The sequence below is a fragment of the Neisseria sp. HMSC064E01 genome (assembly GCF_001808875.1).
Lineage (GTDB): Bacteria > Pseudomonadota > Gammaproteobacteria > Burkholderiales > Neisseriaceae > Neisseria > Neisseria sicca_A.
Genome location: NZ_KV794956.1, coordinates 1 through 45,777, shown reverse-complemented (window position 1 = coordinate 45,777; position 45,777 = coordinate 1). Strand labels below are relative to the sequence as shown.

The 45,777-nt window shown below is 49.9% G+C and carries 49 protein-coding genes, 1 other RNA gene and 3 pseudogenes; 25 read left to right on the top strand and 28 right to left on the bottom strand.

What is annotated here, in order from left to right:
- Nucleotides 1-103: 103 nt before the first annotated feature.
- From HMPREF2572_RS09930 to HMPREF2572_RS09880, 12 genes and pseudogenes are all read right to left on the bottom strand, one after another.
- Nucleotides 104-1,225 (bottom strand): RAMP superfamily CRISPR-associated protein, encoded by a 1,122-nt coding sequence (locus HMPREF2572_RS09930; RefSeq protein ID WP_070498212.1) that lies wholly within the window; start codon nt 1,223-1,225, stop codon nt 104-106.
- Nucleotides 1,222-1,596: a type III-B CRISPR module-associated protein Cmr5 gene (cmr5, locus tag HMPREF2572_RS09925; RefSeq protein ID WP_003762295.1), complete on the bottom strand. Its 375-nt coding sequence runs from the start codon at nt 1,594-1,596 to the stop codon at nt 1,222-1,224. The genes HMPREF2572_RS09930 and cmr5 overlap by 4 nt, the downstream gene beginning before the upstream one ends.
- 1 nt (nt 1,597) lies before the next feature.
- A complete protein-coding gene (gene cmr4, locus HMPREF2572_RS09920) occupies nt 1,598-2,503 on the bottom strand; it encodes a type III-B CRISPR module RAMP protein Cmr4 (RefSeq protein ID WP_070498209.1) in 906 nt (301 codons plus the stop codon).
- Nucleotides 2,504-2,554: 51 nt separating this feature from the next.
- Complete coding sequence (locus HMPREF2572_RS09915; RefSeq protein WP_070498206.1) at nt 2,555-3,718, bottom strand: type III-B CRISPR module-associated Cmr3 family protein; 1,164 nt, start codon at nt 3,716-3,718, stop codon at nt 2,555-2,557.
- The gene (gene cas10 / locus HMPREF2572_RS09910; protein ID WP_070498202.1) at nt 3,715-5,571 is read right to left on the bottom strand and encodes a type III-B CRISPR-associated protein Cas10/Cmr2; all 1,857 of its coding nucleotides are present in this window, start codon (nt 5,569-5,571) and stop codon (nt 3,715-3,717) included. Before cas10 ends, HMPREF2572_RS09915 begins: the two co-directional genes overlap by 4 nt.
- Nucleotides 5,568-6,443: a type III-B CRISPR module RAMP protein Cmr1 gene (gene cmr1, locus HMPREF2572_RS09905; protein WP_083294223.1), complete on the bottom strand. Its 876-nt coding sequence runs from the start codon at nt 6,441-6,443 to the stop codon at nt 5,568-5,570. Before cmr1 ends, cas10 begins: the two co-directional genes overlap by 4 nt.
- A 139-nt stretch (nt 6,444-6,582) precedes the next feature.
- Nucleotides 6,583-6,782: pseudogene (locus HMPREF2572_RS15135) on the bottom strand (transposase); the annotation flags it as partial.
- Nucleotides 6,783-6,839: 57 nt separating this feature from the next.
- The gene (locus HMPREF2572_RS09900; protein WP_070498199.1) at nt 6,840-7,193 is read right to left on the bottom strand and encodes a VanZ family protein; all 354 of its coding nucleotides are present in this window, start codon (nt 7,191-7,193) and stop codon (nt 6,840-6,842) included.
- Entirely contained in the window at nt 7,190-7,396 is a 207-nt protein-coding gene (locus HMPREF2572_RS09895; protein ID WP_070498196.1) for a dioxygenase, read from the bottom strand. The genes HMPREF2572_RS09900 and HMPREF2572_RS09895 overlap by 4 nt, the downstream gene beginning before the upstream one ends.
- Before the next feature lie 42 nt (nt 7,397-7,438).
- Nucleotides 7,439-8,017 carry an aminoacyl-tRNA hydrolase gene (gene pth, locus HMPREF2572_RS09890; RefSeq protein ID WP_070498227.1) on the bottom strand — a complete coding sequence of 193 codons (579 nt, stop codon included), beginning with the start codon at nt 8,015-8,017 and terminating at the stop codon, nt 7,439-7,441.
- Nucleotides 8,018-8,101: 84 nt separating this feature from the next.
- Nucleotides 8,102-8,377 (bottom strand): RnfH family protein, encoded by a 276-nt coding sequence (locus tag HMPREF2572_RS09885; protein ID WP_070498193.1) that lies wholly within the window; start codon nt 8,375-8,377, stop codon nt 8,102-8,104.
- Entirely contained in the window at nt 8,370-8,801 is a 432-nt protein-coding gene (locus HMPREF2572_RS09880; protein WP_070498224.1) for a type II toxin-antitoxin system RatA family toxin, read from the bottom strand. Before HMPREF2572_RS09880 ends, HMPREF2572_RS09885 begins: the two co-directional genes overlap by 8 nt.
- Nucleotides 8,802-8,959: 158 nt before the next feature.
- On the opposite strand from HMPREF2572_RS09880, the gene ssrA reads away from it, so the two are divergent.
- Nucleotides 8,960-9,322: a transfer-messenger RNA gene (gene ssrA, locus HMPREF2572_RS09875) on the top strand.
- A gap of 124 nt (nt 9,323-9,446) precedes the next feature.
- On the opposite strand, the pseudogene HMPREF2572_RS15130 reads toward ssrA, so the two are convergent.
- Nucleotides 9,447-9,625 (bottom strand): annotated as a pseudogene (locus HMPREF2572_RS15130) (IS5/IS1182 family transposase); the annotation flags it as partial.
- A gap of 284 nt (nt 9,626-9,909) precedes the next feature.
- Here HMPREF2572_RS15130 and HMPREF2572_RS09870 point away from each other — a divergent pair.
- The 3 genes from HMPREF2572_RS09870 to HMPREF2572_RS09860 are packed head-to-tail and all read left to right on the top strand — an operon-like array spanning nt 9,910 to nt 12,838.
- Nucleotides 9,910-10,689, top strand: coding sequence for a (Fe-S)-binding protein (locus HMPREF2572_RS09870; protein WP_019271230.1), 780 nt, complete (start codon nt 9,910-9,912; stop codon nt 10,687-10,689).
- Nucleotides 10,686-11,387: a LutC/YkgG family protein gene (locus tag HMPREF2572_RS09865; protein WP_070498190.1), complete on the top strand. Its 702-nt coding sequence runs from the start codon at nt 10,686-10,688 to the stop codon at nt 11,385-11,387. The genes HMPREF2572_RS09870 and HMPREF2572_RS09865 overlap by 4 nt, the downstream gene beginning before the upstream one ends.
- On the top strand, nt 11,384-12,838 hold the full coding sequence (locus HMPREF2572_RS09860) for a LutB/LldF family L-lactate oxidation iron-sulfur protein (RefSeq protein WP_070498186.1): 1,455 nt from the start codon (nt 11,384-11,386) through the stop codon (nt 12,836-12,838). The genes HMPREF2572_RS09865 and HMPREF2572_RS09860 overlap by 4 nt, the downstream gene beginning before the upstream one ends.
- A 475-nt stretch (nt 12,839-13,313) precedes the next feature.
- On the opposite strand, the gene bioB is transcribed toward HMPREF2572_RS09860, so the two are convergent.
- Nucleotides 13,314-14,375 carry a biotin synthase BioB gene (gene bioB / locus HMPREF2572_RS09855; RefSeq protein WP_070498183.1) on the bottom strand — a complete coding sequence of 354 codons (1,062 nt, stop codon included), beginning with the start codon at nt 14,373-14,375 and terminating at the stop codon, nt 13,314-13,316.
- A gap of 514 nt (nt 14,376-14,889) precedes the next feature.
- Between bioB and HMPREF2572_RS09850 the strand changes: the two genes are divergently transcribed.
- Nucleotides 14,890-15,234 (top strand): methionine ABC transporter permease, encoded by a 345-nt coding sequence (locus tag HMPREF2572_RS09850; RefSeq protein WP_246827805.1) that lies wholly within the window; start codon nt 14,890-14,892, stop codon nt 15,232-15,234.
- A gap of 157 nt (nt 15,235-15,391) precedes the next feature.
- On the opposite strand, the gene HMPREF2572_RS09845 is transcribed toward HMPREF2572_RS09850, so the two are convergent.
- From HMPREF2572_RS09845 to HMPREF2572_RS09820, 6 genes are read right to left on the bottom strand one after another with little or no spacing between them, the layout of a single operon-like run.
- A complete protein-coding gene (locus HMPREF2572_RS09845) occupies nt 15,392-16,048 on the bottom strand; it encodes a MarC family protein (RefSeq protein ID WP_003741339.1) in 657 nt (218 codons plus the stop codon).
- Between the two features lie 11 nt (nt 16,049-16,059).
- A complete protein-coding gene (gene rodA / locus HMPREF2572_RS09840) occupies nt 16,060-17,223 on the bottom strand; it encodes a rod shape-determining protein RodA (RefSeq protein WP_070498181.1) in 1,164 nt (387 codons plus the stop codon).
- The gene (gene mrdA / locus HMPREF2572_RS09835) at nt 17,216-19,255 is read right to left on the bottom strand and encodes a penicillin-binding protein 2 (protein ID WP_070498178.1); all 2,040 of its coding nucleotides are present in this window, start codon (nt 19,253-19,255) and stop codon (nt 17,216-17,218) included. The genes rodA and mrdA overlap by 8 nt, the downstream gene beginning before the upstream one ends.
- A 9-nt stretch (nt 19,256-19,264) precedes the next feature.
- Nucleotides 19,265-19,768 carry a rod shape-determining protein MreD gene (gene mreD / locus HMPREF2572_RS09830; RefSeq protein WP_070498175.1) on the bottom strand — a complete coding sequence of 168 codons (504 nt, stop codon included), beginning with the start codon at nt 19,766-19,768 and terminating at the stop codon, nt 19,265-19,267.
- A gap of 7 nt (nt 19,769-19,775) precedes the next feature.
- On the bottom strand, nt 19,776-20,615 hold the full coding sequence (gene mreC / locus HMPREF2572_RS09825) for a rod shape-determining protein MreC (RefSeq protein WP_070498172.1): 840 nt from the start codon (nt 20,613-20,615) through the stop codon (nt 19,776-19,778).
- 11 nt (nt 20,616-20,626) lie between these two features.
- Complete coding sequence (locus HMPREF2572_RS09820) at nt 20,627-21,664, bottom strand: rod shape-determining protein (protein ID WP_070498168.1); 1,038 nt, start codon at nt 21,662-21,664, stop codon at nt 20,627-20,629.
- A gap of 227 nt (nt 21,665-21,891) precedes the next feature.
- Between HMPREF2572_RS09820 and gatC the strand changes: the two genes are divergently transcribed.
- From gatC to HMPREF2572_RS09750, 13 genes and pseudogenes are all read left to right on the top strand, one after another.
- Complete coding sequence (gene gatC / locus HMPREF2572_RS09815) at nt 21,892-22,182, top strand: Asp-tRNA(Asn)/Glu-tRNA(Gln) amidotransferase subunit GatC (protein ID WP_003741352.1); 291 nt, start codon at nt 21,892-21,894, stop codon at nt 22,180-22,182.
- Between the two features lie 140 nt (nt 22,183-22,322).
- Nucleotides 22,323-23,078, top strand: coding sequence for a WGR domain-containing protein (locus HMPREF2572_RS09810; RefSeq protein WP_070498166.1), 756 nt, complete (start codon nt 22,323-22,325; stop codon nt 23,076-23,078).
- A 46-nt stretch (nt 23,079-23,124) separates the two neighbouring features.
- On the top strand, nt 23,125-23,727 hold the full coding sequence (locus HMPREF2572_RS09805; protein ID WP_070498221.1) for a DUF4240 domain-containing protein: 603 nt from the start codon (nt 23,125-23,127) through the stop codon (nt 23,725-23,727).
- 25 nt (nt 23,728-23,752) lie between these two features.
- The gene (locus HMPREF2572_RS09800; protein WP_246827804.1) at nt 23,753-24,385 is read left to right on the top strand and encodes a DUF6714 family protein; all 633 of its coding nucleotides are present in this window, start codon (nt 23,753-23,755) and stop codon (nt 24,383-24,385) included.
- A 125-nt stretch (nt 24,386-24,510) separates the two neighbouring features.
- Nucleotides 24,511-25,089: a DUF4303 domain-containing protein gene (locus HMPREF2572_RS09795; protein ID WP_070498163.1), complete on the top strand. Its 579-nt coding sequence runs from the start codon at nt 24,511-24,513 to the stop codon at nt 25,087-25,089.
- 77 nt (nt 25,090-25,166) lie between these two features.
- Nucleotides 25,167-26,615, top strand: a complete 1,449-nt coding sequence (gene gatA / locus HMPREF2572_RS09790) for an Asp-tRNA(Asn)/Glu-tRNA(Gln) amidotransferase subunit GatA (RefSeq protein ID WP_070498160.1) — start codon at nt 25,167-25,169, stop codon at nt 26,613-26,615.
- A 103-nt stretch (nt 26,616-26,718) separates the two neighbouring features.
- Nucleotides 26,719-27,138, top strand: a complete 420-nt coding sequence (locus tag HMPREF2572_RS09785) for an SMI1/KNR4 family protein (protein WP_070498157.1) — start codon at nt 26,719-26,721, stop codon at nt 27,136-27,138.
- 50 nt (nt 27,139-27,188) lie between these two features.
- Nucleotides 27,189-27,641, top strand: coding sequence for a hypothetical protein (locus HMPREF2572_RS09780; protein ID WP_070498154.1), 453 nt, complete (start codon nt 27,189-27,191; stop codon nt 27,639-27,641).
- 97 nt (nt 27,642-27,738) lie between these two features.
- Nucleotides 27,739-29,169 carry an Asp-tRNA(Asn)/Glu-tRNA(Gln) amidotransferase subunit GatB gene (gatB, locus tag HMPREF2572_RS09775; protein WP_070498151.1) on the top strand — a complete coding sequence of 477 codons (1,431 nt, stop codon included), beginning with the start codon at nt 27,739-27,741 and terminating at the stop codon, nt 29,167-29,169.
- A gap of 192 nt (nt 29,170-29,361) precedes the next feature.
- Nucleotides 29,362-30,045: a suppressor of fused domain protein gene (locus tag HMPREF2572_RS09770; RefSeq protein ID WP_070498148.1), complete on the top strand. Its 684-nt coding sequence runs from the start codon at nt 29,362-29,364 to the stop codon at nt 30,043-30,045.
- An 18-nt stretch (nt 30,046-30,063) separates the two neighbouring features.
- Nucleotides 30,064-30,366 (top strand): annotated as a pseudogene (locus HMPREF2572_RS15270) (winged helix domain-containing protein); the annotation flags it as partial.
- Nucleotides 30,367-30,884: 518 nt separating this feature from the next.
- Nucleotides 30,885-31,508, top strand: a complete 624-nt coding sequence (locus HMPREF2572_RS09755) for a peptidoglycan-binding protein (RefSeq protein ID WP_070498141.1) — start codon at nt 30,885-30,887, stop codon at nt 31,506-31,508.
- 83 nt (nt 31,509-31,591) lie between these two features.
- On the top strand, nt 31,592-32,599 hold the full coding sequence (locus HMPREF2572_RS09750) for a 2Fe-2S iron-sulfur cluster-binding protein (protein ID WP_070498138.1): 1,008 nt from the start codon (nt 31,592-31,594) through the stop codon (nt 32,597-32,599).
- A gap of 194 nt (nt 32,600-32,793) precedes the next feature.
- Here HMPREF2572_RS09750 and HMPREF2572_RS09745 read toward each other — a convergent pair whose 3' ends face one another.
- The 3 genes from HMPREF2572_RS09745 to HMPREF2572_RS09735 form a co-directional block, all read right to left on the bottom strand.
- Entirely contained in the window at nt 32,794-33,288 is a 495-nt protein-coding gene (locus HMPREF2572_RS09745) for a DUF302 domain-containing protein (RefSeq protein ID WP_070498135.1), read from the bottom strand.
- A 54-nt stretch (nt 33,289-33,342) separates the two neighbouring features.
- A complete protein-coding gene (locus HMPREF2572_RS09740) occupies nt 33,343-33,708 on the bottom strand; it encodes a rhodanese-like domain-containing protein (RefSeq protein ID WP_039409438.1) in 366 nt (121 codons plus the stop codon).
- 126 nt (nt 33,709-33,834) lie between these two features.
- Nucleotides 33,835-34,170, bottom strand: coding sequence for a carboxymuconolactone decarboxylase family protein (locus HMPREF2572_RS09735; RefSeq protein ID WP_003756322.1), 336 nt, complete (start codon nt 34,168-34,170; stop codon nt 33,835-33,837).
- A 158-nt stretch (nt 34,171-34,328) separates the two neighbouring features.
- Between HMPREF2572_RS09735 and HMPREF2572_RS09730 the strand changes: the two genes are divergently transcribed.
- The 4 genes from HMPREF2572_RS09730 (at nt 34,329) to HMPREF2572_RS09715 (ending at nt 37,986) form a co-directional block, all read left to right on the top strand.
- On the top strand, nt 34,329-35,279 hold the full coding sequence (locus tag HMPREF2572_RS09730) for a helix-turn-helix transcriptional regulator (RefSeq protein WP_049226324.1): 951 nt from the start codon (nt 34,329-34,331) through the stop codon (nt 35,277-35,279).
- Between the two features lie 148 nt (nt 35,280-35,427).
- The gene (rlmJ, locus tag HMPREF2572_RS09725) at nt 35,428-36,273 is read left to right on the top strand and encodes a 23S rRNA (adenine(2030)-N(6))-methyltransferase RlmJ (RefSeq protein ID WP_070498133.1); all 846 of its coding nucleotides are present in this window, start codon (nt 35,428-35,430) and stop codon (nt 36,271-36,273) included.
- Between the two features lie 105 nt (nt 36,274-36,378).
- Nucleotides 36,379-36,753, top strand: coding sequence for a hypothetical protein (locus HMPREF2572_RS09720; RefSeq protein ID WP_070498130.1), 375 nt, complete (start codon nt 36,379-36,381; stop codon nt 36,751-36,753).
- 258 nt (nt 36,754-37,011) lie between these two features.
- Nucleotides 37,012-37,986 (top strand): class 1 fructose-bisphosphatase, encoded by a 975-nt coding sequence (locus HMPREF2572_RS09715; RefSeq protein WP_070498127.1) that lies wholly within the window; start codon nt 37,012-37,014, stop codon nt 37,984-37,986.
- Nucleotides 37,987-38,340: 354 nt separating this feature from the next.
- Here HMPREF2572_RS09715 and argB read toward each other — a convergent pair whose 3' ends face one another.
- Together argB and HMPREF2572_RS09705 are read right to left on the bottom strand one after the other, a co-directional pair.
- Entirely contained in the window at nt 38,341-39,231 is an 891-nt protein-coding gene (gene argB / locus HMPREF2572_RS09710; protein ID WP_060974449.1) for an acetylglutamate kinase, read from the bottom strand.
- A gap of 51 nt (nt 39,232-39,282) precedes the next feature.
- The gene (locus HMPREF2572_RS09705; protein WP_003767028.1) at nt 39,283-39,447 is read right to left on the bottom strand and encodes a hypothetical protein; all 165 of its coding nucleotides are present in this window, start codon (nt 39,445-39,447) and stop codon (nt 39,283-39,285) included.
- A gap of 92 nt (nt 39,448-39,539) precedes the next feature.
- Between HMPREF2572_RS09705 and HMPREF2572_RS09700 the strand changes: the two genes are divergently transcribed.
- The 3 genes from HMPREF2572_RS09700 (at nt 39,540) to HMPREF2572_RS14645 (ending at nt 41,984) form a co-directional block, all read left to right on the top strand.
- Nucleotides 39,540-40,670: a M14 family metallopeptidase gene (locus HMPREF2572_RS09700; RefSeq protein WP_070498124.1), complete on the top strand. Its 1,131-nt coding sequence runs from the start codon at nt 39,540-39,542 to the stop codon at nt 40,668-40,670.
- Nucleotides 40,671-40,781: 111 nt separating this feature from the next.
- Nucleotides 40,782-41,636, top strand: a complete 855-nt coding sequence (lgt, locus tag HMPREF2572_RS09695) for a prolipoprotein diacylglyceryl transferase (protein WP_070498121.1) — start codon at nt 40,782-40,784, stop codon at nt 41,634-41,636.
- Between the two features lie 201 nt (nt 41,637-41,837).
- Nucleotides 41,838-41,984 (top strand): hypothetical protein, encoded by a 147-nt coding sequence (locus HMPREF2572_RS14645; protein WP_003767024.1) that lies wholly within the window; start codon nt 41,838-41,840, stop codon nt 41,982-41,984.
- Between the two features lie 322 nt (nt 41,985-42,306).
- Here the strand turns inward: HMPREF2572_RS14645 and HMPREF2572_RS09690 are convergent, their stop codons facing one another.
- The 3 genes from HMPREF2572_RS09690 to glyA all read right to left on the bottom strand — a co-directional run bounded on the left by HMPREF2572_RS09690 (nt 42,307) and on the right by glyA (nt 45,665).
- The gene (locus HMPREF2572_RS09690; protein WP_070498118.1) at nt 42,307-42,987 is read right to left on the bottom strand and encodes an SIR2 family NAD-dependent protein deacylase; all 681 of its coding nucleotides are present in this window, start codon (nt 42,985-42,987) and stop codon (nt 42,307-42,309) included.
- Between the two features lie 14 nt (nt 42,988-43,001).
- Nucleotides 43,002-44,216: a pyridoxal phosphate-dependent aminotransferase gene (locus HMPREF2572_RS09685; protein WP_070498115.1), complete on the bottom strand. Its 1,215-nt coding sequence runs from the start codon at nt 44,214-44,216 to the stop codon at nt 43,002-43,004.
- Nucleotides 44,217-44,414: 198 nt separating this feature from the next.
- A complete protein-coding gene (gene glyA, locus HMPREF2572_RS09680) occupies nt 44,415-45,665 on the bottom strand; it encodes a serine hydroxymethyltransferase (protein ID WP_070498111.1) in 1,251 nt (416 codons plus the stop codon).
- Between the last annotated feature and the right edge of the window lie 112 nt (nt 45,666-45,777).

Below are 45,777 nucleotides of genomic sequence, written 5' to 3'. Positions count from 1 at the left end.
GTGTTTCGGATTATAGCCGTCTGCTTTGCATTCGACAACGATTTTTAACCGTTTTGCGGCTTTAGGTCGTCTGAAAAGCTTTGGCTTCGATAAAGCCGAAAATCTATTCGCCGCGCAGCTTCGCCAGGATGGGTTTCAGCTCTTTGCCGCGCTTGTCGGTCAGCCATTTCGCGTATTTTGCCATCATCTTTTTGACGGCAAACGCGTCAGCAATTTCTTTTTTCTCTGCCGCGTTGAAATTGGGGCTTTCTGCGGCGGTTTGCAGGGCTGCCTTCCATTCTTGATAGAGTTTGTCGTGTGCTTGGTTGCCTATGATCTTGTTTGGTTGCTCCTCCATTCGTTCTTGCCATGTTTGGATAAACTGCTGATGCGCTGGCATGGCGGCAAGCTCGGCGGCTTTTTGTTGCGCGGCCAGGGCTTGTTGCTGCTCTTCTTGGATGTGCTTGATTTTCCCAAGGGCATCGTCATCTGCAACTGTAAAATAGCCGTAGCCGGATGCGGTTTTGCTGCCTGCGCCTTGTGTCTGCAAGGCTTGAAACAGTAGGTTTTGGGCATATGCCGCCCATGCCTGCGCGCCCGGTGCGCTTTCGATGACGAAATAGAAGCTGCCTTGTGTGGCAATTTGCTGATTGGGGATGGGGGATTCCATTTCGTCGGCTTCGAGCTGTTTGCCGTTGTAGTAGTCTTGGTGGTGGGTGGTGATGATTTCTGCGGCAAAGGGCGGGGTGTTGGCAGGGATAAACCATGCGTCGTGCCAAACGAGTGCGCCTGCTTTGAGGCTGCCTGAGTCGCTGTCGTCGCCGAACAATACGGTCAGGTGGGCTTTATCCAGTCCGAGGCTTTCGGCATGGCTGCGGGCGATGCCTTTGACGGAGGAGCCTGCGATGAGGGGCATGCCGTAGGTGTGGCTGGTGCTGATGCCTGTTTCCAGTGCGCCTGCGCTGTTGAGGCCTGTATAGAGCCTGCCTGAAATGCCGGCGGCAAGTATGGCGAAGCGGCCGGTATCGGAAGTGGCCTGCACCCAGCGCGTAAAGGCGAGTGCGTACAGGCTGTCTTTTTTGGGCGCGGGAATTTTGACGATTTTTTGAATCAGCTCTGCTTTGGCTTGTTTGTTGTCTTTGTCCCACTCGGTCAGGCTGCGCTGCATGAGCAAACCGGCGTGTGCGTCTTTCAGGTCGTCTGAAATGAGTTTTTTCAGGCTTTCCCGCATGAGTGATATGGTCATGATTGTCCCCCTTGTTCGTCTTTGGGTTTGGGCAGCAGGGCTTGGGTGTAGCGTTTGAGGCTGGAGGCGGCTTCTATGGCTTGGCGCGTGAGGAGTTGGTAATGCGGTAAGTCTGCTTCTAAGATTTTCTTGTGCAGGCTGTTTTCGTTTTCTTCCAACAATTCGGCAATGTGCGCCAGTAGGAGCAGGTGCTCTTCTTTGCCTTTGGCTTGTAAAAAGCCGATGGCTTGGGCAAGCCCGGATTGCAGGATCATGGTGGGGAAATTCAGCGCAAGCGTGCGGTATTCTTTGACTTTTTCGTTTTTCTCTTTGACTCTTTGAATCAAGCCTAATGCGCGTTGGGCGTATTTTTGCGAGCGGATGTGTGGCATGTTATTCCCCTTTTGTCAGGTCGTCTGAAAGTACGAGACGACAGAGGCCGCGTCCGACTGTATGCTTGCCGCCGATTTGGATTTGGGTCTCGCCTGCGGGAATCAATGCGGAGAGTTCGTCTGCGCTTTTGGCGTTGCGGCTGTGGCGCGATTTGTCGATGGCTAAAATGCCGTACAACACGCTTTCGGCGGGCAGGTTTTCTTCCGACCAGAGCGCGCCTTCTTTGACGATGCGCGTTTCGCGGTCGATTCTGATGCGCATGCGGATTTCGGTTGCGGTATCGGCTAAGAAGGAGAATGTGCTGTCGGGCAGGATAATGAAGCGTTGGCAGAGCTGTTCGCGCCATGCTTCGCTGTTTGCCGTGTTTTCGGGGTAAACGGTGGCGGAAATGTGTTCTGCCCATTGTTTGGCTTCGGTACTGGTTTCGCTGCCGATGTCCAAATCTTCCAGCGCGATTTGGCTGCCTGAAACGCGCAATACGGTGTTGTCCGGTACGGATGCGCTATCTTTTAAAGCGGGTACTTTGGGGCTTTCCGGCAGTATCCCGCGTACATCGCGTGCATAACGTTGCAGGATAAAGGGGCAAGTGGCAAAGGCGACTGTTCCGGCAAACGAGCGGATCGGAAGCAGCAATAGATGTGCATCGCCAAAGGCGGCGGCGCCGGCATGAATATTTTCTTTGTCGGCTTGGCTGTCTGCGCCAAACAGGGCTTGAATGTCGTCTTCGCTGACATGCCATTTTTCTTTGGCTTCATCACGCAATACGCCTTTGAGCGCGCTGCCGGGGACGAGCGGCAGATTGGTGGCGCGGCTGCGGGCGATGGGCAAGTCTACTGCGCCGATGCCTTGACCTGTGCCGACGTGGAGGGCGGATAAGGCATGTAGGTGAAAAATTCGGGTGTTCATTTTGGTTTCCTTGTTTTTAAATGTGAAATAGGTTGTCAGGTCGTCTGAAAATTAAATGCTCTGCCACGGGCCGATCAATCCGATGCCGAAGCCGTCGCGTCGGTCTTGTTCGCTGTCGCTGAATGCCTGCCATTGGGCTTGGGCGAGTTCTGCCGGGTTGCCGCTTTGTATTTCAAACCAATACACTGCGCCTGCCGAAACGGCTTTTCGCATGGCTTTCGGTGCATGTTGCTGCAAATCCCAACCTGAAACGGGCAGCCAACGGTCGATGGCGGTGGCGCGGAGTTTGACTTGCAGGTTGGTATGCGGGAGTGTGCCTGTTAAGGTTTGGCTGTCCAACCAGCCGGGCAGCCAGCCTTTGTTAAATAAGGCAGGCGTCAGCAAGGTGAGCGTCAATCCGTTTGTATATGCGTATTCGGGCTGTTTGAATACGTCGTCTGAAATTTTATTCAGTCGCGACAGTCTTCCTTCGCCGCCAAAACGCACTACGCTGTTATCTTGCAAATCGGCTGCCGTGCGTATCACGAAACCATAGCGGTGGCTTTCCCAGCCCTGATGATGCTTCCGCGCAGATTCGGCAAAGTCGTAAGCGGCCGTTTGGAACAAACGCCCGTCTTCGGCTGCAAGCGTTTCTCGGTTTATGCCGACATGGGTACGCGTTTCAATCGGCAGCGATTGTGTGCCGCGTTTGTTTACGTCTTCATACGTTAATTTTCCGCCGTTTTGCCAAGCCAGCAGATCCGCCAAATCCCAATACGTTGCGCCGCTTTGAGGTTTGCCTTTGATGGGCGATTGGATTTGTACGGGCAATAAATCGGCATGTGGGAAATCCGCCGCCGTATCGCTGCCAAAGGCTTGAGGCGCGAGACGGACAAGTTCGGTTTTATCTGTCTCTTTGTTTTTTAAATACAGGGCGTTGGCAGGTTTAGGCAATAGGATTCTCAGGTCGTCTGAAATATCCTGTTTCGCTAAAAATGCGCCCTGTACGGCAATTTGGCGTAATTCATCAACTTGTGCGTCTGACAACTTGGCTCGATTGCTTTGTGCTTTGCTGTCCCAATCGCAACCGTTTTGCCGCATGATTTGCGTGCGTACCAAGCCTGCTGCCGCGGAGGGTAAAGGAAATTGAATATCATCGGTATCCGACTGCGCCCCAAATGGCTTGCCGCTGCGGAACACCAACGGCGCAAGTGCGTCTAAAAAATAGCTGTTCATGATTGCGCCTCCTGTCCTAAATCGTTTTGTGTTTTGGCTGCAAGCCAGCGGGCGATGATGAGTTCGGTGGCCAGTACATTTAATGCATCTGCGTCTGGACGCGCATTCAGTCGTCTTTTTAATGCTTCCTGAACTTCATTGTCCAAGTTTCCACCTTCCATATCGCGTGCCTTGTCCAACATACGGGCAAACTCGGCTTGGCGGATATTTTGATGTAATTCGGATGATAAATCGTTAGACGGGGAAAAATCGGTCCGCATAAAAATATCTCTGCTGTCGTAAGCAATTCGGCTGCTGATTTTTTTCTCCCGATACCATTTTTTCCATTTTTCAAATGCTGCCAAACCTGCTTCATCACTCCATTGCACGCGCCAATCACTGTCCGAACCTGAACGTACAGATAGGGTAATCCCCAATCCATTACGCTGTTGATCGGCAGGATAATTGTCGCCTTTTGCCACTTTTTCCGCGTGTTTTGCCAGACGGCGTACATTGCCAAGCGGCGTGCTGATGTGGCAAATCGCCAAACCGACGGACAATGTGGGCGCTTTTTCTGCTTTCAAAACATCTGACACTTTTTTCAGGCAGGCTGAAAATGCTTGCCGCAACGCGTCCGCGCAATCAACCGCCTTATCCAATGCGACAAAGCCCAATACATCGTCGCCGCCTGCATACACACATTGCGCACGGGAATCGCGCATTTTCGCAGGTACACTTTCGGCAAATGTAGATAATGCTTCGGTAATCGCTTGATGCTCTTCAATCGTTTTCGCACGATCCAGCAACTCGCCCATGCGGTCGCCGTCTGCCAGCAACATCGCCCAGTAGCTGCATGGTTCGCCATATTTGTGCCAAATCGTTTTTAAAACATTTTTCAACTTTGATAATTTTTCTGATGCATCCGCACTGTTTTTATTGTCTGACAAAGCAGCATCCAAACGGTTGCGGTACAGCAACTGCCCATCAAACGGAAAATCTGCGTAAATGCCTTGATTGCCCTTTACACGAGTCGCTAAATTCAGCGCAATTAAAGGTTCGTAAGCATTGCAAAGGTTGCGTAACTCATCTTCAGGCAAACCTTGCAGCCAAGCATCTGCGGCTACACGGGTAACGGGCGTAAACTGTTCGCTATTGCCGCCCAAACGTTTCACAATTCCTGCACAATCCAGCTGCTCCGACCGGCTCAAACCCAGCTTGCGCCTTGCTACATCGGACAAGTCAGCATCTCCGTTGGCTTTTTCCAGGAATACGGTTTCACGTGCGCCATCCAGTGAGGATTTGGGCAGCATAAAACGCTTATCCCAAGCATTGCTTGCGCCGGTAGATTTGAAATCGCGCGTTGCCTTACGTGCCGCCAACGCCGATGCAGCACGTTGGCTTGCATCTGAATAACCTTTTTCAGTTATCCGCGCCCATGCAGCCTGGATTTCCAAATAATCCTTAAGTTGCATCTGCCAGATTTCATCGCGCAAGGCCGCATTCAAATCCTGCCGCGCCTGCAGCACCTGTCGTGCCTGCCGTGCTATGGTTTCAAACCGTGATTGCGCCGCTGCTTTCGCCTGTTCGACCAAATCGCGCACGGCGGCATCATCAGCCACCTCAACCTGCACTTGAATTTTGTTGCCGACTGAAAAATTATCGTCCATCCGGTCGCAAGGCTCTAAACGGTCTTTGGTCGCCTCGTCCACAAATGGAAACACCATCTTCGCTCCGGCTTCAAACAAACTCTTTGCAGCAGCCTTCGCCATTTCGGACAGCAGCCAAGAACCACTCCATAAATCCCGGCTCCGTCTTGCCGAAGCGATAAACCCCTGTACGGGACCGATGGATAAGGTTAAAACGTATTGAGTCATTTCGTTTTCTCCAAAATCTGTTTTACTTCCGAACTACTGTTAGGCAACATAATCACCATGCCACGCCATTTACCACTCTCATGAACGGGACGGCTGAATATGGTTGCCAAATGTCGTGAATATTCGTCATTACGTCCAAGCAGTCGGCGAAACTCTGTTTTATATTTACGTCGCGTTTCTTTCCAAAAATTAATTGCATCAACCCAAGCTCTCCTGTCAGTTGTTAAGTCACCTGAAAATAAAATCGTACAACCCAACTTAAGCATTTCGTCAGTTGAAACTGGTTTTATGCCTTCTGCCTTAAACGAACCGCAACCACGTCGGGTGCGCCCACCTAGCCCTCCCAAAGTCGCCCACCAGCGTAAGGTTTCCAAAACCTGCTGCTTATCCGTTTCGTTTGCCTTGTCACTCAAACGCCATTGCACTATCCATCGCAAGCCTTCTTTACCCAATTTCATTTCAGGTAGTCCTGTCTTCGTCTTGCGTGCTGTAAACAAGGCATAGCCTAAAGGATCGTTCAAACCTTTTGCATAATCAGAAAGCGAAGCTTCTTGTAATTTGTTTTGTACCTGTGCACGCAAAAATACCAAACTTGCGGCAGCCTCTTCACCAATGCCACCCCACAAACGAAACTCTGCTTCACGTAAACTTCTTCCACTCAAATTCCATTTTTGCTGAGCCAATAATCGCCACCAAAAACGCAGTTGCCCGCGAATTGTGGTTACGCGAACAGGCAATTTATCATCACTCTCACGTTCTCTTACGCCCCCTCCATGCATAGGAGTAACCAACTCGCAGCAGATTTCCTGCCAAGATTCTTTGGTTTCAGCCAATGTTTTAGGAGGTTCAAAATCTGGGATCGGTAAAGCCATTTTCTCGTCCTTTATTTATTGTTTAATCAGCAAACCACTTTATAGCAGAACCAACAAAGCTTCGCATTGCACACAAATTTGTTAGGTCTTAATAAAGTATTAAAATAGAAATAGGAGCTACTAGGTCATGTAGTCACAATATCTTAAGCCACACCGCAATCCTTTGTTGCGCCAACGAATAAATCGGTGGTGGGTGTTGCTCCAGCTACCTTAATCTGGCGGCAGGTCCCGCCAGGGTGCACCGGTACGCAGTATCCAGAAAACGGCATTGATGAATTGCCGATTATCCACTGCTTGACCACCTCGGCTGCCCTTGCGTTCGGGCAGGTGATTTTCAATCGGGTGCCATTGATGTTCGGTAAGGTTGTGTCTTGTAGATTGTGGATTGTGACTACACTATCTAATTTTTGATGCAACCCATAGCGCAACGCCCGTACCTAACATATCTGCAATACCGTCACCGATAGAGCCTTCGCGAGTTGTCGTGAAAGTGGCTTGAGCCCATTCGCTTCCAACAGCAAACAGAAGTGCGAATATCAACAAGCCGAGATATGGAATTTTTGCTTTTTCGTGGATATAAGATTTTGCCAATAACCAAATTTGGGCAAAAAACAAAGCAAAGTGAGCCACTTTATCGAAATGGGGGAACGGCGGCGGCGTATTACCTGCCTCTTTGAAAATTAAAGAATAGATGCCGGCAATAAACCAAACGATAGCCAACAGGCTGAATTTATTGATGTAAAATTTCATTTTTGTTCCTCATCCAACCAAGTTTGGCAGATAGCCGCAAGGCGGATAAATTTGTTGCCGCGTCCGTTTAATATGTCGCGCCATTGTTCAACTTCCTCTGCTGTCGGAGCGTCCTCTATACTGCATTCGTACAGAAGAAAATCAAGGGTTTCTTCCACTACGCCGACAGATTCAGTTTGGATTAATTCTAAAATCTGAGTCATATAAGGGAATTTTTCAAAAGAGGGGGCTAAGCAACATAAAATTTATTTGCTGTGCAAGAAACGTGTAGCTTCTTCCCATTCGCCCGCCATTATTTCAGGTATCGCTTTCAATGATTTAGCAATTGCTTCATCAATCTGTTGGCGGTGTTCCGCGCTAGGCTTGTTCAATACATAAGCAACGACAAGGTTGCGGTCACCCGGATGATCTATTCCCAGACGCAAACGGTAATAGTCGGGCGTACCGAGGCGGGCTTGGATATCTTTCAAACCATTATGTCCCCCATTCCCGCCGCCAAGTTTGAATTTGATACGGCCGCAAGGAACATCCAGCTCGTCATGTACCACCAGTATCTCTTCGGGCTTAATTTTGTAAAATTGCGCGAGTGCTGCAACAGATTGGCCAGAACGGTTCATAAAAGTCATGGGCTTAAGCAGCCAAACATCGCCACCGGTCAGATTCGCCCGTGCTACCTCACCAAAGAATTTCTTCTCTTCCTTAAACGACACTTTCCATTGCCAAGCAAGTTCGTCTAGAAACCAGAACCCTGCATTATGGCGGGTTTGTTCATATTCCCCCCCAGGATTGCCCAGTCCGACAATCATTTTGATTTTATTCGACATAATCATTTCTCAATTCCGCAAAAAATGCGGTCAATTTCGATAAAAGGTCGTCTGAAAATGGTTTCAGACGACCCAAGTTAAACATCAATCCTGATTTTGTACACGTTTGCGGCGTGCCTCTTTGGGATCGATCAATAATGGGCGATAAATCTCAATCCGGTCTTTATCGCGAAGAAGCGTCTCATCTTTAACTGATTTGCCAAAAATTCCCAGCGGAACAGTTCGCAAGTCCAATTCTGAAAATATTTCATCTAGGCCACTTTGACACACCGCTTCACGCACCGTACAGCCATTTTGCACATTCAGTTTTTTCAACACTTGCTTGTCAGGCAAACCATAGACAATCTCAATCTCAAGCATAACGGCGATCCGCTTCTTTGACGAACGCGTCAACCAACTCCCCTGATAAATGACTAAAAACAGGCGAAATCATGGCAGATAAGACAGAGTTGGAAAATTCATATTCCAAGTTAAATTCGACTTTGCACATATCGTCACCCAAATCTAAAAATTTCCATGTACCCCGCAAGGTTTTAAAAGGGCCTTCCAATAAATCCATTCGGATTTCCTTGCCGGGTATATTGTGATTGTGCGTAGCAAATGACTGGCGGACGCGCATATAGTCCATAAAAAGACGCGCTTTCAACTCATTGTTTTTTCGTTCAATTACTTCAGTTTTACTGTACCAGGGCAAAAATTTTGGATAGTCTTCAACCTTATCAACCAACTCAAACATTTGCTCCGCACTATGCAAAACCAAGATATTCTTCTCAACCTTTTTCATGCTCAAACAGGCCCAAAATCGGAAAGCGGTATTATAAACGAATTCACTGTATTTTTCAGACGACCTCAAATCCCCACCACAACTAAAATTCAACTTAGTTAAAAGCCTGCCAGCTTGGCAAAATATAACGATATGCGTATAATCAGCCTTTCCTATCTGGGGGCGATCTTGGTTTCGACGGGGGTTGCGAAGCAGATGCGGGCATACCGGGGTCTCAGATTTCCCGTAAAACACTGAATCTAAATAGTCGCAAACGACGAAACTTACGCACTGGCCGCTTAAGGCCTGCCGTTGCAGCAGTTGGTCAATGGGCTGTGTAGCGCAAGCTACCGCAACGTCATTTTACATTGACTGGTTTTCCGTCGGGTTACTTGGCGGGAAATAAGATTTAAGGTAACTGGTTCCTAGAAGGCCTGTCGGTCGGCATGATAGGAACGAGATTTTAAATAGACACGACTAAGTATGTAGAACGCTTTGTAGAGGACTTTCGGACGGGGGTTCAATTCCCCCCGCCTCCACCAAACCTAATTTTCAGCAGTATTCTGCAAGATATATAAAGCTCTGAAACATAAATGTTTCAGAGCTTTTTTATTGCCTTGTGTGTGTTGATTGAGGCTTTGGGGATGTCTATAAAAAGCTGTTATAGCCTTTGCTTAACACGAATTTTACCGGCATTCCGTAGGCATCTACCGCCAGGTGCAGCTTGATATTTTTAGCCCCCTTTTTGTACGGCTCATGCCTTCATTGCCGCCTTTGGCTTTCGCTTCATGAGGATGAACCTTGATGTGGGTGGCATCCATCATCAACCATTTCATGTCTTTTTTTTTCGAGAGGATAAGCATCAGTTTGGTTCAGATGCCTTTTTGTCGAGCACACCCTGTTTTCAGGTGGATCATCTATTTTCATTTATTAATAAATAAAACAACCTTTAAATATAATGATATCTATTCTCATATAGACATCGGTATTTGTGAAATCAGTATTTCAGACGACCTATCAATCGTTTCCAATATTATTTTTTAAAATTATACTTGACCGCCTACATGCAATTACTTAAAGTAGCCATCTATTTATACAAAGAAAAACGGGTACTCCCGTTAACGAAAAAATGAGCGCAATCACCCCACCTAAAATCACCACATTCGACAGCAAGCCGACAGATGTCTATTTCTTCGGTACCTGCGTCCTCGATATTTTCATGCCTGAAGCAGGCATGGATGCCATTACTTTAATCGAGCAACAAGGCATTCGGGTTCATTTCCCGATGGCGCAAAGCTGCTGCGGCCAACCCGCCTACTCTTCCGGTCATCCGACCGAGGCGTTTGATGTCGCCAAAGCGCAACTCGATCTCTTCCCTGAAAACTGGCCGATCGTCGTACCGTCCGGCTCGTGCGGTGGCATGATGAAACATCACTGGCCTACCCTGTTTAAAAATACAGAATACGAATCCAAAGCGGTTGATTGTGCCAACCGCATCATTGAGTTTACTCATTTCTTGCTTGCCATCGGCTACAAACCTGAAGACAAGGGCGAGCCTGTCAAAGTCGCTGTCCACACTTCCTGCGCCGCCCGCCGTGAAATGAACGTCCATATTTCAGGCTGGCAGCTGATTGACGGGATGGAAAACGTTGAACGCATCGTTCACGACCATGAAAGCGAATGCTGCGGCTTCGGCGGTACATTCTCTGTCAAACAGGCGGATATTTCAGGCGCGATGGTAACCGACAAAGTTGCCGCGCTGAAAGAAACCGGTGCGACCGAAATCATCAGTGCTGACTGCGGCTGCATGATGAATATCGGCGGCAAAATCGCTAAGGACGAGCCGAATATGCCGCGTCCGAAACACATCGCATCCTTCTTGCTGGAACGTACCGGAGGCAAAGCATGAGCGCGCGCGAAAATATTTTGGCAAAACTGAAAAAAGCCGACGCATTGCCGATGGAAGAGCCTGCGGTTTTTGATTATTACCGTGAAATGAGTGTTTCTTGGGGAAGCGAAGTTGAGCGTCTGAAACATTGGGCTGCCGCTATGCGTGCGGTCAAAACCGAAATTTATTGGGTGACCAAAACCAGCTGGCCGCAAGTATTCCGTCAAGCTGCCGAAGGCAAAGGTTTGAAAAACATCTTGCTGCCGTTGGCGACCGAACACGGACAAATCGCCCGAGCCGCGCTGGTGGACAGTAATATCGAACCGATTGCTTTCGAGCGCGAAATCGATACTTGGAAAACCGAGTTTTTCACAAACATTGATGCAGGCTTTAGCGGCTCGCAATGTGGCATCGCCCGTACCGGTACGCTGATGCTGTTTTCCAGCCCCGAAGAACCGCGTACTTTAAGCCTCGTTCCGCCCGTGCATTTCTGCCTGTTTGATACGGCGAAAATGTATAACGAATTTCACAACGCCGTCGAAGGTGAAAAACTGGTGGAAAACGGTATGCCGACCAATGTTTTCCTGATTTCCGGCCCGTCCAAAACCGCAGACATTCAGTTGACGCTTGCTTACGGCGCGCACGGTCCGCGTGATTTGGTCATCCTCGCCATCCTGCCTGACCACATTTCCCCTGCCGATTTGGAGGAAAACGCATGACTACGCAAACCATCAAGTTCCACATGAAGCCGGAAACTTTCAAACAAAACGCCGCAATTTCCCTTCAAGACAAGCCTTTGCGTAAGAGTCTGCGTACCGCGATGGATATGCTGATGACTAAGCGCAAAGCCGTTTTGACCGACGAAGAAGAATTGCAAAGCCTGCGTGATTTGTGCGAACACGTCCGTCAGCGTTCTCTGTCCAAATTGCCCGCCCTGCTGGAGCAGCTGGAAGAAAACCTGACTAAGTTGGGCGTAAAAGTACACTGGGCGGAAACTCCGGCCGAGGCCTGCGAAATTATCCACGACATCATTGCTGCCAAAAACGGCAAGCTGATGGTCAAAGGCAAATCGATGGTCAGCGAGGAAATCGAGCTGAACCATTATCTTGAAGCAAAAGGCATTAAAGCGGTGGAAAGCGACTTGGGTGAGTTTATCGTCCAAATGGCAGGCGAAAAACCGACCCATATCGTGATGCCTGCCATTCACAAAACCAAAGAACAGGTTAGCGAACTTTTCCACCAAAACCTTGGAACTCCGCTTACGGACGACGTAGACCAACTGACCGGCTTCGCCCGCAAAGCCCTGCGCGATATTTACAGCACTGCCGATGTCGGCTTGAGCGGCGTAAACTTTGCTGTTGCTGAAACGGGTACACTGTGTTTGGTTGAAAACGAAGGCAACGGTCGCTTGAGTACCACCGTACCGCCCGTGCATATCGCCATTACCGGTATTGAAAAAGTTGTAGCCAAGCTGTCGGACGTTCCGCCTTTGTACAGCCTGCTGCCGCGTTCTGCCATCGGTCAGAACATTACTACCTATTTCAACATGATTACCGGTCCACGCCGTAGTGAAGAGCTGGATGGTCCGCAGGAAATGCACTTGGTTCTGCTCGACAACGGCCGCAGCCAAGCCTATGCTGAAGATCAAATGCGCCGCACCTTGCAATGTATCCGTTGTGGCGCGTGTATGAACCATTGTCCGGTTTATACCCGTATCGGTGGCGCGGCATACGGCACAACCTACCCGGGTCCTATCGGCGAAATTATTTCTCCGCACTTGTTGGGTCTGGAAGCCACCCGAGACCTGCCAACCGCTTGCACCATGTGCGGAGCGTGTGTGGAAGTCTGTCCGGTACGCATTCCGATTACCGAACAAATGCAGCGTCTGCGTGTCGAGGCACAACGTTCGCCGACCGAGGTCGTACCGCATCCTATCCGCGGACAAGGCGCATCGCATACCTTCGGCGAACAAATGGCATGGCGCACATTCAACGGCATTTTCAGCGGCAGCAAAACTTACCGCGCCTTCGGTTGGGCGGCTACCAAATTCCGTGCATTGACACCAAGCAAGCAACTGGGCTGGACGGATAACCGCGTTCCGATGAAACCTGCCAAGAAAACGCTGCATGAAATGATGGCGGAAAAAATGCGCCAAAAAGAAAAAGCGTAAAGCTGAATCTGACAAGGAGCACGACACATAGTTGAGCTCGTCTGAAAATAACAAACTGCACTTTGTTAGCTGGATTTCATTCCAGCCAGCCAAAGTGCAGTTTTTTATGCATTTAATTTGGCGGATAACATTGCCTCAGTACGGCCATCGGTACTGCATGCGGCTTCTGCCCCGTCTAATTTGAAGTCGAGCCACGATAAAACGCATCTGAGCAATACAGAAAAGTGTTCTTAAAATCTCATTAAAAAGGTCGTCTGAAAACCGTATTTGAAGCATTAGCTTCGCAAATATAGTGGATTAACTTTAAACCAGTACGGCGCTGCCTCGCCTTTCCGTACTATCTGGATTTTGGGGAATTTTGCAAAGGTCTCTATCTGTACTATCTGCGGCTTCGTCGCCTTGTCCTGATTTAAATTTAATCCACTATACAGTTTTCAGACGACCTTGATCTATCGGAAATATAAGAAAGAACGGATTAATAATCTACTTTGATTTTAGGCGTTTCGTTTTCCTGCTGCGCCGCTTCGTATTCTTCTTCCAGCTCAAACCGCAGCGGATACAAATTCAGTTTCTCCATCAACAGGCGGTCGCCGTCTTCGTCGGGGTTTTCAGTAGTTAAGAGTTTGTCGCCATAGAAAATCGAGTTCGCGCCCGCCATGAAACACATTGCCTGCATGGATTCGGGCATACCCGAGCGTCCGGCGGAAAGGCGGACGTAGCTGTGCGGCATGGTAATCCGCGCCACGGCGATGGTACGGACGAACTCCGTCCAGTCCAAATCTTCGGCATCGGCCAGCGGAGTGCCTTCCACTTTGACCAACTGGTTAATCGGCACGCTTTCGGGCTGCGGGTCGAGGTTGGCGAGGCTGGCAATCAGTCCGGCACGTTCGGCGCGGGTCTCGTTCATACCGACGATGCCGCCGCAGCAGACTTTCAAACCGGCGTTGCGGACTTTGCCCAAGGTGTCCATGCGGTCTTCGTGTTTGCGCGTGTGGATGATGTCGTTGTAACGTTCGGGGTCGGTATCGAGGTTGTGGTTGTAATAGTCCAAACCTGCTTTTTTGAAATCTTCCGCCATGCCGTCTTCAAGCATACCGAACGTGCCGCAGGTTTCCATGCCCAAACCCTTCACGGCTTTGATGATTGCGGAAACCGTCTCCACGTCTTTGGGTTTGGGGCCGCGCCATGCCGCGCCCATGCAGAAACGGCTTGCACCGCGCGATTTGGCGATTTTGGCTTTTTCAACGATTTCGTCCACATCCATCATCTGTTCTTTGCCCAGATTGGTGTTGTGGTGCGCCGATTGCGGGCAGTAGGCGCAGTCTTCGGGGCAGCCGCCGGTTTTGATGGACAATAGGGTGGAAAGCTGGATTTCGCGCGGGTTGAAATTTTGGCGGTGGATTTCGGCGGCTTGATAAACGAGGTCGAGGAAGGGCAGCCCGAACAGGGCTTCGACATCGCATTTTTTCCAATAACGCGCGGTCGGATGCGGCTTGCGCTCGGTCTTACGGCGCAAGGCGACGGGAGAAATGGTCATAGTGTGTTCTTTCGTGTTTACAGCGGCGCAATGACGCTGACTGCCTGACTGTCGGCGCAATGACGGCAGCGGCGTGGTTGGATAAGTTGGCATCGATGTTATTTGCCTCAAAGGGTGAAATCATTCAAATCAAATACTTGAACAATTTTGGCAGCTCATAAAGTCGTAAGATTGCCACCCTACTCTCGATGCCGCATGGAGTGTAACGCTTTTGAAAACTCAGGGCAAAATTTTTTAGCTTCTTATTCAAGAAATAAACTGAATTTCCTATTTCCATTGATGGAAACCAAATTTTCAGACGACCTCCAACAAGCGGAATAAATTTATCCATGTGCGATATTGGCGGATAAGCAGATTAAAACTAGAATCGATAAATTAATCACATTGCACTATGACTATAAATTAAAAAAGGAATATGATGAATCAGCCTAAAATTAAAGCATACTGGAAATCTGCCGCTCTGCTGCTGGTTGTATTTGGCGTGCAAGTACTGTTGTTTTTGTTATTGCTTTAAATGAATGTTTTAGATAAAGGAAATCCGTCTGTTTTAGAGATATTGGGCAATGTTTTGATTTCTACTGCCCATGGCCTACCCGCCATGCTGTTATGTACCCTTGTCGCAAAACGTTTGTACTTGCGGTGCAGTGTAGCAGGAACGTTGTTGTTTACATTGCTTTCAGCGGCAGGTGTGGTACTTACGATTGCGGCATCTGAAGGTATGTTGATGCTGATATATCAGCGTTCAACAACATTGGATTGGCAAATATACGCCGGAGTCGGAATAATGGGGGCAATTGCGGGCGCGATTGCTTCTTTGCTGTTGCCGAGGTCGTCTGAAAACAAGTCTCTCAATAAATAGTTCGTAGTTTTGACGATTGTATTTTGGATAAATATTGGAGCTTTTAGAAAGCCAATAGACTAAAGGTCGTCTGAAAACCCTGTTTTCAGACGACCTTTTACATCGGCAAGGATAAACAAATATGCAGCAATGTTTGCTTCTTGTCTAATCCGACGAACTAGCCTGCCAGTTGCGGGAAAATGGATTTCAATCCGGCAACGATGATTTCTACGGAGACGGCAGCAAGCATCATGCCCATGATGCGGTTGAGGATAGTCAGCCCTGTTGTACCCAGTTTTTTGCTGATTCGTCCGGCGACAACGAGGATGGCGTAGCAAATCAGACTGACGAGGAAACCTGCGGCGAGGATCAAAGCAATATCGCTGTAATTTTTGGCAGCTGAGGCGTAGATGATGACGGTGGAGATACCGCCAGGTCCGATGGTGATGGGAATAGCGACGGGAACAACAGCGATGGCTTTGGCGTTTTTCTGGATATGTTGTACGACGCCCTCTTCCTTGTCTCCACCGATATTTTGTTTGGCAGGGTTGTCGTTGCCGTTCATCATGGAGATGGCGATAAGCAATACCAAAATACCACCGCCGACTTGGAAAGAGCCGACGCTGATGCCTAAGATTTTCAACAACATCCCGCCCGTCAATGTGAAAACGGTAATGACGATGAAGACGGCGAGCGCGGCGGTGCGGGCGATGCGGCGTTTTTCTTTGGTGCTGTGATCCTGTGTCAAATCGAGGTAAATCGAGAGCGCGCTGAATGGGTTGATCAGTACAAGGAAGGCAACCAAAAGTTTGCCGATTTCTACACCTAATTCCATTTTTTATTCCCTTATTGGTTTTTTGTAGAGACGTTTACTTCCGCTTTGTCGTTGAATTCGTAGCGGCGTTTGGTTTTATGTTCGCTGGAAATACCCATCAGCAGCGCAAGTACGGTCATGATGGAAAGCGTTGCAGTACCGCCGTAGCTGACCAATGGCAGGGGGACACCGACAACGGGCAAAATGCCGCTCACCATGCCCATGTTCACAAAGGCGTAGCAGAAAAAGGTCATGGTCAATGCGCCGGCAAGCGTACGGCTGTAAAGCGATTGGGCTTTGGCGGCAATTAGTAGTCCGCGCGTCAGGATAACGAGGTAAACCAGCAGCAGCAAGATGTTGCCGATCAAACCGAATTCTTCGCCATATACGGCAAAAATGAAGTCAGTCGTGGACTCGGGAATGTAATCCAAATGCGTTTGTGTGCCGTTGAGCCAGCCTTTTCCCCAAACGCCGCCCGAGCCGATGGCAATCATGGACTGGATGATGTGGTAGCCCGCGCCCAAAGGGTCCTGTGTCGGGTCAAACAGCGTCAGGACGCGGGTTTTCTGATAGTCGTGCATCCCGTAGTTCCACAAAAGCGGCAATGCGGCAACGAAGGCGACGATGGCGGCAAAGATGACTTTCCACGGCAGGCCTGCGAAAAAGACGATGAAAATGCCCGATGCCATAATCAAAACCGCCGTACCCAAGTCGGGCTGTTTCAAAATCAGCGCAACGGGGATAAGGATTAAAAGCATGGCGATGATGTAGTGGAACCATTTCAGACGACCTTCGTGCCTCTGGAAGTACCAAGCGACGGTCATGGGCAGGACAATTTTCATGATTTCGGACGGCTGGATGCGCGTGAAACCCAGCTCCAGCCAGCGCGTAGAGCCATTGACGGTTACGCCCGCGACTTCGACGGCGACAAGCAGCAACACACCAATCAGGTACATCGGCAACGCAACCTTTGCGGCATCACGCGGCTTGAACGAGGCGACAAACCACAGCAGGGCGAAGCCGACAACCGTATGCAGGGTTTTGTGTTCAAGCTGGCCGAAATCCTGCCCGTCCGCCGAATAGAGCAAAAACAGGCTCATGATGTAGATGGCGAGCATGGGGAAAAACAGCCACGGGTCTATCGGAGCAGATACGGTGCGCTTGATTTTCGCCCACATTCCGACCGTTTCATTCATGATTTGCTTCCTCCTGTTTCAGACCGTAGGCTTTTTGGAATATGGTCGGCGGTTGGGGTTGTGTACGGTGTTGTTGCGGTTCGGGCATTCCGCCTGCGTCGGGGTCGTCTGAAAACTGCTGCGGCTTGACGTTGAGCATATAAAAATCGGTCAGGCTGCGGGCAAGCGGTGCGGCGTAGGCACCCCAGCCGCCGTTTTCCAGAATTATGGCAATGGCGATTTCAGGCTTCTCCAAAGGGGCGAACGAAATAAACCACGCATGGTCGCGGTGTTGCTCGCGCAAGGCTGCGGCGTTGTAACGACCGCCCTGCTTGATTTGCACAACCTGCGCCGTACCCGTTTTGCCGCCCATGCTGTAAGCCAAACCGCCGCCGATACGGTGTGCCGTACCGCCCGGCTTCAAGACTTTCTCCATAGCCTGTTTGACGTATTCGAAATTGTCTTGTTTGAACGGAATTTTGTATTCGGGATTGGGATTGATACGCGTGATTTTGCGTTTGTCGAAATCCAACAATTCTTTCACCAAATGCGGCTGATAAACCACGCCGTCATTGGCGAGCGAAGCGGTGGCGTGCGCCATTTGCAGCGGGGTATAGGCGTTGTAACCTTGCCCGATACTGACCGAGACCATCTCGCCTGCGCGCCATTCTTTGGCGGTAGGATCGGACGATTTGGCAAAGCGTTTCGCCTTCCATTCGCGGCTGGGCAAAACGCCCGTATATTCGCTGGGCAGGTCGATGCCAGTTTTTTTACCGAACCCGAATTGCGCTAAATAAGGCGATGCTTTGTCTATGCCCATTTCGTAGCCTAAGCGGTAAAAAAAGGTATCAGACGACACCTGTATCGCTTTGCTCAAATTTGCCGAACCGTGACCGCTTCGTACGGAATCTCGGAAAACGTGGCGGCTGCCGGGAATGCTCCATGCGCCGGGCGCGGGAACGACCGTCGTTTGCGTAATTTTGCCGCTTTCCAGCAAAGCCATGCCCATAAACGGCTTAAACGTCGAGCCCGGCGGATACAAACCTTGCGTTACGCGGTTGACCAACGGCTTTTTCCAGTCATCATTCAAGGCTTTCCAAGTTTCGCTGTCGATGCCGTCGATAAAGAGATTGGGATCAAAAGAAGGTTTGGAAACGAAAGCCAACACCGTACCGTCTTGCGGATTGATGGCAACAATCGCCCCGCGCCTGTCTCCCAATATTTTATCCGCCTCTTGTTGCATGCGGATGTCCATGCCCAAACGCAAAGTTTGCCCCATGCGTGAGGGTACGTTTTTCAAGACGCGCACAATATTGCCGTAAGCGTCTTTTTCCACTTCTTGATAGCCGGGCGCGCCATGAAGCTGCGGTTCATAATATTTTTCCAGCCCCGATTTGCCGATGTGGGTGCTGCCGCGATAGAGCGCAGTCAAGCCTTCTTCTTCCAAAATTTCCTGATCTTTGTCGCTGATGCGTCCGATATAACCTAAAAAGTGTGAAGTCAGCTTGCCATAAGGATACTCGCGGAAAGTGCGCGAATTGACTTCTACGCCTTTAAATTCATTCAGATGCACGGACAATTTCGCCGCTTCTTCATCTGTCAGGCGCAGCTTGAGCGGGATGTTTTCAAATTTGCGGTAGCTTTCGCGATATTTGTAAAAACGTTTCAAATCAGTAGGCGTAATATCGACATACTTCCGCAGTGATTCGATGACATCTTCCATCTTGCCTTCAATGCGGCTGGGGATGACTTCCAGAGAAAACACGGGATAGTTTTTTGCCAACGGTACGCCGTTGACATCTACGATTTCGCCGCGAACGGGCGGGGTCGGAATTAATGTAATGCGGTTGCTGGATGCCTGTCCGGAAAAATCGTCATGCCGGAACACCTGCAAATAAACAAACCGCGCCACCAATGCGGCAAACAAAACCACAATCAGGACAAACGCCACCAGCAGACGCAATAAAGAATCGGCTTGCGCCGCCTTTGCAGTCTGTGTTTTACCGCTACCGCCATTTTTCAGACGACGTTTCAGAATATTCAGTATAGACATGGTTTCACGTTATCTGTTGGCGCGATAGAAATTGGTCAGCATCAGCATCAACTGGCTCAAGAAAGGCCAAAGCAGCGCACCTGCCAAAGGCGCAATGAAACTTTGCCAAGTGATGATTTGATTGTTGAGGAGCAGGCGCGCCGCCACCAATACCGCCTGATGACAGGACAATGCTGCCAATACCGCCCCAATCTGCATGATGTGGCCGTAGAGCATAATTTGACGGCGCGTGTTCAATACGAAATACACCATGACCGTATAAGACAATGCGTGCAGCCCCAAAGTCGCTGCCGTTGCGGCATCGACTATCAAGCCGAGTAAAAACGCAATGCCCATACCGACACGTTGGGGATGGTGCATCGACCAATAAAGCAGCATCAGCGCGGTCAGTTCCGGCAACCAGAAAAAACCATCAAAGGGAAAAGGCATGAAATCGACAAGCATGGTTACGGCAAAACTTGCCGCAATCACGCCGACAGGCATGGCACGGTAGGAATCGTCAAAATCGTTCATGAATGATTTATTGAGAAGAATGGGAAGAAGACAGAACCAAAACAAAGCGGCTGTGGCGCAAGGCGGCAAACGGGGTCAGTTCTGTGTCGTAATAAGGCGTACCGGACGCGCGGACGACTTTATCCACGCGCGCTACGGGAATGCCTGCCGGATAAATGCCGTCCAAACCGGAGGTAATCAAAACATCCTGCGGCTTCAAATCCGATCCTGTCGGAAAATAGCGCAAATCCAAACCCACGCCGTTGCCGTAGGCGAGATTGCGTTCGCCCGTCCGCTCAACGGCAACAGGGACGATACTTTGCGCAGCCGCCATCAGCTCGACTTCCGCGCTGTTTGCGTGAACTAAGGTAATCCGCCCGATTAAGCCGTTTTGGTCGATAACGGCATCGCCTGCCATTACCCCTTCGCCAATGCCTTTATTGATAATCAAACGCTCGGACAACGGGTCTTTGCCACTGGACAATACTTCAGCGCCGATGAAACTGCTGATGCCTTTTTGTTGCAAGCCGTATAGCTTTTTCAGCTCCTGCAATTCGCTCAAGTTAACCTTGTCACGTTGAAGCTGGATTTTCAGACGACCGTTTTCCTCCAAAAGGAGACGGTTTTGTTCCAACAGCTCGGTTTGTGATTGAGATTGGTTGGAAATATATTGATACAGACGTACCGGCTGGTTTGCCAGCCACTGCACCGGATAAAGAATCTCCGCTGCAGCCGTGCGCACGGGTTGCATCAGGTCGAAACGACCATCCGCCACCATAATGCCTGCACCCAGTAAAAGATACGCAATAAAACGAGGCAACAGCTTTTGGCCCTTTGCCTCGTCAAATCGTAAAGAAGAATGTTCCATTTCAGCCTGCCTTACGGGTTATCCACAAAAACGGCATTCCATTTGCCGATATAATCCAAGGCTTTGCCCGCACCATAAGCCACACAGTTCAAAGGCTGGTCGGCAATGCCGACAGGCAGTCCCGTCGCATCTGCCAAAACCGTATCCATACCGTGCAACAATGCGCCGCCACCCGTCAGCATAATACCCCTGTCGGCAATATCACCCGCTAACTCCGGTGATACTTGTTCCAATGCAAGGCGTACGGCGCGGATAATCTGATTAACCGTTTCGCTCAGAGCTTCGCGCACTTCCTCAGAAGTAACAGCCAACGATTTTGGGGTTCCTTCCGCCAAGTCTCGACCTTTAATCCGCATTGCGGTTTCCGTTGCAAAGCCATAGGCAGAGCCAATCGTTTTCTTCAACTCTTCAGCCGTCGCTTCACCAACCAGTACACCGCGATGACGGCGCAAATAATGCACGATGCTTTTATCAAATTCATCACCGGCAGCGCGGACGGATGCGGAGTAAGCCATACCGCCCAAAGACAAAATACCGATTTCCGTTGTGCCGCCGCCAATATCCACTACCATTGAGCCGACAGTATCCTCAACCGGCAGACCCGCACCCAAAGCAGCCGCCATCGGCTCCTCAATCAAATGAACAGATGACGCCCCTGCCGCAAATGCAGAATCCAAAATCGCTTTGCGTTCAACCTGAGTCGCACCACCCGGCACGCAGATCACTACGCGCGGAGGTACGACTGAATGACCTTCCGTGGCCTTTTTAATCAGCATGCTTAGCATACGCTCGGCAATCGTAAAGTCGGCAATCACTCCGTCCTGCATAGGCCGGACGATTTCAATATTGCGCGGCGCACGCCCCTGCATTTTCTTGGCTTCCGTACCCACGGCGACAATCTTACTTTTACCGCCCGTACCCGATTGAACCGCCACCACAGACGGCTCGTCCAAAACAATGCCTTTACCGCGCACATAAATCAACGTGTTCGCCGTACCTAAATCAATGGCGATATCGTTGGAGAAAAAACGGGATAAAAAACGAAACATAAAATACCTGAATATCGGCCCAGCACCGATTTTATTTAATTGTTATTCAAAATATTAAAAACATGGGAACAGCACCTTTTCAGACGACCTCCCCACTCCCCGTATGAAACGCATGGCGAAATCACACGCCGTTTGAGTAGTTTTCGGTTATAATTCCTCGTTTGATCGAAGAAGAATGCAATGATACCCCAAATAAGGGGGTGCCTGCTATCAGACAAGGATTTTTTATGGCTTTAAGCTTAACCGATGTGGAAAAAATTGCCAAACTCTCACGCCTTTCACTGACCGAGGAAGAAAAAGGCAAAACCCTCTCAGAATTAAACGACATTTTCGCTATGGTCGAAAAGATGCAGAGCGTGAATACCGACGGTATCGAGCCGATGGCACACCCCCACGAGGCCGCCCTACGCCTGCGTGAGGATAAAGTTACCGAAACCGACCATGCCGCCGAATATCAAGCCGTCGCGCCGGAAGTGCGCAACCGCCTGTATATCGTGCCGCAGGTAATTGAAGAATAGTGTGAATTTATCCTGTAAGTAACAATATGGTGGAAGCTGCGTACAGCCTCGTAATATAAAAAATGTCAGTTGTTTTAATTCGCCGAAGCAGGTGTTTATTCTGGCATTTATATTTTCATACGACCTGAAAAGGAATTTCTGTGAAACAAGCCTTCATTTATACCGACGACAAGTCCCAGAAATTTTGGATTATCGATTCCGCTAGTAGTGACATCATGGTTAATTTCGGCAAACTTGGAACTGCCGGACGTTTCCAAATTACCGAATACGACGATGAAGCCGAGTGCCAAAAAGCTGCTGACAAACTCATCGCACAAAAGACTAAAAAAGGCTACAAACCTGCCCCCGATTTTAATTTCATCGACCGCCTTTATTTTGACGTTGAAGATTACGGTCCACATCGTAAAACCTCGCATCCACATTTCGTCCAATACTTAACCGATGATCTCTACTATGATTGCGGTGATGAAGAGGTTCCGTTTGGCAGCGATGAAGGCAGCGATACGTTGTACGAGCTTGCACAAGCCTTCCGTAAAAATAACAATCTGGATACATTAACTTTCCCGCAGAAAATGATTTGTGAATATTGGGGTATGGATTACCTGCCGCCTCAAGCAGACCAAACTGCCGAAAGCATTGAAGAACTGTGTAAACACCAAGAAATCGAAGTTTATCAATCTGATAAAGTGATTATCGCCACAGCATTCGGCAGCATTAAAATTACAGGTCGTCTGAAACCTGAATTGCAGCAACTTGCTCTGCTTGCCATACAAAGATTGGACATACTGGCACAGCTACGCGGTTGGTGTACTGAGGATGGGTTATCTGAAATCAGTCGTCAAATGATAGATGACCTGCGACGCTTTGCCATAGAAGCCAAAGGTTTTTCAAACTAGATGAGATCTTTTAGTCACCCTGAAAACAAAACGGATGATTGGAACTATGACAACCAATGATTTTTGGAACATCATCGACCAAGCACGTCCTGATTCATGCGATATTGGAAAGTTCAACCAAAACTTGATGCGCTTATTGGAATCTTTGCCTGATGAAGATTTGTTGTACTTTCATTATTTCTTTGAGATGTACGAATGCACTGTCATTGCCGGTCCCAATAAATTAATCTGGCCTGCACTATCTTTAGTATACGGTGGTAGGCATGCATACAATACTTACGGTTTTGCCGACTGGTTGATTTTGCAAGGAAGAAGCAAATATCTTGCTGTTTTACACGATGCCGACCGGCTGTCTGATACCGAAGCTGCGCCAAACTATTGCAGTGGCAGCCTAAAGGGGCATGAACATGAATATCCCGAGCAGCGTTATTTAGCCAGTCGAATCTATTGCAAACGAAAATGTATCGGTATCCGTGCATTCAAGAAAATTGCCGACGAATTTGCACAAAAGGCCAATATAGAATGGCAAGATGTTAGGCAGCGGGAATTAAACATCCCCACCCGTCAATACGACAGAGATTGGACACTGGAAGACCTTGCTGCAGTACTGCCGAATACTTATCGAAAATATATTATGTTTGAACACTAAACATATATTTTCAGACGACCTAACTATGAAACATCAGCGTGCCGAGCCTGTATGCACAATGTCTCCCAAGCGACTCATCAAGATACTGGGCTACCTGCGTGAATATGCTCAACAGTGGAATAAAGCATACGAAGAAATCGCCGAGCAAGTCTGCCACGCATTTGCCGATACCAAGCTGAAAGACGGAATAGGAATATTGGAAGCCGACTGCGTGGATGACTGGATGGATACCAATAATCCGGAACGTTGCCGCTATCGCGCTGAAGATGAACGGGATTATTGGGAAAATGTCCTTTTTCAAGGACACCGCGTAAGAGAAATCCCGCGTTTTAATCCCTGTTCCGCGATCACATTTATGGATAGTATAGGCAGGCATTTCGCCCTGCCATATTACTTGCTTTGGGCATTACAAGACCCAGACGGTATAATTGCCGACACATTGGCTTATGCATTAGAGAACAGCTATTACACTGATGAACTGCTGCTCAACGCTGCTCAACAACGTGCTTTGTTGAATACAGTCCGTTTTCTCGTGGAAATAACGGCAAATACCTACGACGACGGCTACTCTTCATATATTGACAGCCCATGGCAGGCTGCATTTGAACACTTAAATCAAATATTGTCAGATGCCAATATTTTGCTTGATAAAAAATAAGTCTTCCAAAAGAAGGTCGTCTGAAAGAATAAGTACGGTTTTTTAAGAGTAATTTGAAGTATATAGTGACAAGACAGTTCTGTTTCGCATACGAATAGATAAAAAGCACGAAGCAAAGGAATCTCATGTCCACCGAGCAACAACAACTGCACTCCATCGCTGTTAACCATATCCAACACTGCTTCAGCCACATCAAGCAACAGGTCAAACAGGCAGGCAAAGAAGTTGCTGTGTATTATTTCTATTTGGTGGACGATTTTTTTGCCGCAGGCAACGCCGCAATTACCCATCAGGATTTAGCAGCCTTTGCTGCCAAGCACAAGAAAGAATACAAAAATTGCACCATCCTGCAGGCGATTTGGGATGGTAGATGCACACTTTATGAAGACAAAACCGAAATCCAGAATGCTTCAGATGACTGGCTGAAAAACCAAAGCGAGCTCTACCAAGTTGCATACCGTAGCATAGAAAATCTAGATGATGACGACACCTATCAGCAAAAACGCACCGAATACGAAACAGCCCTGATAGCCGCACTACAACAATGCGACCAAGAAGGTCTGTTCGGCAACCGCGCCGAAAACGGTATATTACTGTTTGCGTTTTATATTGATGATTATGATGAAAATGACGAACAATCACTGCTTTACCGTTCCGCCACGCAACTCAACCAAGCGGATGCTTACCAAAAATTGATAGGTTGATGTTTTCAGACGACCCTGAAATCAGCCTACACCATTAAACTATTTAAAATCCCACTTATTTAATCTAAAAGACTCTTATGACCCAATACACCCTCAAACAAGCCAGCCAACTGCTGCAATCCAAACAAATCTCCGCCGTCGAACTGGCAACCGAATACCTCGCCGCCATCACAGCGCAGAACTCTGTTATCAACGGCTACATCACCCTCGACCAAGATAGAACCCTCGCCGAAGCCCGTGCCGCCGACGCGCGCATCGCACAAGGTAACGCTACTGCGCTCACCGGCGTACCCATCGCCTACAAAGACATTTTCTGTCAAACAGGTTGGCGCAGTGCGTGCAGCTCCAAAATGTTGGACAATTTCGTTTCGCCCTACACTGCCACCGTTGTACAAAACCTGCTCGACGAAGGTATGGTAACGCTCGGCCATACCAATATGGACGAGTTTGCCATGGGCTCGACCAATGAAACCTCGTTCTACGGCGCAACCAAAAATCCGTGGAATCCTGAGCACGTCCCAGGCGGTTCATCCGGTGGTTCCGCAGCGGTCGTTGCCGCACGCCTTGCTCCTGCCGCGCTCGGTTCGGACACCGGCGGCTCTATCCGCCAGCCTGCATCACACTGCGGCATCACCGGTATCAAACCTACCTACGGCACGGTTTCCCGCTTCGGCATGGTTGCCTACGCCTCCAGTTTCGACCAAGCCGGCCCGATGGCGCAAACCGCCGAAGACTGCGCGATTTTGCTTAATGCAATGGCGAGCTTTGACGAGCGCGATTCCACCAGCTTGGAACGCAGCAAAGAAGACTACGCCCGCGATTTGAACAAACCGCTCAAAGGCATGAAAATCGGCCTGCCTAAAGAATATTTCGGCGAAGGCGCGGATGCCGGTGTGCAGGCTGCTTTGCAAAACGTCATCGACCTTTTAAAAGCGCAAGGTGCGGAAACCATTGAAGTTTCCCTGCCACAAACCGCCCTGTCCATCCCCGCTTACTATGTCCTCGCTTCCGCAGAAGCCAGCACCAACCTTTCCCGCTACGACGGCGTACGCTACGGCCACCGCGCCGCCCAATTCAGCGACCTAGAAGAAATGTACAGCAACACCCGCGCCGAAGGTTTCGGCAGCGAAGTCAAACGCCGCATCATGATTGGCACTTATGTGTTGTCGCACGGCTACTACGATGCCTATTACTTGAAAGCCCAAAAACTGCGCCGCCTTGTTTCTAATGATTTTCAGACGGCATTCGCGCAATGTGATTTCATCCTCGCCCCAACTGCGCCCACCGCCGCCCCCAAACTCGGCAGCGACATCCACGATCCCGTGCAGATGTACCTTTCCGACATCTACACCATCGCTGTAAATTTGGCAGGTTTGCCAGCCCTGACCCTGCCCGCAGGTTTCAGTAGCAGCGGACTACCCATCGGCGTGCAATTTATCGGCAACCACTTCTCCGAAGCTAAAATCCTTGGCGCAGCGCATCAAGTACAGTTGGCGAGCGATTGGCATACAAAAGCACCCGCGTGAGGTTTACAGGTAACCTTTGAGGTCGTCTGAAAAAGGCTACCTGTAAATAGTGGAATTCGTAGCATTATTGTTTTGAATCATTTTTTTCAGGTAGCCTGAAGTAATGTTCCAATTAAAAATTCTAGAAAACTACAGCAAACTACTCAAAAAATATGAAGGTCTGGATGGCAAACTCAAACAGGAGCAAGACCAATTTGGCTACGAGTTGTTTACCGAAACCCATATTTTTTACGACTTAGATAAAATCCGAAAATACAGCCACGAGCTGCCGAAAGATTTTCCTGTAGAAGCAGCCAAAGAATATGCCGATTGCCAAAAGCGAAACAAATACGATTTAGGCTACATCACCAATTTTTCACAAATCCTCATATTCGGCGTTGATAGTAGTGATTGTCCGTTCTGCATGGATTTCTCAGAAAACAAAGAAATACCTCGTGTGATTTATTGGGATGACGGCGAACTGACATGGCGCGTTATTGCTAATTCATTGGAAGATTTTTTTAACTTATTTAATTGGGCATAATTTAGACGGCAACTTTCCGGCAGCCTGAAACTAACAAAATCACTAAAATAATGGAATATTACAATTACTTTTCCCCCAAATTCTGGCAACTCTTATGGGGTTTATGGCAGGAAGCCGGACTGGAAATATCTACAAGCATTGTGCTATTTCTGCTGTGGTGGCTCATCCTTTCTGTACTTATTACGTACATTTTGTGGCGAAAACGCCCCAAAACGTCGCATTTTTGGCGTAAGCATTTGTTACTCAATAGCATTATCTGCCTGCCTTTGAGTTTGTTTATCAACCTTGGTTACATAGTCATGCGTTTTATTATGCCGGCTCGCAATCAAGCGGCATCTTATGGGCAATTGACGCTATACCCTCTGGAACAAACATTTGTTACTTTATTTAATGTTATTTATTCCTACGAATGGTTGTTTCTAGTATCTGCTGTGGTTGCTGTGAATGTATTGCTACTGGCTATTTGGCGTAAAAATATTTTTAAACAATCAACGTTATCCTGAATGCAAAGCGGTTTTTTATGTATTTCAGAAATCCTGCCCAATGAAAAATCAAATATCCCCTATTTAAAACAACCCAAATTCAAAGGAAACTTAAACTATGACTTGGGAAACCGTAATCGGCTTGGAAATCCACGTCCAGCTCAACACCCAATCCAAAATCTTCAGCGGCGCATCGACTGCATTCGGCGCGGAACCCAACGCGCACGCCAGCGTAGTGGAATGCGCGCTGCCGGGCGTGCTGCCGGTAATGAACCGCGAAGTCGTTGAAAAAGCCATCAAATTGGGCTTGGCGTTGGATGCGAAAATCAACCAGAAAAACGTGTTCGACCGCAAAAACTACTTTTACCCCGACCTGCCCAAAGGCTATCAAATCAGCCAGTTGGATTTGCCGATTGTCGAACACGGCAAATTGGAAATCGTAGTGGGCGACGATGTGAAAACCATCAATGTAACCCGCGCGCACATGGAAGAAGATGCGGGCAAATCCGTGCATGAAGGCTTGAACGGTGCAACCGGTATCGACCTGAACCGTGCCGGCACGCCGCTGTTGGAAGTGGTATCCGAACCCGAAATGCGCTCCGCCGCCGAAGCCGTTGCCTACGCCAAAGCTTTACACAGCTTGGTAACATGGCTGGACATCTGCGACGGCAATATGGCGGAAGGCTCGTTCCGCGTCGACGCAAACGTATCCGTGCGCCCGAAAGGCCAAGCAGAATTCGGCACGCGCCGCGAGATTAAAAACCTCAATTCCTTCCGCTTCTTGGAGCAGGCGATTAATTACGAAGTGGAAGCGCAAATCGAGATTTTGGAAGACGGCGGCAAAGTACAGCAGGCAACCATGCTGTTTGACCCGGAAAAAGGCGAAACCCGCGTGATGCGCCTGAAAGAAGACGCGCATGACTACCGCTACTTCCCCGACCCTGATTTGCTGCCCGTCATCATTTCAGACGACCGGTTGCAAAAAGCCAAAGCAGAAATGCCCGAACTGCCGAAAGAAATGGCGGCGCGTTTCGTGGCGGATTACGGCGTGTCCGACTACGACGCGCGCTTGCTCACCGCCAGCCGCGTACAGGCTGCCTATTTTGAAGAAGCCGCCAAAGAGAGCGGACAAGGCAAGCTGACTGCCAACTGGATGAACGGCGAACTCGCTGCTACGCTGAACAAAGAAGGCATGGAACTTGCCGACAGCCCAATTACCGCTCCGCGCCTTGCCGCTCTGGTAGGCAAAATCACCGACGGCACATTAAGCGGCAAATTGGCGAAAAAAGCCTTTGAAGTCATGTGGGAGGAACCCGAAGCCTCCATCGCCGAAATCATCGAAAAACACGGCTTGCAGCAGATGACCGATACCGGCGCGATTGAAGCTATGGTAGATGAAGTGCTGGCAAACAACGCCAAAGCAGTGGAACAGTTCAAATCCGGCAACGAAAAAGCCCTGAATGCGATTGTGGGACAAGTGATGAAAGCCAGCAAAGGCAAAGCGAATCCCGCGCAGGTGCAGGAGTTGATTAAAGCGAAATTGGCTTAAGTAAGATAAAGGCTGTCTGAAAACGGTAAAATGGTTTTCAGGCAGCCTTTAAGCCAACTAGAATCTGTAATTTCAGCTGATAAATTCAACAACACTTTCATGCAACCTTCCCTAATATTAGGTCCTGTCCTAATTTAATGCGCTAAAGATCTTGGTAGATATTAAAATTATTGAATTAAACAAGGATAAAACATGACCGAGCAAGAATACCGCGAAACTTTCTCCGAAGACCAATCCGTCGGCTGGGATGCTATCGATGCCGAACTCGAAAAGCTTTACGGCAACACCAAGCCGCGTCATTACGGCAGTATCGTCAAATACTGCATTGGCGGAGAAGACCCGCTGGACGGCATCAGTATCTACGATTGCGAAGAACAAACACCACACCGCCACATCATCTCCTACGGCATGAGCGAACTTTACTTTTCTCCGGAAAGCGCTGATGCCGAATTCAGCAAATGGGGCTTTGAATTTACCTTTCGTATTACCCCCTACAAACTTGACCCCGATTCGAACCACGGCACGCCGCACGAACCATTTTGGGTTATCAACCTGATGAATTACCTCGCCCGTTATGTTTTTGAGAGCGAAAAGTGGTTCGACCCCTACCACTTTATTCTTACCAATGGTCCTATTCGAAGTGATACTGAAACCGCTTTGGTCGGTATCGCTTTTGTTCCTGATCCCAAACTGCCTGCCATTGATACACCGAATGGCAAAGTCGATTTTCTGCAGATGGTTGGTCTGACCCAATCCGAGCTGGATTGGTTGTGGCAAGAACCTTCAATCGCCCGCTGCAAAGAGCTGATCGACAAAATGCGTGTTGACAATCCCCTTCTGATAACGGATTTGGCGCGTACACGCAGTTATGTATAGCCACCTATACGCTTTTATCAATCAAATACCGCTTTTCATCTTGAACAGTTCGCGAATCCCAACGCTACTCCGCTTTCAGACGACGTCAGGTTGAGACTAAATGCCAATAATTTGGATACGTTGGAAAAGGGGCATTTGATTGGGAATGGGATGAAGATAAGCGTAGATGAATTGGGGAAAAAAGTTTTAGAACACATCGGTAAGAATGAACCGTTATTGTTGAAAAATCTACTGGTTAACTTCAATTAGGGAAAACATGAAGAAGTTAGGAAGTTGATTGGAGAGTTGATTAGGGTAGATTTTATTCAAATGAAAGACTAGGCTATGAAATCAAAATTTGTGTATAAGTTACTGGTAATTTCAAAGTACCTGTATATTTTAATTTGTATATCAATACCGATCGTTTTTATTTATGAAAGTTACCAAAGAGATAATGTTGATTTTATGATTTATATTCATGCTTTTATTATTTTTTCCATATTGGGTGTATTGACTCAATATTCTACGTCTAATTTTTTTGAAAAGGAAAAATAACATGATTGAACTATTTCCCGTTGAAACCGAAATTGTAAAATGTCTTCTTCGGAGCATTTTCTGAAAATTGCCAAAATCATGGTTTTGTGGGTTGCATTGCTGGGAAGTACATGGGCGTCTGAATTGGATCAGCCGATGCGAGCGACTATGTGCTGCTGAACAAAGAACAGCAATCGATGAACCTGAAAATCAATCATGTGTTTTCAGCCAGTCTTACCAGGTCGTCTGAAAGCAAGGTATAGGTTTAATTCTATTAAAGCTTGGTTTTCAGACGACCTTAAAGCCATTACAAATAAAAGAATAAGATGAAAATAATATTACCCGCAGTGCTATTGCTGGCAACGGCTTCCTCGTTTGCCAAAGATTACGCCGATCAACCTTTTACTCCTCAGGCAGTACAGGATGTATTGCATTGCAAGGTGTCATCGTTGGATTTTTCGTTTTGGATTCCGGAAAATTTCACTGGTTATCTTGATCCAAATGAACGTGCCGGAGAAAATGTAGGACGTTTTGTCAATGAAATCGATAATATTACTTACCGTTACCGCTTGCCGTTTAAGGTGCATCTTGCCAATCCCTTAGATGGAAAAGAAGTAGAAGGTCAGTATGTCGCTATTCGCAACAATGCTGTCTATTTGGAAATTGATTGGGCACGATATCCCAAATTGCATTCACTATACCGTCAGAAATATCAGGAAGACCTTCAAGAGCTGACGCAACAGCTAAAGGGACAAAATATCACATCCAAAACGACACCTAAAAAACTGGATACATTGGGCTATGATGTGCCTGCTGTCGAAAAATCGATAACAGATCCCAATAAAAAATCTAAGATATGGAAATATTTTGGCTTTGCTGCTGCCTTTAAGGCAGATGTACTAAGGGGTGATTCAGATAAGGGCTATATCGGCTGCCGTTATCCGTTGTAGACTGTCTTCCGAAAACGGAGGTCGTCTGAAAGCTGATTTTTCAGACGACCTTTTAACTTAATCTATTCAAACCACACCAAACCATGACCCATACCATTACCCTACCCGACCAAACCACCTTTACCGCCAATGACGGCGAAACAGTTTTAGCCGCTGCCGCCCGTCAAAACCTCAATCTGCCCCATTCCTGCAAAAGCGGTGCCTGCGGTCAATGCAAAGCCGAACTGGTGAGCGGCGATATTCAAATGGGCGAACACTCTGAACAGGCTTTATCCGAAGCAGAAAAAGCGCAAGGCAAGATTTTGATGTGCTGCACCACTGCGCAAAGCGACATCAGCATCAACATCCCCGGCTACAACGCCAACGCGCTACCCGTCCGCACCCTGCCCGCCCGTATTGAAAGCATGGTTTTCAAACACGATGTCGCCCTCCTGAGACTTGCCCTGCCCAAAGCCCCGCCGTTTGCTTTCTACGCCGGGCAATACATTGATTTATTGCTGCCGGGCAACGTCAGCCGCAGCTACTCCATCGCCAATTCCCCCGACCAAGAAGGCATTTTGGAACTGCACATCCGCAGGCGCGAAAACGGCGTCTGCTCGGAAATGATTTTCGGCAGCGAACCCAAAGTCAAAGAAAAAGGCATCGTCCGCATCAAAGGTCCGCTCGGTTCGTTTACCTTGCAAGAAGACAGCGGCAAACCGATCATCCTGCTAGCAACCGGCACAGGCTATGCCCCCATCCGCAGCATCCTGCTCGACCTTATCCGCCAAGACAGCAGCCGCGCCGTCCATCTTTACTGGGGCGCGCGTCATCAAGATGATTTGTACGCACTCGAAGAAGCGCAAGAGCTGACAGGTCGTCTGAAAAACGCCTGCTTCACTCCCGTCCTTTCAAAGGCCGATGAGGGCTGGCAAGGCGAAAAAGGATACGTCCAAACCGCTGCTGCGAAAGATTATCCCGATTTAAGCAGTTACGAAGTCTATGCCTGCGGCTCCGTCTCCATGATCGAAAGCGCGAAATCCGTGTTGACCGCGCAATGCAGCCTGCCTGAAACAGCCTTCTATTCAGATGCATTCTCGCCGGCGCAATAAATATATCTGCGCAAATCTAATCCTGCCGCAACTGCAAAAGGCTTGGAAACAGAATTGTCTTAAAAAATAATGTGCCGATGTCGTCGAACAAGTTTTCAGACGACCTCGGCACATGATTTCGTAAAAGGTCGTCTGAAAACGAATTTAGCAGGGTTTGCTTAGGTTTTCAGACGACCTTCGGAGTTGGGCGAACCTTATTCCGCTACCGTTTTGCGAATAAGCTTTTCAGCATTGGCGAGCGTGTTTTCCACTTCGGCAAACTCGATTTTGCTGCCCGACACCAGCGCGCGCGTGTCGTTGAATACGACTTGGACTGCGCCGTCAGTTTCGGTAACGAGGACGCGCAACGGCAGTTGCAGGGCGAAGGCGGGGTCTTTTTGCATCAGCGGCGTGCCGGCTCTGGGCGTGCCGAAGACGATGACTTTCGCGGGCTGCATGTCCAAACCGCTTTGTCGCGCGGCGGCTTGGTGGTCGATGACGGCGAACACGGTCATGCCTTTTTCTTTGACGGCGGTTTCCAAACGGCGGACGGTATCGTCGAAACTGTATTTGCTGACGGCGGTATGGGTTTGATTCATGGCGGAACTTTGTCGGGAATCAGGTTGTCGGGCGGCATCGCCACCGTGTGAAGCGCAGGCGGTTAGGGCGGCGAGGATGGCGGCTGCGGCGAAGGTGCGTATCGGTTTCATATTTTTCCTTGGATAAAAGGTCGTCTGAAACGTTTCAGACGACCTTGTTGCTGGTTATTTCAAACCTTTTTTCACCAAGTCTTCGTAACCACCGTGGTTGGTTACGTTGGTGTAGCCTGCTTTTTTCAACTCGGTAAGCGCGGCTTCGGCACGGCGGCCGCTGCGGCAGTAGAGGTTGACGGGCGCGTTTTTGTCGGGGCTGACGCTTTTGATGCGTTCGACGATTTGGTCGTGCGGAATATTGACCGAACCTTGCAGGTGGCCGGATTTGAATTCTTCTTCGGAACGTACGTCAATCCATACGCCTTTTGCTTTGGCAGGTTGCGCGCCGGCGACTTTGGCGGCGGGCGCGGCATAGGATACGGCGGCAGGCAGGACAAGTGCGGCGGCAGTCAGCGCGGCAGTCAGCAATTTTTTCATGGTCGTTTCTCCAAACGGTTGAACAAAAATATCAATCTAAACGGTTCGGCGGCAAAAAGCAATGTTCCGTCAACAGAAGGGTCGTCTGAAACGGGAGTTGTTTTCAGACGACCCTTTGAGACAAAATCAACGCTGCGCGTCAACCGCTTCCAAAGCACGCAGGGCATAAGTGTAGGCTGCGCCTGCGTTCAAGGAAATAGCGGTCGCCAGCGCGCCGGCGATTTCGCTTTCAGTCGCACCCGCCTTGGCAGCTGCGGCGGCGTGTACGCTGATGCAGCTTTCGCAACGGGTAGTGATGGCAACGGCGAGGGCAATCAGTTCGCGGGTTTTCGCATCCAATGCTTCGGCTGCGGCGGCTTGTTCCAGCGCGCCGTAGGCTTGCAGCATTTTCGGGTGGTTTTTACCCAGCTCGCCGAATGATTTTTTAACGTGTGCGGTGTGTTCGGGCCAATTTTGAAACATTTTGATTTCCTTTCCAATGTGTTTGATATGAAGGATGTTGCTCTTTCATGGCGAATTTAAAATTTAATCTGCCATCTTTACATCCGATGAATGGCATTATTGCAATAATTTGACTATTATAATCGTCAAATCATCTCATTCACTTGCAAAAAACACTTATGGACACTTTGGACAAACTCATCGAACTGGCGCAAATCACCGGCAGCGTGGACATACAATGCCTGTTCCGCGACAAATGGTACGCCCCGCATGAACGCAGGCGTGCGCACGGTATCGCGCACCTCGTCGTCGCCGGAGAAAGCTACATCAAAATCGAAGGCGAACCCGAAGCGCGTCTCTTGCAAACCGGCGACCTTATCTTTTTCCCGCGCAGCGCCGAACACATTATCAGCAGTGAAGCAGACTGCAACAACTGCGGCGATACCATTCATATCGGCAACGACGGCGCGTTTACCATTGAATCTTCAGGTAGCGGCGGCGAAAAAGGGCTGGATTTGTTCTGTGCTCGTTTCGAATACGACGAACACGCTGACATCATGCACGACCTGCCCGAAACCGTCCTTATCAAGATGGACCATCCCTCGCTGCAATGCCTCATTTCCATGTTGCAATACGAAAGCGCACACACGCTTTCCGGCTCGCGCGCCATCGTCAATGCCCTCTCCTCCGTACTCCTCGTCCTCATCGTCCGCGCCCATCTCGAACAAGGCGGAGAAGCGCCTTTGGGCGGCATACTCAACGGCCTGCGCGACAAACGCCTGCGCCAACTCATCCAAACCGTCGTCAGCCGCCCCGAAGACGAATGGAACATCGAAAAAATGACCGCGCTTGCCAACCTTTCCCGCGCCCAACTGATGCGCCTGTTCAAACAGCAAACCGGCATCAGCCCCCACGCCTTCGTCAACCTCATCCGCCTGCGCCAAGCCGCCGTTCTGCTGCGGCAAACCGCCGATTCCGTCCTGTCCGTCGCCCTGAACGTCGGCTTCCAATCCGAAACCCACTTTGGCAAAGCGTTTAAAAAACAATACGGGATTTCGCCGGGGCAGTATCGGAAAAATGAAAACGAAACGGCAGATGAAGATACCAGCCAGCCGCTTGAAGGCATTTGAACCCGAAAGGTCGTCTGAAAACGTCAAAGTCAAAAGCGTCATAAACTTTTGATTTATCGTTTAGCCATTGTGATGCCCGAGAAAGCCTGTTTGGATACACCGTTTATTTGCCTATATAATCCATTTTTCCCTTTTCAGACGACCTCTTATGCTCAGCTACCGCCACGCCTTCCATGCCGGCAACCATGCCGATATGCTCAAGCATTTCATCCTTTTCCTGACGCTTGATTATTTCAATCAGAAAGACAAGCCCTATTGGTATATCGATACCCACAGCGGTGCAGGTTTATATGACTTGAGCGGCAGCGAAGCGCAAAAAGTTGGCGAATACAAACAAGGTATTCAGTTGCTCCAAGAGGCGGAACATCTGCCGCCCGAACTGTCCGCCTTTATCGCCCGCCTAAAATCCATACTCCCGCAAGAACAGCTCTATTGCGGTTCGCCGTGGCTTGCCCAAGCCCTGACGCGCGACAGCGACAAACTGCGTTTGTTTGAGCTGCATCCTGCCGATTTCCAACATTTAAAGAACAATATGGAAGAAGCGCGTTTGGGCAGACGCGGGCAGATTGTGCAGACAGACGGTTTTCGCGGTTTGATTTCGCTACTGCCCCCGCCGCCGCGCCGCGCCGTCGTCCTGATAGACCCTCCGTATGAAGAAAAGCAAGACTATCAGCGCGTTGTCCAAACTTTAAAAGACGCGCTCAAACGCTTTGAGCAGGGTTGTTATATGGTTTGGTATCCTTGCTTGAGCCGCGAAGAAAGCCGCAAGCTGCCCGAACAACTGCAAAAGCTGATGCCCGACAGCTACCTGCACGCCGAGTTGCACGTCCACACACCGCGTCCGGACGGATTCGGGATGCACGGCAGCGGCATGTTTATCATCAACCCACCCTACCTGCTGCCGGAACTGCTGAAAAACAACCTTCCCGCGTTGACCGACATACTGGCGCAAGACAACGGCGCGCGATTCGTCTTAAACAGCTGCATAAAATAATCAGCCATCCCCAGCCCGCCAAACGAAGACACTGGCGGGAAATCCTATGGCAGAGGCCTCCGATTTAAACTACAATTCACTACATTGTTTTTACGCTTTCAAATTATGACTATCAGACATCCCGCTTCATTGCTTTTGGCTTCCCTTTGCACGCTTTTTCTATGCTCGTGCGAACGCTCAGTCCAAGATACGGTACAAGAAACCTTCGGCGAAGAGCTTCGCGGCCACTTCATCAGCAGCGCGACAGCCATCTGCGTGGAAAAAGCGCCGAAAAGCAGCGCGATACCGTCTGATACCGTACAGCAAATCTGTTCGTGCGCTTCGGAAAAAACCGCAGACCAGATATCCATCGACGATATGTCGAAACTGATCGGCGGCGAAGTTGGCGGCGAGCTGAAAACCAAAATCAAACAAAGCGCGGTCGAATGCGCCAAAGAAATGATAGGCGGCACCGCCTCCGCCCCTTCAAGCAAAAAATAAATACCGACCTCGTCTGAAAACCATAGTGGATTAACTTTAAATCAGGACAAGGCGACGAAGCCGCAGATAGTACATCAGGACAAGGCGATGAAGCCGCAGATAGTACAGATAGTACGGAACCGATTCACTTGGTGCTTTAAGCACCTTAGAGAATCGTTCTCTTTGAGCTAAGGCAAGGCAAGGCCGTACTGGTTTAAAGTTAATCCACTATATTTTCAGACGACCTTTTCTTTTTTATAGCCAGAAACCGAGTCCGATATGAAAACATTAGCGCAATTCCTACCGCAGCATTTACAGCAAAACAGCATTCCTGCCGAATTGGGCAGCGTCCTCGAATCCATTGTCGCCGCCTGCTCCGACATCAGCGGCAAAGTCCGCTTGGGCGCACTCGCCGGCGTGTTGGGCATGGCGGGTACGGGCAATGTTCAGGGCGAAGATCAGAAAAAGCTGGATGTAATTGCCAACGATATCCTGATTGACGTCTTGAAAAACAACGCCCATGTTGCCGGTTTGGCAAGCGAGGAAGAGGATACTTTTGTAGCAGCCAACGAAAACGGCGGCTATCTCGTCTTGTTTGACCCTCTGGACGGTTCGTCCAATATCGATGTCAATATTTCCGTCGGCACGATTTTTTCCGTACTTGCCAAGCCCGAAGGTCGTCTGAATACCGAATCCTTCCTGCAAAAAGGTCGTGACCAAGTGGCGGCAGGTTATGTTTTGTACGGTCCGCAAACCCAATTGGTGTTCACTTTGAAACACGGCGTTTTCGTGTTCACGCTCAACGAAAACAACGAATTCGTCCTGACCAAAGAAAATCCAGAAGTGCCGGCATCGACCAAAGAATTTGCCATTAATATGTCCAACGCCCGCCACTGGCAAGCCCCTATGCAGCAATATATTAACGAACTGCTGGCAGGCGATACGGGCGTTCGCGGTAAAAATTACAATATGCGCTGGGTGGCGAGCATGGTCGCTGAAATCCACCGCATCCTGATGCGCGGCGGCGTATTCATGTATCCTCAAGACAAACGCGATCCGTCCAAACCCGGCAAGCTGCGCCTGATGTACGAAGCCAACCCGATGAGCCTGATTTTGGAACAGGCAGGCGCGGCGGCAAGCAATGCTTTGGAAAACATGCTCGACATCGTCCCCACGGGTCTGCACCAACGCGTAGCCGTCGTTATGGGCAGCCGCGAGGAAGTCAAATATGTCGGCAAGCTGCATCAAAAATAAGATGTTGAGTTTGTAGACTATCCTGCCATAAAAAGGTCGTCTAAAAATCCGTTTCAGCATTCTCTATGAACGTTGAAACAGGTTTTCAGACGACCTTTTGTGTATTTAGTATTCGGGCAGTTATAGTGGATTAACTTTAAATCAGGACAAGGCGACGAAGCCGCAGATAGTACATCAGGACAAGGCGATGAAGCCGCAGATAGTACAGATAGTACGGAACCGATTCACTTGGTGCTTTAAGCACCTTAGAGAATCGTTCTCTTTGAGCTAAGGCGAGGCAACGCCGTACTGGTTTAAAGTTAATCCACTATACAAGGCCTGCTGTTCGGCAAGCCTTGAATCATCTGCGGGCCGTTATGACCTTTCACCCAAAATCATCGAGCCTATGCCCGCATCGGTGAAAATTTCCAGCAAAAGCGCGTTGGGCAGGCGGCCGTCGATGATGTGGGTCGCTTTGACGCCGTTGCTTGCTGCTTCGACGGCGGAGCTGATTTTGGGCAACATACCACCGTAGAGCGTGCCGTCTGCGATTAATTCGCCGATACGGCTTGGTGTGAGGTTGGTCAGCAGGTTGCCTTCTTTGTCCATCACGCCGGCGATATTGGTCATCATCAGCAACTTTTCCGCGTTCAACTCTTCCGCCAGTTTGCCTGCGACCAAATCCGCGTTGATGTTGAAGGCTTCGCCTTTTGCGCCGACGCCGATGGGCGCGACGACGGGGATGCAGCCGCGTTCGATCAATCCTTCAATCAGGCGCACGTCTATGCTTTCGACCGTACCGACTTGTCCGATGTCCACGCCTGTTTGTTCAGGCGTATCGACCAGCAGTTTTTTCGCTTTGATGAAGTGGTTGTCGCGTCCGGTGACGCCGACCGCGCGTCCGCCCTGCAAATTAATCAGCGAGACGATTTCTTTATTCACATGACCGCCCAACACCATTTCGACGATGTCCATCGTTTCGCCGTCGGTCACGCGCATGCCTTGCACGAATTCGCCTTTTTTACCGATTTTTTCCAACATTTCATTAATTTGCGGGCCGCCGCCGTGGACGATGACGGGGTGGATGCCCACCAGTTTGAGCAAAACAACATCGCGGGCGAAGCCTTCTTTCAAAGCAGGCTCGGTCATGGCGTTGCCGCCGTATTTGATGACGATGACGGAGCCGGAAAAACGGCGGATATACGGCAGGGCTTCGGCTAAAATGCGCGCTTTGTCGGCTGCGGAAATGGGGTGGGATTCGCTCATAATCGTGTCTCATTGTTAACAATTTAATCATTATAGCGGATCACCTTTGAATCAGTAAAAATCAGCTTCGCAACTGTTTGCTGCCTCGCCGTCTTGTCCTGATTTAAAGTGAATCTGCCCTATCTTAACGTCAAAGGTCGTCTGAAACAACATTCCCCGCCCCTTATCGGTTGAGGATGCGCCCGTCGGAATGGTAGAATCAACGGATTCAGGCATATCGGTTTGCCGTCGCCGACGGATGCGGTATTGCCCACACATTTTCTCAAACAACGGTTATCCGGTTCGCCCGATATACCGAGGACTTTCCCATGATTAAAATCAGCACTCAATTTGACGCCGGCTCCGTCGTCGTCAAAGACCTGACCGACCCTGCCAATATCCGCCTCGCCCTGCGTCCGGACAACGCTTCCGATTTCGCCCAATGGTTTTACTTCCGCCTGCAAGGTGCGGCCTACCAGAATTGCGTGATGCACTTTGAAAACGCGGCGGATTCGGCTTATCCCGAAGGCTGGGAAGATTATCAGGCGTGCGCCTCTTACGACCGTCAAAATTGGTTCCGCGTCCCGACCGAATACGAAAACGGCGTGCTGACCATCAACCATACGCCGCTCTCCAACAGCGTTTACTACGCCTATTTCGAGCCCTACTCCCACGAGCAGCATTTAAACCTCTTGGGCGACGCGCAAGGCAGCGGACTTTGCCGCATCGACGACTTGGGCAGCACGGTGCAAGGCCGCGACATCAATCTGCTGACCATCGGCAACCAAGTCGAAAGCGACATGAAAATCTGGATTATCGCGCGTCAGCATCCGGGCGAAACGATGGCGGAATGGTTTATCGAAGGCCTGCTCGGCCGCCTGCTCGATCCGCAAGACCCGACTGCACGCACCCTGCTCGACCGCGCCACGTTCTACATCGTGCCGAACATGAATCCCGACGGCTCGGTATTGGGCAACCTGCGAACCAATGCCGCCGGCGCAAACCTCAACCGCGAATGGGAAAACCCGACTTTGGAAAAAAGCCCGGAAGTCTTCCTCGTGCGCGAAAAAATGCTGGAAACCGGCGTGGATTTGTTCCTAGACATTCACGGCGACGAAGCATTGCCGTTTGTCTTTGTCGCCGGTACGGAAGGCGTGCCGAACTACAATCCGCGCATTGCCGCGCTGGAAACGCAGTTCAAAACCGCCCTACTCTCCGCCAGCCCCGACTTCCAAGACGAATACGGCTATGAAAAAGACGCGCCCGGCCAGGCAAACATGACGCTCGCGACCAACTGGGTGGGCAACCGTTTCGACTGCCTCGCCTATACGCTCGAAATGCCGTTTAAAGACAACGCCAACCTGCCCGACGACGACTTCGGCTGGAACGGCCAACGCTCCCTGCGTTTGGGTGAAGCCATGTTGTCTGCCGTCTTGAACGTTGTCGATGATTTACGATAATTATTTTTCTCTATCACACAAAAGGTCGTCTGAAAATCCCAATCGGCATTTTCAGACGACCTTTGTCGGGCTAAAACACATAAACCGCCCTTCCCATAAGGAACACACATCATGATGATACATCCGAAGTTCAATCCTATTGCCATCAAAATCGACCCTATCGCCATCCGCTGGTATGCCCTCAGCTATATCGTCGGCTTTATGCTCTTCCTATGGCTGGGCCGCCGCCGCATCAAACAAGGCAACACCGCCTTTACCAAAGAAATGCTCGACGACTTCCTGACCTGGGGCGTATTGGGCGTCATTCTCGGCGGACGGCTCGGCTATATCCTGTTTTACAAATTCTCATACTACCTCGACCATCCGCTCGAAATGCTCAAAGTTTGGGAAGGCGGCATGTCGTTCCACGGCGGCTTCTTGGGCGTCGTCATTGCCATGTGGCTGTTCAGCCGCAAACACAAAATCAGCACCTTGAAAACCATGGATTTCGTCGCACCGCTCGTTCCGCTGGGTTTGGCTTCCGGCCGTATCGGCAACTTTATCAACGGCGAACTCTGGGGCCGCATTACCGATATCAACGCCTTTTGGGCAATGGGCTTCCCGCAAGCGCACGCAGAAGACCTCAACGCCGCCGTGCGCAACCCGCTTTGGGCGGAATGGATGCAGCAATACCACGTACTGCCGCGCCACCCTTCGCAACTCTACCAATTCGCGCTTGAAGGTATCTGCCTCTTCATCGTCGTATGGATTTTCTCCAAAAAACCGCGCCCGACGGGACAAGTCGCCTCCCTCTTCCTCGGCGGCTACGGCTTCTTCCGCTTCATCGCCGAATATGCCCGCCAACCCGACGACTATCTCGGCCTGCTCACCTTGGGCTTGTCGATGGGACAATGGTTGAGCGTGCCGATGATTGTTTTGGGCGCCATCGGCTTCGTTTGGTTCGGTAAGAAAAACCGCCTGAACTGATGCCCAAAGGTCGTCTGAAAACCCAAGCGGGACGCGATAACCAGCGTCCCGTTCTCACATCAGCCGCGCATCAACCATCCAAACCGGCACGATTTGCGATTCATCAAACCGAATCGCAAAAAATCTTAAATCCGACTTGGTTTATCCGCCGCCCGATGGTATCGTGGCACACCTTTCCACCTTTTTTAAAGAGAGCCTAACATGTCAGAAGAAAACAAAATCAAAGTCAACGACCTGCCCGAAGACAAAAAAGAACAGTCTGAAGAAGTCGAGCTGCCCGTAGTCAACAACGAAGAAAAACGCGGCGGACACAGCGAAGGCGGTTGCTGCGGCGCATGCGGCGGTTGATTCCGTTTTGAAAAACAAAGGTCGTCTGAAAACCTGAAACATGGTTTTCAGACGACCTTTTATCATGGAGAGATATGGCGGATTTTGTATAGTGGATTAACTTTAAACCAGTACGGCGCTGCCTCGCCTTAAGCTCAAAGAGAACGATTCTCTAAGGTGCTGAAGCACCCAAGTGAATGGTTCCGTACTATCTGTACTGTCTGTGGCTTCGTCGCCTTGTCCTGATTTAAAGTTAATCCACTATAACCATTGCAAAACAAAACGTCGTCTGAAAACAAGCATTGCCCGTTTTCAGACGACGTTTCGGCATTTTCAAACCGTCTCAAGCCCGACTGATCAAATGATCGACCAATGCCGGCACGCCTTCCGCCGCGCGTTTCGGAATCACTTCGACATCCGCGCCCACGCCTTGCGGGTTCGGATCGACCAGATAGCATTCCGCATCGGGCGGCGCGTAATGAATCAGCGAAGCCGCCGGATAAACCTGCATCGACGTGCCGACAATCATGACCACATCCGCATCGCGCATTTCTTCGACCGCCACATCAAACATCGGTACTTGTTCGCCGAAAAACACGATATGCGGGCGCATCGGATTGCCTTGGCTGTCGCACACGTCGTCGGTCTGCTCGCCGGTAAATTCGATGATTTCGTCTTCATCGACGGTGCTGCGTAGTTTGTTCAGCTCGCCGTGCAGGTGCAATACTTTGCTGCTGCCCGCCTTCTCATGCAGCGCGTCCACATTCTGCGTGATGATGTGCACATCGTAATATTGCGCCAGCTTAACCAACGCCAGATGCGCGGCGTTCGGCTCGGCGGCGTTTGCCTGAAGCCTGCGCTGGTTATAGAAATCGATGACGAGCTTGGGATTGCGCGCCAAGGCTTCGGGCGTGCAGACATCCGTCACCTTATGCCCTTCCCACAAACCGCCCGCATCGCGGAAAGTCAGCAACCCGCTGTCGGCGCTAATCCCCGCGCCGGTCAGGACAACGCATTTTTTCATACCGTTGCCCTGCCTTATTGCCGGTAAGTCTGTAAGAAACGCTCGAGTTTGCCCATGGCTTCTTCGATTTGGTGGGTGTACGGCAGGGTAACGATGCGGAAGTGGTCGGGGCGTATCCAGTTGAACCCGGTTCCTTGGACGAACAAGACTTTTTCGCGCACGAGCAAGTCGTAGATGAATTTCATGTCGTCATGAATGCCGTACATTTCGGTGTCGATTTTCGGGAACATATACATCGCACCCATCGGTTTGACGCAGGAAAGTCCGGGAATTTGGTTAATCATTTCCCACGCTTTATTGCGCTGCTCGAGCAGGCGGCCGCCGGGCAGGATAAATTCGTTGATGCTTTGATAGCCGCCCAAAGCGGTTTGGATGGCGTGTTGCATGGGTGTGTTGGCACACAGGCGCATGGAGGCGAGCATATCGAGACCTTCGATATAGCCTTTGGCATGTTCTTTAGGACCGTTGAGCACCATCCAGCCTTGGCGGAATCCGGCAACGCGGTAGGCTTTGGAGAGGCCGTTGAAGGTGATGGTCAGCAGGTCGGGCGCGAGTGCGGCGATGTGGTGGTGTACCGCTCCATCGTAGAGGATTTTATCGTAGATTTCGTCGGCGAAGATGATCAGACCGTGTTTGCGCGCCAACTCGGCGATTTCAAGCAGGATTTCTTTGCTGTACACCGCGCCGGTGGGGTTGTTGGGGTTGATGACAACGATGGCTTTGGTTTTGGACGTGATTTTGGCTTCCATATCGGCAAGGTTGGGAAACCAGTCGTTTTCTTCGTCACACAAATAATGGCGCACCGTACCACCCGCTAAAGTGGCAGCAGCCGTCCACAACGGATAGTCGGGCGTGGGAATCAGGATTTCGTCGCCGTCGTTCAAAAGCGCCTGCATGGACATGGTAATCAGCTCGGACACGCCGTTGCCGATATAAACGTCGTTGACCGAAATATCACGCAGACCTTTGGTTTGGTAATAGTGAACGATGGCTTTTCGGGCGGAATACAGCCCTTTGGAATCGCAATAGCCCTGTGCGGTCGGCAGGTTGCGGATCACGTCCACCAAGATTTCATCGGGCGCTTCAAAGCCGAACGGTGCAGGGTTGCCGATATTGAGCTTGAGGATTTTATGACCTTCTTCTTCGAGTTGCAGGGCTTTTTTGTGTACGGGGCCGCGGATGTCGTAGCAAACATGGTCCAGCTTGGACGATTTGGGAAATTTCTCCATGATGTGTGTTCCGTAAAATTGTTAACAATGGGAGTAAATGTACTCCGTTTGCAGGCGGAAAGAAAGGGGCAAATGCGGGATTTTTGCCTGCCGCTTCAATAATCAAGCGCCGAAAACAATTAAGGTCGTCTGAAAACCCTTTTTCAGGATTTTCAGACGACCTTTCCGTGTTGCAAGATGCTTAAACGGGCAAGCGGATTATGCGCCGTAAACGGGGTATTTGTCGCAAAGCGCAGTGATTTGCTTGCGGACGTTTGCCAGATTCGCTTCGTCTTCAGGGTTTGCCAAAACGTCGGCAACGAGGTTGGCGAGGACTCGGGCGTCGGCTTCGTTGAATCCGCGTGTGGTCATAGCGGCGGAGCCGATGCGGATGCCGGAGGTAACGAACGGTTTTTCCGGGTCATTTGGGATGGCGTTTTTGTTGACGGTGATGTTTGCTTTGCCCAATGCGGCTTCGGCGGCTTTGCCGGTGATTTTCATCGGTTGCAGGTCAACGAGGAAAACGTGGCTTTCGGTGCGGCCGGAAACGATGCGCAAACCGCGTTTGACCAATTCTTCCGCCATCGCTGCGGCGTTGATTTTCACCTGTTTCGCGTATTGTTTGAATTCGGGTTGCAGGGCTTCTTTGAACGCAACGGCTTTGGCGGCGATGACGTGCATCAGCGGGCCGCCTTGCAGGCTTGGGAAGATGGCGGAGTTCAACGCTTTTTCATGCGTGTTGTCGCGGCACAAAATCACGCCGCCGCGCGGGCCGCGCAGGGTTTTGTGGGTGGTGGTGGTCACGAAGTCGCAGAACGGGACGGGGTTGGGATATTCGCCGCCGGCAATCAGGCCTGCGTAGTGCGCCATATCGACAAAGAGGTAGGCACCGACTTTGTCGGCGATTTCGCGGAATTTCGCCCAGTCGATTTGCAGCGCGTAGGCAGATGCGCCCGCGACGATCATTTTGGGTTTGTGTTCGAGCGCGAGGCGTTCGACTTCGGCGTAATCGAGAACTTCGTTTTCATCCAAGCCGTAGGCAATAGCGTTGTAGAGTTTGCCGGAAATATTGACGCTGGCGCCGTGTGTCAAGTGGCCGCCGTGGGCGAGGCTCATGCCGAGGATGGTGTCGCCGGGTTTGAGGACGGAAGCGTACACGGCTTGGTTCGCTTGGGAGCCGGAATGGGGTTGGACGTTGGCGTATTCCGCACCGAAGAGTTCTTTGACGCGGTCGATTGCCAGCTGTTCGACGATATCGACGTATTCGCAGCCGCCGTAGTAGCGTTTGCCGGGGTAGCCTTCGGCGTATTTGTTGGTCAATTGCGAACCTTGTGCCTCCATCACGGCGCAACTGACGTAGTTTTCGGAAGCAATCAGTTCGACGTGGTCTTGCTGGCGTTGGTCTTCTTGGGCGATGGCGGCTGCCAGCTCTGGATCATATTGGGCTAGGTTGACGCTTTTTGAAAACATCTTCTCGACTCCTTTGTCGGTTGGGAAACGGGGATTGATAAGTGTTGAACAATGTACCAAATCGGTTTGGATTGTCAACGATTTTATAGTGGATTAACTTTAAATCAGGACA

What these genes read in the sequence shown, in the direction of transcription:
- rlmJ (WP_070498133.1), top strand. Translation starts at nt 35,428, where the DNA reads ATGCTCAGCTACCGCCACGCCTTCCATGCCGGCAACCATGCCGATATG.
- lgt (WP_070498121.1), top strand. Translation starts at nt 40,782, where the DNA reads ATGATGATACATCCGAAGTTCAATCCTATTGCCATCAAAATCGACCCT.
- cas10 (WP_070498202.1), bottom strand. Translation starts at nt 5,571, where the DNA reads ATGACTCAATACGTTTTAACCTTATCCATCGGTCCCGTACAGGGGTTT.
- argB (WP_060974449.1), bottom strand. Translation starts at nt 39,231, where the DNA reads ATGAGCGAATCCCACCCCATTTCCGCAGCCGACAAAGCGCGCATTTTA.
- HMPREF2572_RS09870 (WP_019271230.1), top strand. Translation starts at nt 9,910, where the DNA reads ATGAGCGCAATCACCCCACCTAAAATCACCACATTCGACAGCAAGCCG.
- cmr5 (WP_003762295.1), bottom strand. Translation starts at nt 1,596, where the DNA reads ATGCCACACATCCGCTCGCAAAAATACGCCCAACGCGCATTAGGCTTG.
- HMPREF2572_RS09895 (WP_070498196.1), bottom strand. Translation starts at nt 7,396, where the DNA reads ATGACTCAGATTTTAGAATTAATCCAAACTGAATCTGTCGGCGTAGTG.
- HMPREF2572_RS09700 (WP_070498124.1), top strand. Translation starts at nt 39,540, where the DNA reads ATGATTAAAATCAGCACTCAATTTGACGCCGGCTCCGTCGTCGTCAAA.
- HMPREF2572_RS09735 (WP_003756322.1), bottom strand. Translation starts at nt 34,170, where the DNA reads ATGTTTCAAAATTGGCCCGAACACACCGCACACGTTAAAAAATCATTC.
- bioB (WP_070498183.1), bottom strand. Translation starts at nt 14,375, where the DNA reads ATGACCATTTCTCCCGTCGCCTTGCGCCGTAAGACCGAGCGCAAGCCG.
- HMPREF2572_RS09900 (WP_070498199.1), bottom strand. Translation starts at nt 7,193, where the DNA reads ATGAAATTTTACATCAATAAATTCAGCCTGTTGGCTATCGTTTGGTTT.
- HMPREF2572_RS09690 (WP_070498118.1), bottom strand. Translation starts at nt 42,987, where the DNA reads ATGAAAAAATGCGTTGTCCTGACCGGCGCGGGGATTAGCGCCGACAGC.
- HMPREF2572_RS09785 (WP_070498157.1), top strand. Translation starts at nt 26,719, where the DNA reads ATGTTCCAATTAAAAATTCTAGAAAACTACAGCAAACTACTCAAAAAA.
- HMPREF2572_RS09880 (WP_070498224.1), bottom strand. Translation starts at nt 8,801, where the DNA reads ATGAAAAAGGTTGAGAAGAATATCTTGGTTTTGCATAGTGCGGAGCAA.
- mrdA (WP_070498178.1), bottom strand. Translation starts at nt 19,255, where the DNA reads ATGTCTATACTGAATATTCTGAAACGTCGTCTGAAAAATGGCGGTAGC.
- cmr1 (WP_083294223.1), bottom strand. Translation starts at nt 6,443, where the DNA reads ATGGCTTTACCGATCCCAGATTTTGAACCTCCTAAAACATTGGCTGAA.
- cmr4 (WP_070498209.1), bottom strand. Translation starts at nt 2,503, where the DNA reads ATGAACACCCGAATTTTTCACCTACATGCCTTATCCGCCCTCCACGTC.
- gatB (WP_070498151.1), top strand. Translation starts at nt 27,739, where the DNA reads ATGACTTGGGAAACCGTAATCGGCTTGGAAATCCACGTCCAGCTCAAC.
- HMPREF2572_RS09805 (WP_070498221.1), top strand. Translation starts at nt 23,125, where the DNA reads ATGACAACCAATGATTTTTGGAACATCATCGACCAAGCACGTCCTGAT.
- HMPREF2572_RS09740 (WP_039409438.1), bottom strand. Translation starts at nt 33,708, where the DNA reads ATGAAAAAATTGCTGACTGCCGCGCTGACTGCCGCCGCACTTGTCCTG.
- HMPREF2572_RS09930 (WP_070498212.1), bottom strand. Translation starts at nt 1,225, where the DNA reads ATGACCATATCACTCATGCGGGAAAGCCTGAAAAAACTCATTTCAGAC.
- HMPREF2572_RS09730 (WP_049226324.1), top strand. Translation starts at nt 34,329, where the DNA reads ATGGACACTTTGGACAAACTCATCGAACTGGCGCAAATCACCGGCAGC.
- HMPREF2572_RS09795 (WP_070498163.1), top strand. Translation starts at nt 24,511, where the DNA reads ATGTCCACCGAGCAACAACAACTGCACTCCATCGCTGTTAACCATATC.
- HMPREF2572_RS09755 (WP_070498141.1), top strand. Translation starts at nt 30,885, where the DNA reads ATGAAAATAATATTACCCGCAGTGCTATTGCTGGCAACGGCTTCCTCG.
- HMPREF2572_RS09865 (WP_070498190.1), top strand. Translation starts at nt 10,686, where the DNA reads ATGAGCGCGCGCGAAAATATTTTGGCAAAACTGAAAAAAGCCGACGCA.
- HMPREF2572_RS09800 (WP_246827804.1), top strand. Translation starts at nt 23,753, where the DNA reads ATGAAACATCAGCGTGCCGAGCCTGTATGCACAATGTCTCCCAAGCGA.
- HMPREF2572_RS09850 (WP_246827805.1), top strand. Translation starts at nt 14,890, where the DNA reads ATGAATGTTTTAGATAAAGGAAATCCGTCTGTTTTAGAGATATTGGGC.
- HMPREF2572_RS09915 (WP_070498206.1), bottom strand. Translation starts at nt 3,718, where the DNA reads ATGAACAGCTATTTTTTAGACGCACTTGCGCCGTTGGTGTTCCGCAGC.
- gatC (WP_003741352.1), top strand. Translation starts at nt 21,892, where the DNA reads ATGGCTTTAAGCTTAACCGATGTGGAAAAAATTGCCAAACTCTCACGC.
- HMPREF2572_RS09820 (WP_070498168.1), bottom strand. Translation starts at nt 21,664, where the DNA reads ATGTTTCGTTTTTTATCCCGTTTTTTCTCCAACGATATCGCCATTGAT.
- HMPREF2572_RS09780 (WP_070498154.1), top strand. Translation starts at nt 27,189, where the DNA reads ATGGAATATTACAATTACTTTTCCCCCAAATTCTGGCAACTCTTATGG.
- HMPREF2572_RS09715 (WP_070498127.1), top strand. Translation starts at nt 37,012, where the DNA reads ATGAAAACATTAGCGCAATTCCTACCGCAGCATTTACAGCAAAACAGC.
- HMPREF2572_RS09720 (WP_070498130.1), top strand. Translation starts at nt 36,379, where the DNA reads ATGACTATCAGACATCCCGCTTCATTGCTTTTGGCTTCCCTTTGCACG.
- glyA (WP_070498111.1), bottom strand. Translation starts at nt 45,665, where the DNA reads ATGTTTTCAAAAAGCGTCAACCTAGCCCAATATGATCCAGAGCTGGCA.
- HMPREF2572_RS14645 (WP_003767024.1), top strand. Translation starts at nt 41,838, where the DNA reads ATGTCAGAAGAAAACAAAATCAAAGTCAACGACCTGCCCGAAGACAAA.
- HMPREF2572_RS09845 (WP_003741339.1), bottom strand. Translation starts at nt 16,048, where the DNA reads ATGGAATTAGGTGTAGAAATCGGCAAACTTTTGGTTGCCTTCCTTGTA.
- mreD (WP_070498175.1), bottom strand. Translation starts at nt 19,768, where the DNA reads ATGAACGATTTTGACGATTCCTACCGTGCCATGCCTGTCGGCGTGATT.
- HMPREF2572_RS09685 (WP_070498115.1), bottom strand. Translation starts at nt 44,216, where the DNA reads ATGGAGAAATTTCCCAAATCGTCCAAGCTGGACCATGTTTGCTACGAC.
- HMPREF2572_RS09770 (WP_070498148.1), top strand. Translation starts at nt 29,362, where the DNA reads ATGACCGAGCAAGAATACCGCGAAACTTTCTCCGAAGACCAATCCGTC.
- rodA (WP_070498181.1), bottom strand. Translation starts at nt 17,223, where the DNA reads ATGAATGAAACGGTCGGAATGTGGGCGAAAATCAAGCGCACCGTATCT.
- pth (WP_070498227.1), bottom strand. Translation starts at nt 8,017, where the DNA reads ATGTCGAATAAAATCAAAATGATTGTCGGACTGGGCAATCCTGGGGGG.
- HMPREF2572_RS09705 (WP_003767028.1), bottom strand. Translation starts at nt 39,447, where the DNA reads ATGCCTGAATCCGTTGATTCTACCATTCCGACGGGCGCATCCTCAACC.
- HMPREF2572_RS09860 (WP_070498186.1), top strand. Translation starts at nt 11,384, where the DNA reads ATGACTACGCAAACCATCAAGTTCCACATGAAGCCGGAAACTTTCAAA.
- mreC (WP_070498172.1), bottom strand. Translation starts at nt 20,615, where the DNA reads ATGGAACATTCTTCTTTACGATTTGACGAGGCAAAGGGCCAAAAGCTG.
- gatA (WP_070498160.1), top strand. Translation starts at nt 25,167, where the DNA reads ATGACCCAATACACCCTCAAACAAGCCAGCCAACTGCTGCAATCCAAA.
- HMPREF2572_RS09750 (WP_070498138.1), top strand. Translation starts at nt 31,592, where the DNA reads ATGACCCATACCATTACCCTACCCGACCAAACCACCTTTACCGCCAAT.
- HMPREF2572_RS09885 (WP_070498193.1), bottom strand. Translation starts at nt 8,377, where the DNA reads ATGCTTGAGATTGAGATTGTCTATGGTTTGCCTGACAAGCAAGTGTTG.
- HMPREF2572_RS09745 (WP_070498135.1), bottom strand. Translation starts at nt 33,288, where the DNA reads ATGAAACCGATACGCACCTTCGCCGCAGCCGCCATCCTCGCCGCCCTA.